46 protein-coding genes (2 of these 46 cut by a window edge) are annotated in these 57,671 nt (G+C 70.1%); 24 read left to right on the top strand and 22 right to left on the bottom strand.

What is annotated here, in order from left to right:
• From OV207_RS11225 to OV207_RS11210, 4 genes are all read left to right on the top strand, one after another.
• Window positions 1-1,469: the 3' portion of a M56 family metallopeptidase gene (locus OV207_RS11225; protein WP_267554847.1), read on the top strand. Its footprint begins 697 nt before the window's first position; 1,469 of the gene's 2,166 nt are visible here — the last part of the coding sequence; its start codon lies beyond the left edge, outside the window; its stop codon occupies window positions 1,467-1,469.
• An 89-nt stretch (window positions 1,470-1,558) separates the two neighbouring features.
• The gene (locus OV207_RS11220; RefSeq protein WP_267554846.1) at window positions 1,559-3,277 is read left to right on the top strand and encodes an aldehyde dehydrogenase; all 1,719 of its coding nucleotides are present in this window, start codon (window positions 1,559-1,561) and stop codon (window positions 3,275-3,277) included.
• Window positions 3,278-3,347: 70 nt separating this feature from the next.
• Complete coding sequence (locus OV207_RS11215; protein WP_267554844.1) at window positions 3,348-4,520, top strand: tetratricopeptide repeat protein; 1,173 nt, start codon at window positions 3,348-3,350, stop codon at window positions 4,518-4,520.
• A 77-nt stretch (window positions 4,521-4,597) separates the two neighbouring features.
• Window positions 4,598-5,149: a hypothetical protein gene (locus tag OV207_RS11210; RefSeq protein ID WP_267554843.1), complete on the top strand. Its 552-nt coding sequence runs from the start codon at window positions 4,598-4,600 to the stop codon at window positions 5,147-5,149.
• A 13-nt stretch (window positions 5,150-5,162) separates the two neighbouring features.
• On the opposite strand, the gene OV207_RS11205 is transcribed toward OV207_RS11210, so the two are convergent.
• Genes OV207_RS11205 through OV207_RS11195 form a run of 3 tightly spaced genes read right to left on the bottom strand, consistent with a single transcriptional unit; the run spans window position 5,163 to window position 8,975 of the window.
• A complete protein-coding gene (locus tag OV207_RS11205; protein WP_267554841.1) occupies window positions 5,163-6,224 on the bottom strand; it encodes an SDR family oxidoreductase in 1,062 nt (353 codons plus the stop codon).
• 28 nt (window positions 6,225-6,252) lie between these two features.
• Window positions 6,253-7,389 (bottom strand): cyclic nucleotide-binding domain-containing protein, encoded by a 1,137-nt coding sequence (locus OV207_RS11200; protein WP_267554840.1) that lies wholly within the window; start codon window positions 7,387-7,389, stop codon window positions 6,253-6,255.
• On the bottom strand, window positions 7,386-8,975 hold the full coding sequence (locus OV207_RS11195; protein WP_267554838.1) for a cation:proton antiporter: 1,590 nt from the start codon (window positions 8,973-8,975) through the stop codon (window positions 7,386-7,388). The genes OV207_RS11200 and OV207_RS11195 overlap by 4 nt, the downstream gene beginning before the upstream one ends.
• Before the next feature lie 243 nt (window positions 8,976-9,218).
• On the opposite strand from OV207_RS11195, the gene OV207_RS11190 reads away from it, so the two are divergent.
• Both OV207_RS11190 and OV207_RS11185 read left to right on the top strand, forming a co-directional pair.
• The gene (locus OV207_RS11190) at window positions 9,219-9,920 is read left to right on the top strand and encodes an ABC transporter ATP-binding protein (RefSeq protein ID WP_267554875.1); all 702 of its coding nucleotides are present in this window, start codon (window positions 9,219-9,221) and stop codon (window positions 9,918-9,920) included.
• Entirely contained in the window at window positions 9,917-10,720 is an 804-nt protein-coding gene (locus tag OV207_RS11185; RefSeq protein ID WP_193428096.1) for an ABC transporter permease, read from the top strand. The genes OV207_RS11190 and OV207_RS11185 overlap by 4 nt, the downstream gene beginning before the upstream one ends.
• A gap of 7 nt (window positions 10,721-10,727) precedes the next feature.
• Here OV207_RS11185 and OV207_RS11180 read toward each other — a convergent pair whose 3' ends face one another.
• Complete coding sequence (locus OV207_RS11180; RefSeq protein ID WP_267554836.1) at window positions 10,728-11,894, bottom strand: PQQ-dependent sugar dehydrogenase; 1,167 nt, start codon at window positions 11,892-11,894, stop codon at window positions 10,728-10,730.
• A gap of 206 nt (window positions 11,895-12,100) precedes the next feature.
• On the opposite strand from OV207_RS11180, the gene OV207_RS11175 reads away from it, so the two are divergent.
• The 3 genes from OV207_RS11175 to OV207_RS11165 all read left to right on the top strand — a co-directional run bounded on the left by OV207_RS11175 (window position 12,101) and on the right by OV207_RS11165 (window position 14,999).
• Window positions 12,101-12,679 carry a type 1 glutamine amidotransferase domain-containing protein gene (locus tag OV207_RS11175; RefSeq protein WP_193428094.1) on the top strand — a complete coding sequence of 193 codons (579 nt, stop codon included), beginning with the start codon at window positions 12,101-12,103 and terminating at the stop codon, window positions 12,677-12,679.
• Window positions 12,680-13,140: 461 nt separating this feature from the next.
• Window positions 13,141-13,986 carry a hypothetical protein gene (locus tag OV207_RS11170; protein ID WP_267554834.1) on the top strand — a complete coding sequence of 282 codons (846 nt, stop codon included), beginning with the start codon at window positions 13,141-13,143 and terminating at the stop codon, window positions 13,984-13,986.
• Between the two features lie 128 nt (window positions 13,987-14,114).
• Window positions 14,115-14,999: a type IV toxin-antitoxin system AbiEi family antitoxin domain-containing protein gene (locus tag OV207_RS11165; protein ID WP_267554832.1), complete on the top strand. Its 885-nt coding sequence runs from the start codon at window positions 14,115-14,117 to the stop codon at window positions 14,997-14,999.
• On the opposite strand, the gene OV207_RS11160 is transcribed toward OV207_RS11165, so the two are convergent.
• Entirely contained in the window at window positions 14,976-15,872 is an 897-nt protein-coding gene (locus OV207_RS11160) for a nucleotidyl transferase AbiEii/AbiGii toxin family protein (RefSeq protein WP_267554831.1), read from the bottom strand. The two genes, OV207_RS11165 and OV207_RS11160, sit on opposite strands and share 24 nt — an antisense overlap.
• 36 nt (window positions 15,873-15,908) lie before the next feature.
• A complete protein-coding gene (locus OV207_RS11155; RefSeq protein ID WP_267554830.1) occupies window positions 15,909-16,844 on the bottom strand; it encodes a DUF1684 domain-containing protein in 936 nt (311 codons plus the stop codon).
• Between the two features lie 129 nt (window positions 16,845-16,973).
• Here OV207_RS11155 and OV207_RS11150 point away from each other — a divergent pair, with 129 nt between their 5' ends.
• The 3 genes from OV207_RS11150 to OV207_RS11140 all read left to right on the top strand — a co-directional run bounded on the left by OV207_RS11150 (window position 16,974) and on the right by OV207_RS11140 (window position 18,740).
• Window positions 16,974-17,816, top strand: coding sequence for a 2-oxo acid dehydrogenase subunit E2 (locus OV207_RS11150; RefSeq protein ID WP_267554828.1), 843 nt, complete (start codon window positions 16,974-16,976; stop codon window positions 17,814-17,816).
• Window positions 17,817-17,845: 29 nt separating this feature from the next.
• The gene (locus OV207_RS11145) at window positions 17,846-18,076 is read left to right on the top strand and encodes a hypothetical protein (protein WP_267554827.1); all 231 of its coding nucleotides are present in this window, start codon (window positions 17,846-17,848) and stop codon (window positions 18,074-18,076) included.
• Window positions 18,077-18,197: 121 nt separating this feature from the next.
• Window positions 18,198-18,740: a hypothetical protein gene (locus OV207_RS11140; protein ID WP_267554826.1), complete on the top strand. Its 543-nt coding sequence runs from the start codon at window positions 18,198-18,200 to the stop codon at window positions 18,738-18,740.
• A 65-nt stretch (window positions 18,741-18,805) separates the two neighbouring features.
• On the opposite strand, the gene rsgA is transcribed toward OV207_RS11140, so the two are convergent.
• Entirely contained in the window at window positions 18,806-19,900 is a 1,095-nt protein-coding gene (rsgA, locus tag OV207_RS11135; protein WP_267554825.1) for a ribosome small subunit-dependent GTPase A, read from the bottom strand.
• 580 nt (window positions 19,901-20,480) lie between these two features.
• Here rsgA and OV207_RS11130 point away from each other — a divergent pair.
• Both OV207_RS11130 and OV207_RS11125 read left to right on the top strand, forming a co-directional pair.
• Window positions 20,481-21,719, top strand: coding sequence for a linear amide C-N hydrolase (locus OV207_RS11130; protein ID WP_267554824.1), 1,239 nt, complete (start codon window positions 20,481-20,483; stop codon window positions 21,717-21,719).
• Window positions 21,720-21,928: 209 nt separating this feature from the next.
• On the top strand, window positions 21,929-22,666 hold the full coding sequence (locus OV207_RS11125) for a MerR family transcriptional regulator (RefSeq protein WP_267554822.1): 738 nt from the start codon (window positions 21,929-21,931) through the stop codon (window positions 22,664-22,666).
• A gap of 72 nt (window positions 22,667-22,738) precedes the next feature.
• On the opposite strand, the gene OV207_RS11120 is transcribed toward OV207_RS11125, so the two are convergent.
• A complete protein-coding gene (locus OV207_RS11120) occupies window positions 22,739-23,491 on the bottom strand; it encodes a hypothetical protein (RefSeq protein ID WP_267554821.1) in 753 nt (250 codons plus the stop codon).
• Between the two features lie 255 nt (window positions 23,492-23,746).
• On the opposite strand from OV207_RS11120, the gene OV207_RS11115 reads away from it, so the two are divergent.
• The 4 genes from OV207_RS11115 to OV207_RS11100 all read left to right on the top strand — a co-directional run bounded on the left by OV207_RS11115 (window position 23,747) and on the right by OV207_RS11100 (window position 36,400).
• Window positions 23,747-24,616 (top strand): hypothetical protein, encoded by an 870-nt coding sequence (locus tag OV207_RS11115; RefSeq protein ID WP_267554819.1) that lies wholly within the window; start codon window positions 23,747-23,749, stop codon window positions 24,614-24,616.
• Between the two features lie 202 nt (window positions 24,617-24,818).
• Window positions 24,819-32,231 (top strand): HAMP domain-containing protein, encoded by a 7,413-nt coding sequence (locus OV207_RS11110; RefSeq protein ID WP_267554818.1) that lies wholly within the window; start codon window positions 24,819-24,821, stop codon window positions 32,229-32,231.
• A 118-nt stretch (window positions 32,232-32,349) separates the two neighbouring features.
• Window positions 32,350-34,323, top strand: a complete 1,974-nt coding sequence (locus OV207_RS11105) for an ATP-binding protein (protein ID WP_193428082.1) — start codon at window positions 32,350-32,352, stop codon at window positions 34,321-34,323.
• 142 nt (window positions 34,324-34,465) lie between these two features.
• Entirely contained in the window at window positions 34,466-36,400 is a 1,935-nt protein-coding gene (locus OV207_RS11100; RefSeq protein WP_267554817.1) for a sulfatase-like hydrolase/transferase, read from the top strand.
• 19 nt (window positions 36,401-36,419) lie between these two features.
• Here OV207_RS11100 and OV207_RS11095 read toward each other — a convergent pair whose 3' ends face one another.
• The 5 genes from OV207_RS11095 to yedA all read right to left on the bottom strand — a co-directional run bounded on the left by OV207_RS11095 (window position 36,420) and on the right by yedA (window position 41,117).
• Entirely contained in the window at window positions 36,420-37,265 is an 846-nt protein-coding gene (locus OV207_RS11095) for a type VI immunity family protein (RefSeq protein WP_267554816.1), read from the bottom strand.
• Between the two features lie 65 nt (window positions 37,266-37,330).
• The gene (locus OV207_RS11090) at window positions 37,331-38,146 is read right to left on the bottom strand and encodes a hypothetical protein (protein WP_267554814.1); all 816 of its coding nucleotides are present in this window, start codon (window positions 38,144-38,146) and stop codon (window positions 37,331-37,333) included.
• 282 nt (window positions 38,147-38,428) lie between these two features.
• A complete protein-coding gene (locus OV207_RS11085) occupies window positions 38,429-39,343 on the bottom strand; it encodes a type VI immunity family protein (protein WP_267554813.1) in 915 nt (304 codons plus the stop codon).
• The gene (locus tag OV207_RS11080; RefSeq protein ID WP_267554873.1) at window positions 39,340-40,110 is read right to left on the bottom strand and encodes a hypothetical protein; all 771 of its coding nucleotides are present in this window, start codon (window positions 40,108-40,110) and stop codon (window positions 39,340-39,342) included. Before OV207_RS11080 ends, OV207_RS11085 begins: the two co-directional genes overlap by 4 nt.
• Before the next feature lie 98 nt (window positions 40,111-40,208).
• Window positions 40,209-41,117, bottom strand: a complete 909-nt coding sequence (gene yedA, locus OV207_RS11075; protein WP_267554871.1) for a drug/metabolite exporter YedA — start codon at window positions 41,115-41,117, stop codon at window positions 40,209-40,211.
• Window positions 41,118-41,344: 227 nt separating this feature from the next.
• Between yedA and hrcA the strand changes: the two genes are divergently transcribed.
• Entirely contained in the window at window positions 41,345-42,376 is a 1,032-nt protein-coding gene (hrcA, locus tag OV207_RS11070; protein WP_193428079.1) for a heat-inducible transcriptional repressor HrcA, read from the top strand.
• A 7-nt stretch (window positions 42,377-42,383) separates the two neighbouring features.
• On the opposite strand, the gene OV207_RS11065 is transcribed toward hrcA, so the two are convergent.
• Window positions 42,384-43,295, bottom strand: coding sequence for a lipid kinase (locus tag OV207_RS11065; protein ID WP_324291514.1), 912 nt, complete (start codon window positions 43,293-43,295; stop codon window positions 42,384-42,386).
• Window positions 43,296-43,602: 307 nt separating this feature from the next.
• Here OV207_RS11065 and OV207_RS11060 point away from each other — a divergent pair, with 307 nt between their 5' ends.
• Window positions 43,603-44,070, top strand: a complete 468-nt coding sequence (locus OV207_RS11060) for a transcriptional regulator (protein WP_267554812.1) — start codon at window positions 43,603-43,605, stop codon at window positions 44,068-44,070.
• Between the two features lie 72 nt (window positions 44,071-44,142).
• Here OV207_RS11060 and OV207_RS11055 read toward each other — a convergent pair whose 3' ends face one another.
• The 3 genes from OV207_RS11055 to OV207_RS11045 form a co-directional block, all read right to left on the bottom strand.
• Window positions 44,143-44,856, bottom strand: a complete 714-nt coding sequence (locus tag OV207_RS11055; protein ID WP_193428076.1) for an HAD family hydrolase — start codon at window positions 44,854-44,856, stop codon at window positions 44,143-44,145.
• A gap of 46 nt (window positions 44,857-44,902) precedes the next feature.
• Window positions 44,903-45,721, bottom strand: a complete 819-nt coding sequence (locus OV207_RS11050; RefSeq protein WP_267554810.1) for a hypothetical protein — start codon at window positions 45,719-45,721, stop codon at window positions 44,903-44,905.
• Between the two features lie 76 nt (window positions 45,722-45,797).
• On the bottom strand, window positions 45,798-46,145 hold the full coding sequence (locus OV207_RS11045) for a hypothetical protein (protein WP_267554809.1): 348 nt from the start codon (window positions 46,143-46,145) through the stop codon (window positions 45,798-45,800).
• Window positions 46,146-46,360: 215 nt separating this feature from the next.
• Here OV207_RS11045 and OV207_RS11040 point away from each other — a divergent pair, with 215 nt between their 5' ends.
• From OV207_RS11040 to OV207_RS11030, 3 genes are all read left to right on the top strand, one after another.
• A complete protein-coding gene (locus OV207_RS11040) occupies window positions 46,361-47,365 on the top strand; it encodes a site-2 protease family protein (protein ID WP_267554808.1) in 1,005 nt (334 codons plus the stop codon).
• Window positions 47,362-48,144 carry a hypothetical protein gene (locus tag OV207_RS11035; protein WP_267554807.1) on the top strand — a complete coding sequence of 261 codons (783 nt, stop codon included), beginning with the start codon at window positions 47,362-47,364 and terminating at the stop codon, window positions 48,142-48,144. Before OV207_RS11040 ends, OV207_RS11035 begins: the two co-directional genes overlap by 4 nt.
• Window positions 48,145-48,298: 154 nt before the next feature.
• Window positions 48,299-50,296 (top strand): ATP-dependent DNA helicase, encoded by a 1,998-nt coding sequence (locus OV207_RS11030; protein WP_267554806.1) that lies wholly within the window; start codon window positions 48,299-48,301, stop codon window positions 50,294-50,296.
• On the opposite strand, the gene OV207_RS11025 is transcribed toward OV207_RS11030, so the two are convergent.
• From OV207_RS11025 to OV207_RS11005, 5 genes are all read right to left on the bottom strand, one after another.
• Entirely contained in the window at window positions 50,250-52,484 is a 2,235-nt protein-coding gene (locus tag OV207_RS11025; RefSeq protein WP_267554805.1) for a TonB-dependent receptor, read from the bottom strand. The two genes, OV207_RS11030 and OV207_RS11025, sit on opposite strands and share 47 nt — an antisense overlap.
• A gap of 186 nt (window positions 52,485-52,670) precedes the next feature.
• Complete coding sequence (locus OV207_RS11020; protein WP_193428070.1) at window positions 52,671-53,090, bottom strand: DUF5684 domain-containing protein; 420 nt, start codon at window positions 53,088-53,090, stop codon at window positions 52,671-52,673.
• Between the two features lie 149 nt (window positions 53,091-53,239).
• Window positions 53,240-54,346 (bottom strand): type IV pilus twitching motility protein PilT, encoded by a 1,107-nt coding sequence (locus tag OV207_RS11015; RefSeq protein ID WP_193428069.1) that lies wholly within the window; start codon window positions 54,344-54,346, stop codon window positions 53,240-53,242.
• A 1-nt stretch (window position 54,347) separates the two neighbouring features.
• Window positions 54,348-56,147: a type IV pilus twitching motility protein PilT gene (locus OV207_RS11010; protein ID WP_267554804.1), complete on the bottom strand. Its 1,800-nt coding sequence runs from the start codon at window positions 56,145-56,147 to the stop codon at window positions 54,348-54,350.
• Window positions 56,148-56,335: 188 nt separating this feature from the next.
• Window positions 56,336-56,872, bottom strand: a complete 537-nt coding sequence (locus tag OV207_RS11005) for a GNAT family N-acetyltransferase (protein ID WP_193428067.1) — start codon at window positions 56,870-56,872, stop codon at window positions 56,336-56,338.
• Between the two features lie 272 nt (window positions 56,873-57,144).
• Here OV207_RS11005 and OV207_RS11000 point away from each other — a divergent pair, with 272 nt between their 5' ends.
• Window positions 57,145-57,671, top strand: the 5' portion of a protein-coding gene (locus tag OV207_RS11000; RefSeq protein ID WP_193428066.1) for a GTP-binding protein. The gene runs 193 nt beyond the window's last position; 527 of the gene's 720 nt are visible here — the first part of the coding sequence; it begins with the start codon at window positions 57,145-57,147; its stop codon lies off the right edge, out of view.

Genomic DNA, 57,671 nt, shown 5'->3' with positions numbered 1-57,671 from the left:
CGGAGTTCCTCGCGAGCGAGGCGGGCCTGCGCCGGACGCCCTTGTTGCTGGTCTCGGATGAAGTGGCGAGCCCGCTGGCCGCGGGGCTCGTGTCGCCGGTCATCGTGCTGCCCTCCAAGGCGGTGCGCGAGTTCCCCGAGGACGCGCTGCGCATGGCGCTCGCGCACGAGGTGGCGCACCTGCGGCGCGGAGACCTGTGGCTCGGCTGGGTGCCGGCGCTGGCGGAGACGGTCCTCTTCTTCCACCCGCTCGCGCGTCGGGCGGCCCGTGAGTACGCGCTCGCCAGGGAAGAGGCGTGCGACGCGGAGGCCTTGCGTCTCACCGGCGCGGAGCCCGCGGATTACGGCGAGCTGCTCATCGCCTTTGGCATCACCCGGCCCCCCGGCAGCGCAGCGGCGCTTGGGGCGTCGGCCCACCTTCACGCGCTGCACAGGAGGCTCCGCATGCTGGAACATGTCGATGTCGTCCCCACCCAATCCCGTCGCTGGCTCAAGGGGGCGCTGTTCACCCTCGGGGCCCTGGTCCTGATGCCCTTCCAGGTCGTCGCCAAGGCGCCCGCCGCGACCGCCTCCGCGGCGACGGCCCCGGTGCCACCCGCGCCGCCGACCCGTGCCGCCGTGGCTCCGCTGCCGCCCGTGCCGCCCGCGCCTCCTGCCCGGACCGCGCTGGCCCCGCCCGCGCCGCCCGCCGGTGCCGCCGTGGCTCCGCTGCCGCCCGTGCCGCCCGCGCCGCCCGCGCCGCCCCTGCTCGCGGCCGCGCCGACGCCTCCCCGTCCTCCCCTCCCGCCCAGCCCTCCGGACATGGAGGACGGCGACACCTTCGCGTACCTCTCCGACGGTCGGACGATGATCTCCGGCTCCTCGGAGGACGTGCACCTGGCGCGCACCTTCAAGGTGAAGGGCAAGGACATCATCTTCGTGCGGCGCGGAGACAAGCCCTTCCTGATCCGCGACGCGCAGACCCTGGAACAGGTGCGCAAGCTGATGGAGGAGGCCGGGAAGCAGGGGGACGCGCAGTCCGCCCTGGGCCAGCAGCAGGCCGCGCTGGGCCAGAAGCAGGCGGCCCTGGGCCAGAAGCAGGCGGAGCTCGCCCATCCCCAATCGCAGCTCGCCTCGAAGCACGCCGCGATCGCGCTCAAGCACGCGGAGATCGGCATGGAGCGTGCCCGGCTCGCCAATGTCCGCGACGAGGCAGAACGGGACCGCCTGGAGGCGGCGCTGGACAAGCGCGAAGCGGCCCTCGACCCCGAGCGTGAAGCCCTCGACAAGCAGCAGGAGGAACTCAGCCAGAAGATGGAGGCGCTGGGTGAGGAGCAGGCGAAGCTCGGCCAGGAGCAGGCGAAGCTGGGCGAGCAGCAGGCGAAGCTGGGCGAACAGCAGGCGGCCCGCCACCGTGAGCAGTTCCAGAAGGTGATGAAGCGGGTCGACGAGGCCATCCGCAAGGGCCTGGCCGAGCCACTGCCCACCTGAGGACGGAGGGCGCGACCCCCACGGTGACGGCGCACGCGGGCTTCCCTATACCGGGGCCCTTCAGCGTGAAGCCCGTTCCGGAGGTCGCCATGTCCGCCGCCGTCCCGCAGCACACGTCTCGCACCACCATCGACATCCTGGTGCGCCGGGTCCGCGAGGGCTCGGGCGCGTGGGCGAAGCTCGCCCTCACGGAGCGGCTCAGGCTCCTGGAGGACCTGCGCCGCGCGTACGTCGCCATCGCGGAGCCGAGCGTGCGCGCGGCCTGCGAGGCCAAGGGCATCGACCCCGGCGGGCCCCTCGCGGGAGAGGAGTGGCTCGCCGGGCCCATGGTGGTGGTGCGCAACCTGCGCCTGCTCTCGGCCGCGCTGCGCGACATCCAGAAGCACGGCGCGCCCGTCATCCCCCGCACGCACCTGCGCACGCTGGAGGACGGGCGGCTCGCCGCGCGGGTGTTCCCCCTGGACCGGCTGGACGCCATGCTGCTGCCCGGCAACGTGGGCGAGGTCTACTTCCAGCCCGGCGTCACCGCCGACAACCTGCGCGAGGAACATCAAGCGTCGTTCTACCGAAAGCCCCACAAGGGCCGCGTGTGCGCGGTGCTGGGCGGCGGCAACGTCAACTCCATCCCGCCGCTGGACTGCCTCTACAAGCTCTTCGTCGAAGGCACCGTCTGCGTGCTCAAGATGAACCCCGTCAACGCCTACCTGGGCCCCTTCCTGGAGCAGGCCTTCGCGCCGCTCATCGCCCGGGATGCGCTGGCCATCGTGTACGGCGGCGCGGAGGAGGGCGCGCAGCTCGTGCGGCACGACGCGGTGGACGAGGTGCACATCACCGGCAGCGACCGCACCCACGACGCGCTCGTGTGGGGCCCGCCCGGCCCGGAGTCGGACGCGCGCCGCCAGAAGAACGAACCGCTGCTCGCCAAGCACGTGTCCAGCGAGCTGGGCAACGTGTCCCCGGTGGTGGTGGTGCCGGGCCCGTACTCGGACGGGGAGCTGCGCTTCCAGGCGGACGACGTCGCCGGCATGGTCGCCAACAACGCGTCCTTCAACTGCAACGCGGCGAAGCTGCTGGTGCAGCCGAAGGACTGGAGCCGGCGCAGCGCCTTCGTGGACCGCATCCAGGCGAGCCTCGCCCACGCCCCCGTGCGCCGCGCGTACTACCCGGGCGCGGACGAGCGCTGGCGCCAGTTCACCGAAGGCCGCCCGAACGTGCGGCTCGTGGGCACTCCGGGTGAAGGGGACCTGGCGTACGCGCTGATCCCGGACGTGGACCCCGCGAAGACCCAGGACCGCGTCTTCCGCCAGGAGCCCTGGTGCACGGTGCTGTCGGAGACGGGCCTGCCGGGCGCGGACGACCCGGTGGCCTTCCTGGACGCCGCGGTGGCGTTCCTCAACGACACGGTGTGGGGCACCCTCAACGCCACGCTCATCGTCCACCCGAAGTCCCTCAAGGATCCGGCGGTGAAGGCGGCGGTGGAGAAGGCGGTGCGCGAGCTGCGCTACGGCACCGTGGCCGTCAACACCTGGCCGGGCGCGGCCTACGCGCTGGGCAGCCTGCCCTGGGGCGGCCACCCGTCCTCGTCGCTCCAGGACATCCAGAGCGGGCAGGGCTGGGTGCACAACACGTTCATGCTGGAGTCCATCGAGAAGGCCGTGCTGCGCGCGCCGCTCACCTCCGTGCCCGCGCCCCCGTGGGTTCCAGGCCACCGGGGGGTGGCGGCCCTGGGGCGCCGGCTGGTGGACTTCGAGCAGTCGCCCTCATGGCTCAAGGTGCCGGGCATCGCCCTGGCCGCGCTGCGACGGTGAAACATCCATGAGCCCTTTTTGGGGCAGGCGGGGAAGCTGGCTTTCCGGAGGCTCGTGGTAGGTAGGGGCCATGGCATCCAGGTACGCGCAAGAGGGCGGTCAGTTCCTCCAGCAGGGCCAGCCCGCGGAGGCGGTGAAGAGCTTCCAGAAGGGCCTCTCCATCGACCCGAAGGACGTGGACTGTCTGATGGGCCTGGTGCGCACCCACCTGAGCACCGGCGCCGCCCGCGACGCCGAAGGCGCCGTGACGCGCCTGTTGCAGGTGCAGCCGGAGAACACCGAGGCCCAGGCCCACCTGGCGATGCTCAAGGCCCAGGCCGGGGACCCGGTGGCGCTGGTGACGCTCAAGGCGCTGGCCGCCGCGCCCACCGCCGGCTACTTCGAGCGCTTCAACCTGGGCACGCTGCTGTCCGAGCGCGGCGACCTGGACGGCGCGAAGGCCGCCTTCGAGGCCGCCCAGGTGGTGGCCCCCCAGAGCGTCTATCCGCACTTCGAGCTGGGCCGCATCGCGGTGCAGCGCAAGGACCCCCAGGCGGCGGTGCGCCACTTCCAGCAGGCCGCGACGCTGGCGCCCCAGGAAGCCCTGCCGTTCCTGATGCTGTCGCGCGCGCACGCGTCGAACGGCGCGGTGGGGCTGGCCATCTCCGCGGGCGTGCAGGCGCTGGAGCACGCGCAGGGCAAGACGCGCCTGGCGGTGCTGCAGGACCTCTTCCGGCTGTACCTCCAGGCCAACAGCCAGGACGCCGCGCGGCGCACCATCCTGGAGCTGCGCGAGCTGGAGCCGGAGCGCATCCAGTACATCCACCTGCACGGGCTGGCGGCGATGCTGGGCGGCGAGCTGGCGGAGGCGAAGGCGCTCTTCCAGGAGGCCCTCCAGCGCGCGCCCCAGCAGTGGGACGTGCGTCACTCGCTGGCCCAGGCGCACGAAGCGCTGGGCGAGCGCGACGACGCGCGGCGGCTGCTGGAGGAGACGGTGGCGGCGGCTCCCAACGAGCCCGGCCCCACCAACGACCTGGTGCGGCTGTTGATGGGCGACCAGGACCACGCACGGGCCCGCGTGCTGCTGGAGCGGGTGCTGGCGGCGAACCCCCAGGACGCGCTCACGCACCTGAACCTGGCGCGCGCCACCCAGCCGTTCGACCGGGCGGAGGCCACCCGCCACGCGAAGCAGGCCCAGTCGCTGGGCGGGGATGGGCTGGTGAAGGACCAGGCGGCGCAGTTGTTGAACGAACTGGGCGGTTGACGCACCCCGTCTTCCCCAGGCCCCCCTCCGTACCTACCTTCCTGGCCACGGCCCATGGCGGGCAGGGGGGCGCGGATATGCGCAAGGCGGAGCAGGCACTGATTGAACAGTTGGAGGCGCGCTTCCGGGAGGTCACGCGTCTGCTCTACGACACGACGGTCCCCGCGAGGGTCCTGGACGAAGAGCTGATGCCGATGATCGCCGACGGCGTCACCTTCACCGACCCCTGGCAGAAGGGCGGCGGCAAGGAGACGTACCGCAAGGGCGCGGCGGGCTTCCACTGCATGTTCCGCTTCGACTTCGACATCTTCCAGCTCAACATCCAGCTGGAGCCGGATGGGAAGAGCGGCCGGGCCATGGTGGACGGGGTGATGAACCTCAAGCAGTTCGCCTGGCTGTACACCTATCCCCTGCGCACCATCCTGGTGTTCGACTTCACGCTCCAGCGCGGCGAGGACGGCGGGGAAGCGCTGCCGCTCATCCACGCGCACGAGGAGATGTGGAGCTTCGCGGACATGATCGCCAACGTGCCGGGCGTGACGACGCTCTACAACGGCTTCCGCAACACCTTCAGCAAGGGCTTCCTGGTGGCCTCCGCGGTGTGCGGCCGCCTCAAGCAGGCCACGTAGGGCCAGCCGGGCTTCAGGCGGGGATGAGCTTCTCCGCCTGGAGCTGACGCATCAGCGCGACCATGGCCTCCGTGCTGTCCAGGTGCATCTCCTGGAAGCCGAAGCGGCGGGCCTTGTTCACGTCGAAGAACGCGTCGTTCTCCACGTGGAAGATGAAGTCGCCGAAGGCCCAGTTGGCCAGCTTCTTCAGCCCGTGCGGGTGCAGGCCGTGGCGCTGCGTGAGCGCCTCCCAGATGGGGGATTTGTCCTTCATCGCCTCCGCGAGGGAGAAGGGCTGCGGGTCCGCGCACGCGATGCCGAACGCCTCCGCGATGCGCGGGAAGACCTGGCCCCAGCGGAAGACGTCGCCGTTGGTGATGTTGAAGATTTCGCCCGCGCACGCCTCGTTGAGGGCGGCCCACTCCATGGCCTTCGCCAGCACCGTGGCGTCCGTCACGTTGGCGAGGATGGAACAGGCGCGCGGCGTGGAGGGGAAGCGCAGCGGCACGCGCAGCGCCTTGCTCAGGGACGCATACACGCCGATGAGGTTGCCCAGGTTCATGGGGTTGCCCACGGCCAGGCCCATCACCATGTCGGGCCGCAGGGCGGTCCAGCTCCAGCGCCGGCCCTGGGACGCGTCGCGCAGGTAGTCCTCCTGGTCGTAGTAGAAGTTGGGCGGGAAGTGGCGCGGGTCGGTCTCCTTCGCGGGCGTCTTGTAGAGGCCGAACTGCGCGCCGTAGGCCTTGCCGCCCTGGATGAAGCAGACGTGGCGGAAGCCCGGCGCGTGCTTCTCCAGGGCCTCCACGGTGTTGCGCAGCAGGGCCACGTTGACGCGCGCGAGCTCCGCGGCGTCCGGGCGCTCCTGGTAGGCCGCGAAGAAGACGTGGGTGACGTCCTTGAGCCACTCCGCCGCGCCCGCGAGCGAGTCCGGCGACAGCAGGTCCAGCGAGCGCACCTCCGCGCGCGTGGCGAAGTCCGGCGCGGCGCGCGCCACGGCCTTCACCGTCCAGTCCGGCCGCGTGTCCAGGTGCGTGATGAGGTTGCGGCCGATGATGCCGGTGGCGCCCAGCACCAGCGCGGTGTGCTTCGTCGTCATGGGGAGGGGCTCCAGGGGGTGTCTGTCTTCAGCGTCCGAACAGTCCGCGCCGCTTGGGCGCCACCTGGCCCCCCTGCACGCGGGAGAGGCGCTGGCCCAGGATGCGGCTCATCTCCAGCGCGACGGCGGGGTTGGCCATCATCACGCCCCGGAAGTCCTCGCGGCCCACGGCGGCCAGCTCGCACGGGGTGGTGGTGACGGCGGTGGCGTTGCGCGGCTCGCCGGTGAGCAGCGCCAGCTCCCCGAAGAAGCCGCCCTGCTTCACCGTGGCCACCGTCTGCCGGGAGGCGTCCTTCATCGCCACCTCGCCGGAGACGACCACGTAGAAGGTCTCCCCCGGGTCGCCCTGGCGGAACAGCTCCGTGCCCGCGGGCTTCTGGAGCAGCTCCGCGCCGCGCGCCACGTTCTCCAGCTCGTCGTCACGCAGCGGCGCCAGGAAGTCCAGCTTGCGCAGCGTCTGCGCCAGCGACGACGCCAGCCCCGCGCCCAGCGGCGGCTCCGCGGTGAGGAACTCCACCGCCGTCGCCACCTGCGCGCGGCGCGCCACCAGGATGACCGTGTAGCCGGCGCGCAGCTGCGTGTTGCCCTCCGGCAGCGCCGTGTGGCCCTGCGGGTCCACCAGCGCGATGAAGATGCACTCGCGCGGGAAGCCCTCCAGGGCGCGCACCTGCGCCACCGTCTGCCCCGACACCCGGGCGCGCGCCGGGATGGCCAGTTCGAACAGGAGCGCGTCGCTGCTGGTGAGCGGCAGCGACCCGGACACCTGCGGGAAGTCGATGGCGGTGGTCATCTTCGCCACCACCACGTCCGCCTCCGCCACCAGCTCCTTCACGCCCGCCAGCCGGTACGCCTCACGGTAGTTCGTGTCCAGCATGCGCACCATCAGGCGCGCGCTGGACACCGCGCGCACCAGCATGGTGAACGCCAGGTTCGCCGGGTCGTGCGCCAGCACCGCCGCCGCCACGTCCGCGGAGCTGATGCCCGCCGCCTCCAGCACGCGCGGGTTCGTGGCGTCACCGCACACCGTCACCACGCCCACCTCTTCGAAGAGGCGCGCGCAGATGCCCGCATCGCGCTCGATGACCGTCACCGTGTGGTGCTCCGACACGAGCCGCGCCGCCAGCGCGCCGCCCACCCGTCCTCCCCCCGCGATGACGATCCTCATGTGGCCCCGTGCTCCTTGATGTCCTTGCTCGCGCTGCCGCCGTGCAACACCTGCTCCAGGTCCAACATCCGCGCGTCCAGGTGCGCCAGCATCTTCTCCGCCGTCGCCTCCGGAATCAGCCCGTTGCGCCGGGCCCCCTGCAACGCCGTGCGCTCCGCGTCGATGAGCCGCCGCCGCATGCTCAAGAGGTCCCTCGCCCCTTCGGCCAGGTGCTGCTCGCTGATGCGCCGCAGCTCCCGCTCCGCCCGGGCGATGTTCACCTGGTACTCGCTGCGCAGGTGCTCATAGGCCGCCCTGGGCAGCAGCCCCTGCGTGTGCAGCGCGTCCAGCTCCACGTGCGCCGCGCGGCTGGCGATGAGCTTGCCCCGCTGCCCCGCCATCTCCAGCGCCACCGCGTCCTGCTGGAACAGGCCCAGCCACTTGAGCACGCCCGTGAGCGCCAGCCCCTGGCCCACCGTGGACACCAGCGTCACGCCGAAGGCGATGGCCACCAACTGCTCACGCGCGGGCGTGTTCTCCGGCAGGCCCAGGGCCAGACCGATGGACAGCGCGCCCTTGATGTTGCCCACCAGGAAGACGTGCTGCCAGCGCACCGGGATGGTCTCCGCGGGCTTGAACAGCTTGAGCAGCAGGAAGGGCACGTAGACGGCCACCGCGCGGCCCAGCACCACGGCCACCACCGCGATGCCCACGTCCGGCAGGTGGCCCTGGAGCGCCTCTGGCCGCGTGTCCAGGCCCACGGAGAGGAACAGGAACGTGTTGACGCCGAAGGTGGCGTACTCCCAGAAGGAGTGGATGGCCACCTGGCTCTGCGGCGGCACCTCGCGCCGGAGCGTCACGCCCACCGCGAGCCCCGCGACCACCGCGGAGATGGCGCCCGACAGGTGCACCTCCTCCGCCACCACGTACGACGCCAGCGCCACGGCCGTCGTCACCATGATCTCCGCGAGCGGATCCTCCGTGCGCCGGATGATGAAGCCACCCAGCAGGCCCAGGCCCAGACCCACCACCGCGCCGCCCACGGACGCGAGCAGCACGTGGCCGCCCAGCGAACCCATGGTGGGCGCATGCCCACCGGCCACCACCGCCGCGATGGCGGTGTACGCCACCAGCGCGGTGCCGTCGTTGAAGAGGCTCTCACCCTGGATGATGCCAGAGAGCCTCCCCGGCACCGGCGCGCGGCGGAAGGCATACAGGATGGAAACCGTGTCGGTGACGGCGAGGATGGAGCCCAGCAGCAGCGCGGGCCCCCACGCCAGGTCCAGCATGAAGTGCAGCGCCGCGCCGGTGGCGCCAATCGCCAGGGCCATGCCCAGCGTGGACAACAACCCAATGGAGATGGCGTTGGCGCGGATGCCATTGAGGTCGGCCATGATGCCGCCCTCGAACAACAACAAAGGCAGACAGATGAGGAACACCACCTGCGGATTGAGCGGCGGCACTCCCGGGAGCAGGTGGCCTACCGAAATCAGCAGGCCACCCAAGACGAGTGCGACGTTATAGGGGACGTTGGCCCGCTTGGCGGCGATCGCGAGTGCGATGGCCGCCACCATCAGGCCGATGAGGATGGGGACTTCCAGCAGCACGACGACTCCACCAGGCGCCAGGGGATGGCGGAGTTTTCCAGAATCGCGGGACGGGTGCACGACCACCGCTTCCTTTCCTCCCCTCCGCCGGATGCCCGGAGCCCTGCCCGCCTGCCTCCCCGCCCCGGTCATGCCCTGGCGGGAGGGCGGGTGCGTGGTACAGCAACGACCGTGACGACCCCCACCTCCACCGCACCCCCGGTGCTCTCCGTCTCAGCGCTGCGCAAGGCCTACGGCGACCGCATGGCCGTGGACGGCATCACCTTCCAGGTCGGGCGCCGGGAGGTGGTGGGCCTGCTCGGGCCCAACGGCGCGGGCAAGAGCACCACCATCAACATGCTCCTGGGCGTACTGGAGCCCACCTCCGGCACCATCCACATCGAGGGCGTGGACCTGGCCTCCCGCCGGGTGCAGGCGCTGGAGCGCACCAACTTCGCCGCCGTCTACGCGCCCCTGCCCGGCAACCTCACCGTGGCGCAGAACCTGCGCGTCTTCGGCCTCATCTACGGCGTGGAGGGCCTGTCCGCCCGCATTGAAGCGCTGCTCACCGAGTACGACCTCCAGCGCTTCCGGGACACCAAGTGCGGCGTGCTGTCCTCCGGCGAGCAGACGCGTGTTTCGCTGGCCAAGGCCATGCTCAACCAGCCGCGCCTGCTGCTCCTGGACGAACCCACCGCGTCGCTGGACCCGGCCACGGCGGTGGACATCCGCGAGCGCATCCGCGCGTTCGCGGCGCAGGGCGACAGCGGCGTGCTGTGGACGTCCCACAACATGTATGAAGTGGAGGCCGTCTGTGACCGCGTCCTCTTCATGTCGCGCGGCAGGGTGCTGCTCCAGGGAGACCCCAGGACGCTGCCCGGCGAGCACGGCCACAAGACGCTGGAGGAGCTGTTCATCGCCGTGGCGAACGAACCCCTGGCCCTGGAAAGGCACCCGGCCCCATGAAAGCCAGCCGCATCGCGGGCGTCGCCCTGCGCCAGTTCTATCTCTACAAGGGCAACTTCGCGCGCGTCGTGCCGCTGTTCGCGTTCGTGGCCATCGACATGGTGCTGTGGGGGTTCATGACCCGCTACCTCAACAGCGTCGCTTCGCGCGGCTACGACTTCGTGCCGGCGCTGCTGGGCGCGGTGCTGCTGTGGGACTTCTTCGCGCGGGTGATGCAGGGCATGACCATGGGGTTCTTCGAGGACGTCTGGTCCCGCAACTTCCTCAACGTCTTCGCCGCGCCGCTCACCCTGGCGGAGTACGTGAGCGGCCTGGTGCTGACGAGCATCGCGACGAGCGCCATCGGGTTGCTCGTGATGCTCCTGCTGTCCACCACGGTGTTCGGCCTGTCCTTCGCCGCCTACGGCGTGATGTTCGTGCCCTTCATCCTCATCCTCTTCCTGTTCGGCATCGCGCTGGGCATCCTCGGCAGCGCGCTGGTGCTGCGCCTGGGGCCGGCGGCGGAGTGGTTCGTCTGGCCCATCCCCAGCCTGCTGTCGCCCTTCGTGGGGGTCTTCTACCCCCTGTCCACGCTGCCGGAGTGGATGCAGTGGGTGTCGCGCGCGCTGCCCCCGTCGTATGTCTTTGAAGGCGTGCGCACGCTGGTGGCCGGAGGGGAGTTCTCCGGCGCCATGCTGGGCTGGGGCCTGGGGCTCGCGGTGCTGGACATCGTGCTGGCGGGCCTGGTCTTCCAGTGGGTCTACCGCTACGCGGTGCGCACCGGCCTGCTGGCCCGCTACAGCGCCGAAAGCGTCACCTGACCCGGCGTCAGCGCCGGATGCGCAGCAGCAGGTCCTTGCGCGGGCCGCAGTCGCCCCGGCCGTCGCAGTTGCTGGTGGTGACGTACAGGTGGCCGTCGGGGCCCATGAGCACGTCGCGCAGGCGGCCGTGGGTGTCGCGCAGGTAGACTTCGTGCTTCGCCACCCGGCGCGGGGACTGCGCGTCGAACACCACCCGGTGCAGGTGCCGGGAGCCCAGCGTGCCCACGAGCAGGGAGTCCTTCCACTCGGGAATCGCGGTGCCGGTGTACACGGCGGCGCCGCCCGGGGGCATCGCGTCGTCGAAGGTGAGCGACGGGGTGACGCGCCCGTCCTGCGTCTCGCACGAATAGATGCCGGGCCAGCCCAGGTTGTCGCCCGCCTTCACCACGCTCACCTCGTCGTGCGCGCGGCGCAGCGTCTCGCCGCTGGGGCCGTGGTCGGTGAGGTACAGCGTGGCCGCGTCCTTCCAGTCAAAGCCTTGCGTGTTGCGCACGCCCAGCAGGAAGGTGGGGGAGTTTGGAAAGGGATTGTCCCGGGGCACGGCGCCGTCGGGCGTCAGGCGCAGCAGCTTGCCCGCGGTGCTCGCCGGGTCCTGGGAGAGGTCCGGCTCGCGTGCGTCGCCGGTGCCCACGTACAGCATGCCGTCCGGCCCGAAGCGCAGCCGTCCGCCGTCGTGGTAGGTCGCGGACGGGATGTCGCCCAGGATGACCCGCTCGAACGTCGCGCGCGTGCCCTCCGGCGACAGCGTCCAGCGCTCCACCCGGTTCTGCGCCTTCCCGTCCGCGTCCGTGGTGACGTACAGGTAGAACTGGCGGTTCGTCGCGAAGTCCGGGTGCGCGGCGATGCCCAGCAGGCCCCCCTCGCTGCTCTTCGCGATGGGCACCGTGGCCACGGGCTGGGGCTGCAGCGCGCCACCCTTCAGCAGCCGCACCCGGCCTGGCCGCTCGGTGACGAGCGCATCCCCGCCTGGCAGGAAGGCCACGCCCCAGGGGACCTCCAGCCCTTCGGCCACCACGTCCACGGTGAGGGGCACGGTGCCGTCCGGTCCCCAGCCGTCCTCCACCAGGATGCAGTCCGCGGGGGAGGCGGTGCCCTGCGCCTGGCTCTTGCGGCAGGCGGAGGCGGAGGCGGTGAGCACGACGAGGGCGGACAGCAGCAGGCGTCGGGAGCGCATGCGGGGGAATCTAGCGCCTGGGGGCGGCGTGCTCCGGCGGCGGATGCGCGAAAACGTCAGTGAACGCGCGCCAGGGACCTGGAAGGGGGGCAGGCGGGCGCACCTCGCCGGGGGGAGCGACCCCGGGCGGCGTTGTCTTGGTCCCCTTCGTGGGCACCTTGCTCGGGCGGGTTCATCCACATCTTCGCCCAGCAGGAGGCGGTTCCATGGCGCGCATCGCATTCATCGTGGCCAACGACTTCGAGGACTCGGAGCTCAGCGTCCCCGTCGAGAAGGTGAAACAGGCGGGACATGAGGCCGTCCTCATCGGCGTGGAGGCAGGCAAGGTCCTCAAGGGAAAGAAGGGGTCGGAAGTCACGACGGAGCAGGCGGTGAAGGACCTGAAGGCCGCCGACTTCGACGCGCTCGTGGTGCCCGGCGGCTATTCCCCGGACCACCTGCGCATGGACATCAAGATGGTCGGCTTCGTGCGCGACTTCTTCAAGGCGGACAAGCCCATCGCCGCCATCTGCCACGGGCCGTGGATGCTGGTGGAGGCGGACATCGCGGACGGCCACACCGTCACGTCGTTCCCCTCCATCAAGACGGACCTCATCAACGCCAACGCGCGCTGGGTGGACCGCGAGGTGGTGGAGGACGGCAACCTCATCACCTCCCGCAAGCCGGACGACCTGGAGGCCTTCAGCGCCGCGCTGCTGCGTCAGGTGAAGAACGGCATCGCGCCGCGCATCGGCTCGGCCCAGGCCGCCGAGTCCAACGTGGACCGCGCCCCGCCCATGCACTGAAGGCCGGCTCGCGCCCCTACGCCACCGGACGACAAGACCCAGGCCCTCGGGGTGCCGCGCGCACCCGGGGGCCTGGAATGTTCACGGCGAACAGGGCGCCCCGGGGCCTGCCGGCCCGCTTCCCCAGGCAACCCCGGCGCTTGGATTGTCAGCCGGCCAACCCACCCCGGCCGACGCACTGCGCCGTGACCCCCAGGGTTGTCTTTCCGTTGATTTGGGATTGTTCCTTCAAATGCAGCTTGAAGGAGGGGTCGAAAACATCTTTAGTGGGTTTCCCGTACCCCAGGGACGTCACCAGTTCCCTGATTTTTCCGCCTGAGTTGCGATTATTTGATGGTGCTGTTTATAGTCCGGTCCGAAGCGACTCGGACGCGCTCCCCCCGCGCGGTGGCATCGGACCCCCCTTCATGAACCTGGCATCTCGAACCGTGACCTCCCCGCCGCGACAGGTTGTGCGTGCCGTGCTGCACGAGGCCCTGGAGAGCAAGCTGGGAGGGGAGGTGGTGGTGAAGTCCACCACGGTCTCCGGCCGCATCTTCGTGGTGGAGCGCAAGGTGGCGTGGACGGTGCTCACCGGGCCCGGGGCGCGCAGCTTCTCCACGGCGTTGATCGACGCGCGGCTGGTGAGCCGGGAAGACGTCGAGCAGGTGATGGCGGAGTGCCGCAAGAGCGGCGGCAACTTCTGCGAGACGCTGGTGGCCTGGGGCCTGGTGGAGCGCGACACGCTGCGCGAGCTGCTGTGCCGGCACCTGGGCGGTCAGCTGGACGCGCTGCTGGGGTTGACGGAGGTGCAGGCCCTCTTCGTGCCGCAGCCGCGCTCCTACTCCAGTCAGATGACCTTCAAGCTGGATGAGCTGGCGTCCGTCGCGTCGCCGCCAGCCGAAGCACCGCGATCCGCAGCCCCGCAGTCGCAGGTCCCCCCTCTCCTTCTGGAAAGTGAAGCAATGGCGAACGTGAAGCAGGCGCTGGAAGAAGCTCTGAAGATTGACGGGGCCTTCGCGGTCTGTCTGGCCGATGCGAAGAGCGGCATGACCCTGGGCAGCGCCGGTTCCGCGGGGTTCAACGTCGAGGCGGCGGCGGCGGGCAACACGGAGGTGGTGCGCGCCAAGATGAAGACGATGCAGATGCTGGGCATCAAGGACCGCATCGAGGACATCCTCATCACCCTCGGCGAGCAGTACCACATCATCCGGCCGCTCGCGGCGCGCGACGGGCTGTTCCTCTACATCGCGCTGCACCGCGCGAGCGCGAACCTGGCGCTGGCGCGCTTCCGTCTGGCGGAGCTGGAGAAGACCATTCAGGTCTGAGCCCGCCGTTCAGGGTCCGCAGCCCCACGCCGCCCGCTTCCCCCAGGGAGGCGGGCGGTGGCGTTTCCAGCTACTTGGCCTGGAAACAAGCGTCTGCCCAGGTATATATACCTGGGCAGACGCTTGATATGCCCCGAAAAACACGACTGGAGCTTGCCGCCGGGCCCATCACCACGGCCTTCCAGGAGGAGGCCAGTCGGGTCTATTCGCGCCCGGCCCTTACGGCGATGCTCCAGCGCCACCGTGGGGCATGGCGACTCCCGGCCTCGGTCAGGCTGGCCGGCTTCATCCAGTTCCTCACGGACTCAAAACAGCTTTCCGTGGTGCGCCTGTCCTCGGACGCCGGCGAAGTCGTGACCCGCTACGTCTGGGAGCAGGCCTCCCCCCATGCGGTGGCGCTGTCCCTGCGTCCTGCTGCCTATCTCTCACACGGAACAGCGGCGCAGCTCCACGGGCTGACCGAACAGTTCTCCAAGGTCATCTACGTCAACAAGGAGCAGAGCCCGAAGCCCCCGCCAAAGGGCGGCCTCACCCAGGAGGCCATTGATCGGGCCTTCAAGGGAAAGCAGCGCGCTTCGACCTACGTCTTTCACTTCGACATCTACCGGGCCGTCCTGCTCAGCGGCAAGAACACCGGAGCGTTGGGGGTGGAGGACGTACCGACGCCAGAGGGAGAGTTCCTGCCCGCGACAGGAATCGAGCGCACCCTGATCGACCTCACGGTCCGGCCCAACTATGCGGGAGGCGTCGAAGAGGTCCTTGGGTGCTTTCGACGCGCGCACGAGCAGGGGCGGGTGGATGTGGACGTGTTGCTCCAGACGCTCGCACAACTGAACTACGTCTACCCGTATCACCAGGCCCTGGGGTTCTACATGGAGCGCGCAGGCTTCGCGCAAGAAGCGCTGAGACCCTTGAAGGCTCTGGGGCTGCACCATGACTTCTATCTGGCCTACGGGCTCAAGGGGCTCGTGTACGACCCGGGCTGGCGGCTACACCATCCCCGCGGCTTGTAGTCGCCCGACTTCCTTGCAGACGAAATCGAAATAGAAGTCGAAGGGTTCCAACGCTTCGCCGGTGACCGCTGCCTCCACGGCGGACCAGCTCCGCCGATGAAACTCCCGGTGGCGCTCCTCGCGAAGCAATCTCAGAAGCGCAAGGGGGACCTCCTTGGCTGCGAAGATGCCCTTCATCAAGGCGGAGTGCCCGGTCAGGTCCACCTGCGCGTAATGGATGCAGGCGTGGAGGTCATAGAAGTCGCGTGCACGGCTGGCAGGGTTCTTCCTCTGCTCGTATTCGTCCATCTGCTGGCAGAGGGCGCGGAGCTTCTCGGCGGCGATCATCGCGGGCGTGTAGACGGAGCAGCGCTGACCGTTGGAGAGCTCCGCTTCGGTGCTGCCCTGGCAGAATTCGAACTTGCTGATATCGATGGTTCGCCTGGGCGCACTGCGCCTGTACAGCTCATGCAATTGAGCTGCGCTGGGGACGGCGCCCTTCCTGGCTTCGCGCCGACGCAGCTCCTGTTCCATGCGGTTCATCGCCGCGACGCTCAGGACCTTGAACTCCGCGTGATAGCCGCCCCAGGTCACCCCTGGCCCGGAAGTAGAGGGCTTGGGACCAAAACGGAAGTCCATGAACGCATACCCCGCGTCGGAGAAGCGCGCTGACAATGCTGCTTCCAACTCGCGTCCCAATGCATCCGCATCCTCGACGTCACCTTCCATCGAATAGTCCAGATCCAGGGATGCGCGTGCCCCCAGTCGGTGGATCAGTTGCAGGGCATTGCCTCCCTTGAGCACGAGTCGGTCCATCAGTGACGCGTTGGATGCAATGGCGGAAGCGGTCAGGACCGCGAGTTCGAAGGGGAGAGAAGGCGTCGCGGTGGGCATGGTCGGGGCTGGAAGGGGCGAGGTGCCGTGGAGTCCTCAGTGACCGCCCGCGCGCTTCTCACCGGCTTCCACGCGCAATGCCAGACGGTTGCCGCGGGGCGGCAGCGGGCAGGTGGCGAACGCGGAGAAGGCGCACGGCGGGTTGTAGGCGCGGTTGAAGTCCAGCACGACGCGCCCGCTCGCATCCGGCAGGGGCGCGGAGAGGAAGCGGCCGGCGCCGTAGGTGGTGTCGCGGTTCGTCTCGTCGCCGAAGATGATGAACAGCTCCTCCGAGCCCTCGTCCTGCACCGGCAGCAGGCGGTACTCCTTGCCCGCCACGGTGAACACGAGCGCTCCGGGCGACGGCAGCTGATCCTGCATGCCCAGCACGTTGGGGACGGTGATGGTGCGTGACGCGGAGTCCGGCACCAGCCGGGCCTCCACCTTCCACGCCGCGCTGGGCGTGTACATGGGAATGCCGTGGAACTGCCTGCGCGCCGGGGCCTCCGAATCCTTCACCCGCACGCCCAGCTTGTCGCCCCGCTGGATGACCTGGAAGTTCACGCTGCCCAGGCGCAGCACGTCCGGCGCGCCCTGCTCGTCTGTCTTCAGCGCGCCCCCCGTGAAGGGCTTCCCCTCCCGCGTGAAGACCACGCCCGCCGCCGGCTGGAAGCGCACGGTGTTGCCCTCGCGCACGAAGGAGCCCGCCTTCGCCGGCACCGACGCGGGCAGGCGCACCCCACTGTCGGGCGCGGAGCCCGCCGTCTGCGCGCCCTCCTTCAGCCAGGTGAGCCCCACCAGCGTCAGCCAGCCGTCCTCCGTCGACAGCTCCTGCAACCGCTGCGCATGCCACGCCTGGGTGGCGGCGATGACGTCCTCGGCCTGCGTCGCCGGGGCCTTCTTCTCCTCGGTGGGGGCCGGGGGCTTGGGGGGCGTCTTCGCGGGCGGCGCGGCCTGCAGGGCCAGGGACAGGACCAGGGCGAGAGTGCTCATGCGGATGGGCCTCGGGGCGTGGGGGAGGGGAGGACTTCGCGGCCCTGCTGTCTAACAGGGGTGGCCCGCCCCGCGCAGCGCCCCCCGGTTGCGCGCCGTCCACCCGCGTGCGATGCGCGTGAAGCCCGCATGAACCTGGACCTCATCCCCGCGCCGCCCGCCAGTGCCTTTCGCAAGCTCGCGCTGGGCACGTGGCGCGCGCCCCGGGACCCCTCCGCGTATGCGTCGCTGGAGCTGCGCATGGAGCCGGCCCTCGCGTTCATGGCCGCGCACCGGACACGGACGGGCCGGCGGCTGACGGTGACGCACCTGGTGGCGAAGGCCGCCGCGGACGCGCTGCGCCTCCACCCCGACGCCAACGTCGTGCTGCGCGGCCACCGCCCCTGGCAGCGGCGGGACGTGGGCGTCTGCGTGCTGGTGGTGCAGCCGGCGCAGGGCTCCTCGCGGGTGGACCTGACCACCGCCACCGTGCACCGCGCGGATGCGATGCCATTGGAGGCCCTGGCGGACGCGCTGGAGGCGAAGGTGTCGCGGGTGCGGGCGCGCGAGGACGTGGAGATTGAACGGGGCAAGCGCCGCTCGTCGCTGCTGCCCGGCTGGCTGATGGGCCCCGCGCTGCGGCTGCTGTCGTTCGTCTGGTACGGGCTGAACGTGAACCTGCGGCGGGTGGGCATGCCCGTGGACCCGTTCGGCTCCGTGGCGGTGACGAACCTGGGCTCGCTGGGCCTGGAGCAGGGCTTCGTCGCGATGGTGCCCTACACCCGCGTGCCGCTGCTGCTGGCCCCGGGGAAGGTGCGCGACGTGCCGGTGGTGGAGGACGGGGCGCTGGTGCCCGGCAAGGTGATGACGCTCACCTGCACCTGGGACGCGCGCCTCATCGACGTGGACCTGGCGGCGCGGGTGCTCCGGCACATCGGCGGCGCGCTGGAGGACCCCCGGGGGTGGGATGCACCCGGGGGCGAAGCGCGGTAGAACGGGGGCGTCACCTGGAGGTCAACGCCATGTCCGTGGATCCCAACCGCCGTGTCAGGTCGTCCCGCCCCGTGGGGCGCGTGCTGGGCGGACAGGACCGCTTCGAGAAGGAAGCGCTGGAGGGCCCCGCGGAAGGGCCCCTCGCGATGGACCGCCGCCAGCGCATGGCGGGAGGCCCCCTGCCGGTGAACGGCGAGAGCCCCTTCGCCGCGAAGCTGCGCAAGCTGGGCACGTCGAACCCGGACGGCAAGGACGGCTGAAGGCGGTCGTCCTGCTTCGCCGGTGCGTCGCGCCGTCCCTCTTCCCGCGACCCGCCGCTTCGGGCTAGGCACGGGCCCTGGCCGCGTGTCGACGCGGCCTCTCACCGGGATGGGGGCACTCATGCGGAAGGCACACGCGGTCGCGGTGTCGTTGGCTGCGCTGATGTTGGGGCAGACGGGCTGTTACCGGACCCACGTCACCACGAACCTGCGACCTGAGCAGGGCCGGCACCACGAGGACCGGCAGTGGTTCACGGCGGCGGGGCTGGTGCCCCTGTCCAAGTCGCCCGGCAGCGAGTGCAGGAACGGCGTGGCCTGGGCGCAGAGCCGGGTGACCCCCACGGACTTCTTCATCCAGGCGGGCCTCGTGCTCGTCGGCGGCCTGATTGGCGGGGCGGTGTGCGCCGGAGGCGACCGGACGGAAGACGAGCAGAGCGCCTGCGCGGGCTACGGCGCGTTGGCGCCCCTGCTGCTCGTGGGCTCGCGCACGGTGGCCTACGCCTGCGTCGCGGACGACCAGAGCGGGCTGCCGACGCCGGGCATGCCCCTGGGGGCGCCGGGCCGCACGCCCGCCGCCGAGACCCCGGAGGCCGTGCCGTCCACGCCGACCCCGCCGCCGCTGCCGCCGCCCGGCGCGGTGCCCGAAACAAACCCCGGGCTCTGAGAAGTCACCCGCCAGGGCCACGGCGCGAAAGGAGTTGGCTCCGCGCCGTGCCCTGGGGTGTCTGTCTATTCGCCGCGCCGCTTCGCGCGGCCCCGCTGCGAGCCCTCCAGCGTCTGCTTGCGCTGGGTGCGCTTGTGTTCCCGCTGCGCGGCGGCGTCCACCTGACGGGCGGTGAAGGACTGCTCGCGCAGGAGCTTCTCGAAGTTGGCGCGCCGCTCCTCGGGGAGCGTGCCGGCCTGGACCGCCGCCGTCACCGCGCACCCCGGTTCATTCCGGTGTCCGCAGTCGTTGAAGCGGCAGCCCTCCGCCAGCGCGAAGACGTCCGCGAAGGCCTGGGCCAGGGACACCTTCTCGTCCTCGCCCCACAGCCCCAGCTCGCGCATGCCGGGCCCGTCGATGACGAGCCCGCCGTGGTCCAGCACGAACAATTCGCGGTGCGTGGTGGTGTGCCGGCCCTTGTCGTCCTCCGCCCGCACCGGCTGGGTGACGAGCCGCGCGGCGTCCAGCAGGCGGTTGGCGAGCGTGGACTTGCCCACGCCCGACGAGCCCAGCAGCACGCCCGTCTTCGCGGCGGGGATGCGCGCGCGCACCTCCTCGACGCCCAGGCCCGCCTTCGCGCTCACCGCGAGCACGTCCACGCCGGGGGCCAGGGCCTGCACCTCCAGGACGCGCGCGGCCGCGTCCTCCGCGAGGTCCGCCTTGCTCAGGAGGACGACGGGGGTGGCGCCGCTGTTCCAGGCCAGGGTGAGGGCCCGTTCGATGCGGCGCGGGTTGAAGTTGCCGTCCAGGCCCACGACGAGGAACACCACGTCCACGTTGGCGGCGATGAGCTGCCCGTCGTGTTCGCTGCCCGCCTCGCGCCGCTTGAGGACGCTGCGGCGGGGCAGCACGGCCTGCATCAGCGCCTCGCCGTCACCGGACGACGGCGGCTGCAACAGCACCCAGTCGCCAATGGTGGGCAGCGCTTCGGCGCTCTCCGCCTGGTGGAGCAGCCGCCCGGCGGCGCGGGCGAGGAGGGCCCGGCTGGAGGTCTGGACGGTGAGCAGGCCCCGGTGCTGGCGCACGACGCGGCCGGGGACGAGGGAGACGGAGGAGGTGGACTGCGCGGTGGACAACGCGAGGTCGAAATCAGGACCCCAGCCAAGGGATTCAAGTGACACGAGGGAGACTCCGGGCAGAGCGGTGCCTGGGCGTGCCGGACGACTCCGGGACGCCTGGCGGACAGGGGGCTCGCGCTGCGGCGGAAGGTGCTTCGAACCGACTCAGCTGACGAGCGCCCGCGAGAGGAGGGCAGGGACCGCGACGGCGACAAGTGGCAGGTTCATCTGGGAAGCCTCCTGGTGGTGCGCGGGAGCCGGCGGCCATCGCCGGACCGGTAGCGACCCTATCAACACCGCTCGGCCGTTGGCGACCCCCTCCTCCGCCCAGGGATTCCTGAACCTGGAGGTCCTTGGACTGCGGTACGAACGCAGGCCATGCCCGGGTCGAGCGTGTCCGAGGACACCCACCATCGCCTCGCATACGCAAACGGAATCTTCGACTTATATGTATTTCTATTAAGGCCACTCAATTCCACCAAGACACGCTTCGTCTTTCTGGGTGGGTCCCTTTTCATTCCATGATTGAGCGGCCTAGCCGGCTTTGACTGGAATCACTGCGATTCCCGTGCGGGGCGGGATGCTCGAACATACGCTGAGGCATCGCGCATCGCGGTGAAACACCACCCAGAGAGGCCTCAGAATGTGCACGAATCTGATGATCAGCGTCCCCGCCAATCCCGGGCTGAGTTCCCCAGACACGTCGCGGATGTTCGTGAGCGCGAGGGCGCTGGAGATGCCGGGAGAGATTGCGCAGAGCGTCTACGTCATGCCAAGCAAGCAGCCCTGGCCGCTGACGCCGGCCACTCCCGGCTCGGCGGCCCAGGGATGGACGACGCTCCGTTGGACCAATCCTTATGGTTTCGTGGGGATCGCCCCGTCGGGGAGCGGCTGGCAATCCCTGCCGACCTTCAATGACGGCATCAACAGCCAGGGGCTGTCCGTCGGAGCGCTGTGGCTCGCCCCGGGTACCCAGTACGGCCCCCTGGGGACTGGGGCTGGGACGCCGAAAAATCAGGTCTCGTTCCTGGATTTTCCCGCGTGGATCCTCGGCAACTTCGCGTCGGTCACGGACTTCCTGTCAGCCCTCCCGAACATCATCGTCGTCGGGCCTGCGCCGGGCGCGCAGTTCTATGTCCCGCTGCACTACATCGTGACGGACAACACCGGTCAGAGCGCCGTCATCGAGTTCATCAACGGCACGCCCCAAATCTACAAGTGTACCAACGGCGTCATGACCAACTGGCCGACCTACGACTGGCAGCTGACGAACGTCCAGAACTACTTCAACCTGACGCTCGTCGGCACTGCCACCTCCACCTCGGGTGCTGGCAATCCCGTCGGAGGCGGTCTGGTCGGACTGCCCGGAGACTCGCTGTCCGCCTCGCGGTTCGTCAGGGCCACCATCCTCTCCCAGGGCATCAGCCAGCTCCCGGCGGACGGTACGGGCTGGCTGCCGGCGCCAGGCGTCTTCCCGACGACGCCGCCGTCGAAGAACCCGCCCGGCTTCGCCGGACCCGAGCAGACCGCGGTCATGGTCGCGCTGCAGCTCACGCAGATCTGTATGGGGACGCCGTACGGGATGCTGCTGGAGACGGTGAAGAACTCGCCGTCCACGACGGGCACCCCCGACACCATGCCCTCCTCGTCCACGACCACGTACGGCGACTACACGATGTGGACGAGCGTCCGCGACCACACCAATCTCAAGTACTACTTCATGTCTGCGTTCAGCGGGATCCTCACGATGATCGATCTGAACTCGCTGGACTTCGCCACCACGCCGGCGTACCCGGCCGCCGCGAGCATCGCGGTCATGCCCCAGGGCGGCGCGCCGTGGCGTGTGGATGCGACAAAGATGCTCACGCCCGCAGCCGCGTGAGCTTCCCGTCGCGGGTTCATCCAGACCTGTCATTGGAGTGACAGGCCTGGATGGCTTTCCAGTGAGGCGAGTCGCTCTGGCTGGGAGAGGGCTTCGTCCCGTCCCGAGCGGCTGCGTCCTGTTTTTCCCCCTTGCACCTCACGCGACGTGAGGTTGTACCCATCACCTCCAGTCACGGAAGTGGCACGGTGACTGGAAAGGGGTGAGGCATGCAGCACACGGAACTGAAGGTCGGGGAGCTGGCCCGGCGCACGGGGCTGTCCGTCCGCGCGCTGCACCACTACGACGAGATTGGCTTGCTGAAACCCTCGGCGCACACGGCGTCGGGGCACCGGCTCTACACGGCGGCGGACATCGCCCGCCTGAGTCACATCCTGTCGCTCAAGCAGCTCGGGTTCTCGTTGGAGGAGATCTCCGGGACGCTGGGCCGGGCGGACTTCTCCGCCCTGCGCGTGGTGGAGCTGCGGCTCCAGCGGGCACGCGAGCAACTGGCGGAGCAACGCCAGCTCTGCGAACGCCTGGACACCCTCGCACGGCAGCTGCGCGCGGCGGAGCCCGTCTCCGCCGACGACTTCCTCCAGACCATCGAGGCCATGGCCATGTTCGAGAAGTACTACACCCCGGAGCAGTTGAAGGAATTGGAGGCCCGTCGCCAGGCGATGGGCGAGGACGCCATCAAGGAAGTGGAGGCCGAGTGGCCCCGCCTCATCGCCCGCATGCGCGAGGAGCTGGAGAAGGGCACCGACCCCGCGGCCGAGCCGGTGCGGGCGCTGGCCACGCGCTGGCGTGAGCTGGTCCGCGCCTTCACGGGCGGCAACCCCGGCATCGAGAAGTCGCTCAACACGCTGCACCAGCAGGAGCCCCAGGTGGCCGAGCGCCAGGGCCGCGACCCGAAGTTGATGGAGTACGTGGGCCGGGCCATGGCGGCGCTGGATGCGCCGAAGTAAAGACAGACACGACCGCGGCCGCCAGCGAAGTGCTGGCGGCCGCGCCGTCATGAGGGGCTTGCGGAAAGATGGTTAGTTGCCGACCACGGTGCCGCCCGACGTCCCATTGGAGCCGCTGGTGCCAGTGCCGCCCACGCCGCCCATGGTGCCGCCGGAGCCGCTGGTGCCGGTGCCGCCCACCCCGCCAATGTTGCTGCCGGAGCCGCCCACGCCGCCGGTCGTGCCGCCACTGGTGCCGGTGCCGCCCGCCCCCGTGCCGCCGGGGTTGATGGAGGTTCCGGTGCTGTCGGTGCCGGGCGCGGTGGAGCCCGTGGTGCCCGTGCCGGTGCCGCCGATGGTGCCGGTGCTCCCGGTGCCCGAGCCCCCGTAGGTGCCCGTGCTGGTCCCGGTGGAGGGCGACGTGTAGGAGCCCGTCCCGGTGGAGGGCGCCGTGCTGCCCGTGCCGTAGGTGTCCGTGCTGCTGCCCGTGCCCGTGGTGGAGCCCGTGCCGATGCCGCTGGTCCCGGTGCCGCCCGTGCCGGAGGTGCTTCCGCCGGTGGTGCCGGTGCCGGTGGTGCCGGGAACCGGGTTCACGCCCGTCCCTGAACCGCCCGTGCCTGTCGCGGTGTTGCCGGTCTGCATGCCCGTGGAGTTGGTGGTCCCCGGCGTGAACGTGCCGGTGGAGCCGGCGGTGCCCGTCTGGCCGGTGGTGCCCATCTCCGAGGAGGTGCCGGTGGAGCCGGGCGTCGTCCCGGGGCTCGACCCGTCGCCTACCTGCTGGGCGACCGCGCTGGTGGAGAGCAGAAAGCTGAAGGCCAAGGCCGCGGTGGTGATGGTGCGTCGCATGTCTGGAATCCTTTCCCCGTCCCGTGAGCCGTAAAGGTGTGTGCTTCACCTGACACGGCAACCCGGGGGAAGAAGACGGCCCATGGCAGGTCGGCGGCCTGCGGAACGCCCAGCGCCACCCGGGGGCTTGAAACGGACGAGCACTGTTCGGTCGTCCGCAGTGCTTTCGAGCGTCGAAGTCAGCGCATCACGCCGGTTCTGTGCTGTCCTCCGGTCCGGAAGGGAGCGTGCGTGGGCGGACGGGATGGGCATGCGGTGGCGGGACGCAAGGGCGCACGGCTGCCAGGCAGCGTGAGCGTCCTCGCCTGGCCCCTCACGCTCGTCGTCGCCGCGGGCCTGGGGCTGTTGCTCTACGTCGCCACCACCAGCCTGCCCTACCTCATCGCCTCGCCTGCCGGGGACGCGCACCTGGGCGCGCTCAATGACTGTCTGTCGCGGCAGCTCGCCGGGGCCACGCGCCTGGGCTGGGCCGTGGCGCCGGACGCTTCGCGCGCGGCGGTGTTCGGCCCCCGCGTCGTCGCCGTCTGTGGCGAGAAGGGCAAGCGCTTCCGGCTGGAGTTTCCAGGCGTCACCGCGCTCGCCTTCGACGGGGAGCGGACGCTGTGGGTGGCCGCTGGAGGCCATCTGCTGCGGGAGCGGGACGGGCTGCTCCAGCAGGTGGGGGACATCACCCCGCCCGAGGAGCTCGTCGGCCACGCGGGTGGGGTGATCGCGCTGGATGCCGCCGGACAGCTCGTCTCCGTGGCCCCGGACGGCAAGGTGCTGGGACAGGCGCAGGTGCCGGGAACCGGGGGCCGGCTCTCCGTGGGGCCCGGCGGCGTGCTGGCGGCAGTGGAGTGGGGCGGCGGCGTCCTCGTCTATGAGGCCCGCACGCTCGCGCTCGTGCGCGCGGAGGCCCCGTGCGCCGTGGAGTTCCTGTGGTGGCTGGACAGCAGGGAAGAGGTCCTGCTGCGCTGCGGTCCCTCCCAGGACACGCCCACACCCGCCGCGCTCCGCTTCGACGTGCGCACCGGCGCCCGTCACGAGGTGCCCGACCGGACCCGCGCGCCTGCTCGCAGGCTCCCGGGCCGGGCACTGTATGTCCAGGGCTGCGACGGCTTCCCGTGCACCGCCACGCCGCCCTGAAACTGTTATGGAAGGCCCCGGTCCAGGGCTTCCGGGAATGCCGCGACCCTGGCCCAGGCACGGCGTTCAGTGCCCGACACAAGGGGCCTTCATGCCCCCGCTTTGAAATCGACAAGCCCGCGAACTTCCTAAAGATTCATGGGTTCGCAGGTCGTTTTTGCAGCTCCCGCCGCAACGCTTCCGCCGATCAGGGGTTTCATTCGTGGACGACACCAAGGCTTCCAGCTCCTCCGCTCCCCGCAAGCGCTCCAACGGGCGCAAGACGTCAGGGGCCGCCGCGCCGGAGGACGCGTCCTCCGCCCGGTCGCCCGGCAACGTCGCGGCCAACCGGTTGAGCACCGCGAGCACCCCCCGCGCCGCCGAGCCCGCGACCGCCCGGCGTGCCCCCGCGCGGGGACGCAATGGCAACAGCCGCAACGCTCCCGAGGACGCCGTGCGCGCGGGGGGGCCTCCTCCGCTCCAGCAGCTGCTGGCGGCGCTCCGGGCGGTGCAGGGCGGTGACTTCTCCGTGCGGCTGCCGTCGGGCGCGCAGGACGTGGTGATGGATGAGATCGCCCGCGCGTTCAACGCGGTGGTGACGCTCAACTCCACGCTCACCCACGAGATCGTCCGCGTGGAGCGCGTCGTCGGCCGCGAGGGCCGCATGGGCGAGCGCGTGACGCTGGGCGACGTGCGCGGCGACTGGGCCACCAGCGTGCAGTCCATCAACGCGCTCATCGGCGACCTGGTGCAGCCCACCACGGAGGTCGCCCGCGTGCTGGTGGCGGTGGCCGAAGGCGACCTCACCCAGAAGATGGCGCTGGAGATCGACGGCCAGCCCGTGAAGGGCGAGTTCCTGCGCATCGGCACCACCGTGAACGCGATGGTGGATCAGCTCAACAGCTTCGCCGCCGAAGTGACGCGCGTCGCGAAGGAGGTCGGCACGGAGGGCAAGCTGGGCGGTCAGGCCGCCGTGTCGGGCGTGTCCGGCGTGTGGAAGGACCTCACGGACAACGTGAACGTCCTCGCCGGCAACCTCACCGCGCAGGTGCGAAACATCGCGGAGGTGACGACGGCCGTCGCGCGCGGAGACCTGTCGCGGAAGATCACCGTGGACGTGAAGGGCGAGGTGCTGGAGCTGAAGAGCACCATCAACACGATGGTGGACCAGCTCAACAGCTTCGCCTCCGAAGTGACGCGCGTCGCGCGCGAGGTGGGCACGGAGGGCAAGCTGGGCGGTCAGGCCGCCGTGTCGGGCGTATCCGGGACGTGGAAGGACCTCACGGACAACGTGAACTTCATGGCGTCCAACCTCACGACGCAGGTGCGCGGCATCGTGAAGGTCGTGACGTCGGTGGCCAACGGCGACCTCACCCAGAAGCTGATGGTGCCGTCGCAGGGCGAGATCGCCGCGCTGGGCGCCACGCTCAACAACATGACGGACACGCTCAACGTGTTCGCGCAGCAGGTGACCAGCGTCGCGCGCACGGTGGGCGTGGAGGGCAAGCTGGGCGCCCAGGCCCAGGTGCCCGGCGCCGCGGGGACGTGGAAGGACCTCACGGACAACGTGAACCTGATGGCGTCCAACCTCACCAGCCAGGTGCGAAACATCGCGGAGGTCTCCACCGCCGTCGCCAATGGCGACCTGTCGCGGAAGATCACCGTGGACGTGAAGGGCGAGGTGCTGGAGCTCAAGAGCACGCTCAACACGATGGTGGACCAGCTCCGCGCGTTCGCCTCCGAAGTGACCCGCGTCGCGAAGGAAGTGGGTACGGACGGCAAGCTGGGCGGTCAGGCCGCGGTGCCGGGAGTCGCCGGCACGTGGAAGGACCTCACGGACAACGTGAACAGCATGGCCTCCAACCTCACCACCCAGGTGCGCAACATCGCGCTGGTGACGACGGCGGTGGCCACGGGTGACCTGTCCAAGAAGATCACCGTGGATGCGCGCGGTGAGATTCTTGAGCTGAAGAACACCATCAACACCATGGTGGACCAGCTCAACAGCTTCGCCTCCGAAGTGACCCGCGTCGCGCGCGAGGTCGGCACGCACGGCAAGCTGGGCGGTCAGGCTGACGTGAAGGGCGTGTCCGGCACGTGGAAGGACCTCACGGACAACGTGAACTTCATGGCGTCCAACCTCACCACGCAGGTGCGAGGCATCGCCAAGGTCGTGACGGCGGTCGCGAACGGCGACCTCACCCAGCGCCTGAAGATGGAGGCGAAGGGCGAGGTGGCGGAGCTCGCGGACACCATCAACGCGATGACGCAGACGCTCTCCATCTTCGCGCAGCAGGTGACGGACGTGGCGCGCACGGTGGGCGTGGAAGGAAAGCTGGGCGCCCAGGCCGTGGTGCCCGGCGTCGCCGGCACCTGGAAGGACCTCACCAACAACGTGAACCTGTTGGCGAACAACCTCACCGATCAAGTCCGTAACATCGCGGAGGTGACGACGGCGGTCGCGAAGGGCGACCTGTCGCGCAAGATCACCGTCGACGCGAAGGGCGAGGTGCTGGAACTCAAGAGCACCATCAACACGATGGTGGACCAGCTCCGCGCGTTCGCCGCCGAAGTGACGCGTGTCGCGAAGGAAGTCGGCACGGACGGCAAGCTGGGCGGTCAGGCCGACGTGAAGGGCGTGTCCGGCGTGTGGAAGGACCTCACGGACAACGTCAACAGCATGGCCTTCAACCTCACCACCCAGGTGCGAGGCATCGTCAAGGTCGTGACGGCGGTGGCCGACGGCGACCTGTCCCAGAAGCTGGTGATGGAGGCGAAGGGTGAGATCGCGGCGCTCGCGGACACCATCAACGCGATGACGCAGACGCTCTCCGTCTTCGCGCAGCAGGTGACGGACGTGGCGCGCACGGTGGGCGTGGAAGGAAAGCTGGGCGCCCAGGCGGAAGTGCCCGGCGTCGCCGGCACCTGGAAGGACCTCACGAACAACGTGAACCTGCTGGCCAACAACCTCACGGCCCAGGTGCGAAACATCGCGGAGGTGACAACGGCCGTCGCCAACGGCGACCTGTCGAAGAAGATCACCGTCGACGCGAAGGGCGAGGTGCTGGAGCTGAAGAGCACCATCAACACGATGGTGGACCAGCTCCGCGCGTTCGCCGCCGAAGTGACGCGCGTCGCGAAGGAAGTCGGTACGGAGGGCAAGCTGGGCGGTCAGGCCGACGTGAAGGGCGTGTCCGGCGTGTGGAAGGACCTCACGGACAACGTGAACGTCCTCGCCGGCAACCTGACGGACCAGGTGCGAAACATCGCCAAGGTGACGACGGCGGTCGCGAACGGCGACCTGTCCCAGAAGATCACCGTGAGCGTGAAGGGCGAGGTGCTGGAGCTGAAGAACACCATCAACACGATGGTGGACCAGCTCCGCGCGTTCGCCTCTGAAGTCACCCGCGTCGGCAAGGAGGTTGGTACCGAGGGCAAGCTGGGCGGTCAGGCCGCGGTGCCGGGCGTCGCGGGCGTGTGGAAGGACCTCACGGACAACGTGAACGTCCTCGCCGCGAACCTCACCGACCAGGTGCGAAACATCGCCAAGGTGACGACGGCGGTGGCCTACGGCGACCTGTCCCAGAAGATCTCCGTCGAGGCGAAGGGCGAGATCCTGGAGCTGAAGAGCACCATCAACACGATGGTGGACCAGCTCCGCGCGTTCGCCTCCGAAGTGACCCGCGTCGCGAAGGAAGTGGGCACGGACGGCAAGCTGGGCGGTCAGGCCGCGGTGCCCGGCGTCGCCGGCACGTGGAAGGACCTCACGGACAACGTGAACAGCATGGCCTCCAACCTCACCAGCCAGGTGCGAAACATCGCGCTGGTGACGACGGCGGTCGCGAATGGTGACCTGTCCAAGAAGATCACCGTCGACGCGAAGGGTGAAATCCTGGAGCTGAAGAACACCATCAACACGATGGTGGATCAGCTCAACAGCTTCGCGTCCGAAGTGACGCGCGTCGCGCGCGAGGTGGGCGCCGAAGGCAAGCTGGGTGGACAGGCGGAGGTGAAGGGCGTGTCCGGCACGTGGAAGGACCTCACGGACAACGTGAACTTCATGGCCCGCAACCTCACCACGCAGGTACGCGGCATCGTGAAGGTCGTGACGGCGGTCGCCAACGGCGACCTCAAGCAGAAGCTGGTGGTGGACGCGAAGGGCGAAGTGGCCGCGCTCGCGGAGACCATCAACAACATGACCGACACGCTGGGCATCTTCGCGGAGCAGGTGTCCTCCGTGGCCCGCGAGGTGGGCGTGGAAGGCAAGCTGGGCGGTCAGGCCCGCGTGCCCGGCGTCGCCGGGACGTGGAAGGACCTCACGGACAACGTGAACTTCATGGCGTCCAACCTCACGACGCAGGTGCGCGGCATCGTGCGCGTGGTGACGGCGGTCGCGAACGGCGACCTCACCCAGAAGCTCATCGTGGACGCGAAGGGCGAGGTGGCGGCGCTCGCGGACACCATCAACAACATGACCGACACGCTGGGCACCTTCGCGGAGCAGGTCTCCACGGTGGCCCGCGAGGTCGGTATCGAAGGAAAGCTGGGCGGTCAGGCCCGCGTGCCCGGCGCGCGCGGCACGTGGCGGCAGCTGACCGACAACGTGAACCAGCTGGCCGGCACGCTGACCAGCCAGCTGCGCGCCATCTCCGACGTGGCCACCGCCGTGACGAAGGGCGACCTGACCCGCAGCATCACGGTCGTCGCCGAGGGCGAGGTCGCGGCGCTGAAGGACAACATCAACCAGATGATCGTCAACCTGCGTGAGACGACGCAGAAGAACCAGGAGCAGGACTGGCTCAAGACGAACCTGGCGAAGTTCAGCGGCATGATGCAGGGCCAGAAGTCCCTGGATGCCGTCAGCCGCCTCATCATGAGCGAGCTGACGCCGCTGGTGTCCGCGCACCACGGCGCCTTCTTCCTCTCCGATGCCGAGGGCGGCGTGCCGGCCCTCAAGCTCACCAGCACCTACGCGTACCGGGAGCGCAAGCACCTGGCCAACCGCTTCCGGCTGGGCGAGGGGCTGGTCGGCCAGTGCGCGCTGGAGAAGAAGACCATCCTCCTGACGCGCGTGCCGTCGGACTACATCACCATCGCGTCGGGCCTGGGTGAGGCCGCGCCGCTCAACATCATCGTCCTGCCCGTGCTCTTCGAGGGCGAGGTGAAGGCCGTCATCGAGCTGGCGTCCTTCCACCCCTTCAGCGCCATCCATCAGATCTTCCTGGATCAGCTGACGGAGACCATCGGCGTCGTGCTGAACATGATCATGGCGAACATGCGCACGGAGACCCTGCTCTCCGAGTCGCAGCGCCTGACGCAGGAGCTCCAGAGCCAGTCGCGCGAGCTGACCCAGCAGCAGGACGAGCTCAAGCGCACCAACATCGAGCTGGAGGACAAGGCGAAGGAGCTGGCGGACCAGAACACCCGCGTGGAGGAGAAGAACCGCGAGGTGGAGCTGGCGCGCGTCAGCCTGGAGGAGAAGGCGGAGCAGCTCACCATCATCTCCAAGTACAAGAGCGAGTTCCTGGCCAACATGAGCCACGAATTGCGCACGCCGCTCAACTCGCTGCTCATCCTCGCGAAGCTGCTGTCGGACAACAAGGACGGCAACCTGTCCAACAAGCAGGTGGAGTACGCCAACACCATCTACGCGTCCGGCGGGGACCTGCTCAGCCTCATCAACGAGATCCTCGACCTGTCCAAGGTGGAGGCGGGCAAGATGCAGGTGGAGCCCCGGGACATCGTCCTCACGGAGCTCAACCAGTTCATCGAGCGCAGCTTCCGCCCGGTGGCGGACCAGAAGGGCCTCAGCTTCCACGTCGAGGTGCTGTCGGGCACGCCGCGCCACGTGCGCACGGACCCGCAGCGGTTGCAGCAGGTGCTCAAGAACCTGCTGTCCAACGCCTTCAAGTTCACCGACGAGGGCGGCGTGAAGCTCACGGTGCGCTTGGCGGAGAAGTCCATGCGCTTCGACCACGAGGCGCTGCGCCGTTCGCGCCACGTGCTTGCCTTCGCGGTGAAGGACAGCGGCATCGGCATCGCCAAGGACAAGCAGCGCATCATCTTCGAGGCGTTCCAGCAGGCGGACGGCTCCACCGCGCGCAAGTACGGCGGCACGGGCCTGGGCCTGTCCATCAGCCGGGAGATCGCGAAGCTGCTGGGCGGTGAAATCCGCCTGGAGAGCGAGCCCGGCAAGGGCAGCACGTTCACCCTGTACCTGCCGCCGGAGTACCAGGGCTCGGACGAGGACGGCACCGCGCAGACCTCCGACCCGGCCGTGCGCGCGCTCGGCGGCGTGCCGGAGCCGCTCGTCCTCCCGCCCGTGCCCGCGGCGCCGCCGCCGCAACCGAGCGTGGCGGAGAAGGAGGGGCACGTGCTGGACGCCGCGCTGCCCCCGCAGGTGGAGGGCCCGCACGCCCCCGTCGTCGTGGAGGACGACCGCGAGCACATCCGCGAGGGCGACCGCACCCTGCTCATCATCGAGGACGACCTGAAGTTCGCCCGCATCATGGTGCAGATGGCGCGTGAGAAGGGCTTCAAGGCCCTGGTCGCAACCCGCGGTGACAGCGGCCTCGCGATGGCGCACGAGTACCAGCCGGACGCCATCACCCTGGACATCCAGCTGCCCGTGGTGGACGGCTGGAGCGTGTTGGACCGCCTCAAGCGCAACCCGCGCACGCGCCACATCCCGGTCCACATCATCAGCGTGATGGACAAGCACCTGGGCAACACCCAGGGCGCGTTCGGCTACCTCACCAAGCCCGTGAGCAAGGAGGGCCTGGAGCGCGTCTTCGGCCAGCTCTCCCGCTTCCTGGAGCGCCGGGAGCGCCGGCTGCTCGTCATTGAAGATGACGACGTGCAGCGCAACAGCCTCACCCAGCTGCTCAGCGACGGCGGCGACGTGCAGGTCACCGCGGTGGCCAGCGGCCAGGAGGCGCTCCAGAAGCTGGAGGAGAACGAGTACGACTGCCTCGTCATTGACCTGCTGCTGCCCGACATGGACGGCATCAAGCTGGTGGAGGAGGTCAAGACGCAGCAGCGCTTCCGCGACCTGCCCATCGTCGTCTACACCGGCCGCGAGCTCACGCCGAAGGACGAGGCCCGCCTGCGCCGCTACACCGGCAGCGTCATCCTCAAGAGCGGCGCGAAGAGCCCCGACCAGCTCCTGAGCGACACGGCGCTGTTCCTGCACCGCCTGGATGAGAACCTCCCGGCGCGCGCGCGCGCGGCCCTGGCGCAGCGCAACGACCAGGACGCCCCGCTGGCCGGCAAGAAGGTGCTGCTGGTGGATGACGACATGCGCAACATCTTCGCGCTCACCAGCGTGCTGGAAAATCACAGCATGCAGGTCGTCTTCGCGGAGAACGGGCGGGCCGCCATCGAGATGCTGGGCCAGCACCCGGACGTGGACGTCGTGTTGATGGACGTGATGATGCCGGAGATGGACGGCTACGAGACCATGCGTGCCATCCGCAAGGACCCCAAGTACGCGAGCCTCCCCATCATCGCCGTGACGGCCAAGGCGCTGAAGGACGACCGCGAGAAGTGCATGGCGGCCGGCGCGAGCGACTACCTGCCCAAGCCGGTGGACACCGACAAGCTGCTCGAACTGGTCCGCCTGTGGGTGAGTGCTTGAAACTCAACGGCGGCGATCCACCCCAGGGCCCCCTTTGCACTTCCGTCTGGAAGGGGGCAGCCCTAGCCTTGCTCGCCGTGTCCCAGTCCGTTGGCCCCCGCGCTCCCCCGCCGCGCACATGAACTCCACAGAGCACACTCCGGAACGTCCCCAGGAAGCCGCGCCGTCCGCGCGCGCGGCCATCCTGATGGTGGATGACCACCCGGCCAACCTGCTGGCCCTGGAGGCCATCCTCGAGCCGTTGGGACAGGAGCTGGTGAAGGCCACCAGCGGCGAGGACGCCCTCAAGCAGCTGCTCCAGCGCGACTTCGCGGTCATCCTGATGGACGTGCAGATGCCGGGCCTGGACGGGTTCCAGACGGCGGCGCTCATCAAGCAGCGCGAGCGCACGCGCACCATCCCCATCATCTTCCTGACCGCGCTCAGCCGCGACGCGGCGCACGTCTTCAAGGGCTACGCGCACGGCGCGGTGGACTACCTGCTCAAGCCCTTCGACCCGGAGATCCTCCGCTCGAAGGTCAGCGTCTTCGTGGACCTGTTCCTCAAGGAGCAGCAGCTCCAGCGGCAGGCGACGCTGCTGCGGCAGCGGGACCGCGAGGCCCTGGAGCGCCAGGGCGCGCTGCGCTACCGGCGCCTCACGGAGTCCCTGCCGGAGATCATGTGGGCGGCGAGGGCGGACGGGTCGCTGACGTACGCGAACCGGGCCTGGCGCGACTACACCGGGCACCAGGAGGGGTATGAGCTGTCGCTCGCCACCTTCCTGCAGGACGTGCACCCGACGGACCGCGAGCGGATGAGCGGGGTGTGGAGCGACGCGCTGGAGCGCGTGCAGGGCAGCGCGAACGAGTTCCGCCTGCGGCGCAAGGACGGCGTCTACCGCTGGCACCTGGCGCGCGCGGTGCCGGAGCACGACGAGCACGGGGCGCTGGTGGGCTGGCTGGCCATCGCGACGGACATCGACGACAAGCGCCGCGCGGAGGAGACGCTGGGGCGCTTCAAGACGACGCTGGACGCGACGCTGGACTGCGTCCTGATGTTCTCCCCGGACACGCTCACGCTGGCGTACGCCAACGCGGGCGCGGCAAAGCAGCTGGCCGCCGGCGTGGACGAACTGGTGGGCCTGTCGGTGCTGGAGGTGGAGAGCGCCTTCGACGAGACGGGCTTCCGCAAGCTGCTGGCGCCGCTGATGTCCGGCACGCTGCCGTCGCAGACCTACTCCACCAACCACCGGCGCCGCGACGGCTCCGAGGTCCCGGTGGAGGTGGTGCTCCAGTACGTGGTGGAGGGCGAGGGCCCGGGCCGCTTCATCTCCGTGGCGCGCGACATCACCGAGCGGCAGCGCGCGGAGACGGCGCTGCGGCTGGCGAGCGAGGCGAAGGACGCGTTCCTGGCCGCCGCGAGCCATGAGCTGCGCACGCCGCTGGCCGCGGCGAAGGGGCACGCCCACCTGGCGCTGCTCAAGCTGGGAGGCCAGACGGAGGCCGGGCCCGGCAAGTCGTTGCAGATCATCAACCGGCAGATCGACCGCATGGCGAAGCTGGTGGAGGACCTGCTGGACATCAGCCGGTTGCAGGCAGGAAGGCTGTCGCTGGAGCTGGAGCCGTTCGACCTGTCGCAGCTGGTGCTGGAGACGCGCGACCGGATGGCGGTGCTGTCGCAGACGCACGAGCTGAAGGTGGAGGTGCCCGAGCACCTGGAGGGCACCTGGGACCGGGGTCGGTTGGACCAGGTGCTGACGAACCTCCTGTCCAACGCCATCCGCTACTCGCCCGAGGGCGGGGTGGTGCTGGTGCGCGTGGTGGCGGAGGGTGACACGGGCGTGCACCTGTCCGTGAAGGACCAGGGCGTGGGCATCCCCAGCGAGAAGCAGCGCCTCATCTTCGAGCGCTTCGGCCGCGCGCACGGCAGCAAGTACGGCGGGCTGGGCCTGGGGCTCACCATCAGCCAGGGCATCGTGGAGCAGCACGGCGGCCGCATCTGGGCGGAGTCGGTCGGCACCGCCGGGCAGGGCTCCACCTTCAACGTCTGGCTGCCCCGCCGCACGGAAACGCAGTCCGCGACGCCCACGGACGTGTCGCGCAGCCCGAGCTGAAGGGCCGCGCGGCCGCGCTCCCGTGGGACGCAGCCGCGTTCGGGAAGGACGCATGCCGGGCCGTGGCAGGGCGCGGGCTCCCAGGGAGGGCCGGCCCGGAGCCCGAGGCATGGGATGTGCTCTGCTGGACGCAGGAGGCTTCATGGCCACGCGTCCCAACATCCTCGTCCTGACTGTCGACCAGCTTCAGTTCCCCCGGTTCGCCTATGGCCCCGACGGTGGCTTCCTGCCGGGCATCAAGGACATCCTGGGCTTCGTGGACGAAGGCGGGGAGGACAACCCCTTCCGGAAGTTCTTCCCCGGCTTCGCGGCGCTCCAGAAGAACGCGGCGGTGTTCCGCAACCACACCATCGCGGCCTCGGCCTGCACGCCGAGCCGGTCGGTCATCTACACGGGGCAGTACGGCACGCGCACGGGGGTGACGCAGACGGACGGCCTGTTCAAGAGCGGCGACGCGGCGGCCTTCCCGTGGCTCGCGCCGGACGGGATTCCGACGCTGGGGCACTGGTTCCAGAAGGCCGGCTACCACACGCACTACTTCGGCAAGTGGCACGTGAGCAATCCGCCGGAGCACTCGCTGCGGCGGTATGGGTTTGATGACTGGGAGCTGTCGTACCCGGAGCCTCACGGGGCCTCCGTCAACAACCTGGGGGCCTTCCGCGACGTAGGCTTCGCGGACCTGGCGTGTGACTTCCTGCGCCGGATGGCGTTGGGACAGCCCTACAACCGGGCGCTGGCGGAGCAGTCCTATGCCGCGCCCTGGGGCGCCGCGCCGGATGGAGAGGCGCAGCCGTGGCTGGCGGTCGCGTCGTTCACGAACCCCCACGACATCGCGACGTACCCCATCCTGCCCAGGCAGTTGGATCCGGGCTCCACCAGGCTGGGGCCCCTGAAGGTTCCGGCCGAGGGCTCGCGATCCATCAAGCCCGTGGCGGGCACCTTCACGGTGCCGCTGAATCCGCTCGGGTTCCCGCAGGAGAACGCGCGCGTGCCGACGAACCTGCGCGACACCCTGGCGAACAAGCCGAGCTGCCAGCGGGACTACGCGTACAAGATGGGATTGGCGCTCGCGTCGAAGACGGGGCTGACGCTGCACCAGGCGAAGGAGGGCATCGACCCGGTGGCGGTCACCCTCAACTCGGGCATCCCCTTCCAGCTCACGGCGGATCCGGAAGAGGCGGCGCTGCGCTTCCAGCAGTACTACGCGTGGTTGATCCACCTGGTGGACGGGCACATCGCCCGCGTGCTCCAGACGCTGGAAGACAGTGGGCTGCGGGAGAACACCCTGGTGGTGTTCCTCTCCGACCACGGCGAATACGGCGCGGCCCACGGCTACCTGATGGAGAAGTGGCACGCGTCCTACCAGGAGGCGCTGCACGTGCCGCTGGTGGTGCAGTTTCCGCAGGCGCAGGAGACGCGGCAGATTGAAGCGCTCACGAGCCATGTCGACATCGTGCCCACGCTGCTGGGCCTGGCGGGCATCCCGCACGAAGAGGTCGCGGCCATCCGCACGGACCTGCGGCTGCACCGGCCGGTGCCCCCGTTCGTCGGCGCGGACCTGAGCCCGTTGGCGCGCGGCGAGTCCCAGACGGTGATGGAGCCCGACGGAACGCCGCGCGAGGGCGTGCTCTTCATCACCGACGATGAAATCACGGAGCCGCTGCCGCGCACCGGGGACCCGCACCAGATGCACGACGAGGCTCTCTTCTCGGTGTACACGCGCGCGGTGGAGGCGCTGCGTGACGGGAGCACGCGGGCGGGTCACGTGCCCGGGTTGAAGCCCGGCGCGGTGTGCCAGCCGAACCACGTCCGCTGCGTGCGCACGCCGCGTTGGAAGCTGGCGCGCACGTTCGACCCCTCGGGCGAGCACGCGGACCAGTGGGAGCTCTACGACCTCCAGAACGACCCGCTGGAATTGGAGAACCTCGTCGTCTACGACGCCCCCTTCCCGACGCTGATTGAAGTGCTGCCCGGAGGGCTGCCCCGCGCGGAGGTGGAGGAGGCGGCGAGGGCGACGCACGCGCTGCTCGGGCGGTACGAGGAGGAGAAGCTGTCGCCCTGGCCGAAGGCGCTCTGAAATCCTGGGACTGGCGCCTCTACCGGGAGAGGCGCCGCAGCCAGGTGTATTCGTAGCGGGGGGGAAGGCCGGCGCGCTCCGGGTAGATGAAGGGCTCCAAGCGGAGCGCCAGCGCCCGGTACTGGGGCGGAATGCTGTCCTGCTGGGTGTCGATGGGCTCGGGCCACTCGCTCAGGGAGATGAGCAGGCGTTGGCTGTCCAGGGGCAGGAGGGAGACCTCCGGGAAGGGGAGCGCGCTCCTCAAGCCTTCGATGCCACCGAGTTGTCCGAGCAGGGGTTGGCCCAGGAACGTGAGCCAGGAGGCGCTCCGGGCGTGGGTGCCAATGGCAAGGCTGGTATCGCTCACGTGGTAGAGGTCCAGGCCCAGGTAGCGATCCCGGAGCGTGTCGAGGAGGCCCCAATCCGATGTGCCCCACCGACCTTGGGGCGCGATGATGGCGAGGCTCGCGTATCCGAAGCTGAAAGGAAGCTCCCACGCGAGCTTGAAGGCCAGGGCGCGCAGGTGATCCGGCCCGTGTTCTTGCAGGTAGTCGGTGGGGAGCGTGAAGGCCACCACGGTGGCAGGATCACTCGGATAGGGCCAGGAGGGCTCGCCGATTCTCCGGCCGTAATATTCGAAATGGTAGCCACCGGATTCGCTGGGGCTCTCCGACAACTCGATGCGGCAGGCGCCATTCCAGGGGCACTCCAGCATCAGCTTTCGATGGTGCTCGTACCCCTTGTCATCGAACTCGACCATGTCGCCATCGTCCGCCACGTACCAGTTCAAGGTATTGGCGGGGATGGCCTGGAGGTAGATCTGCAAGGCGCGCCAGACGGCGGCAGTCACTCCCTCATGGTTGCGGTGGATGAAGAAGGAAATCACGACTCCATCCCGCGCCGCGAGCCGGCCACTCCTGGAGCGCATTCGGATGAGGGGAACAATCTCTCTCATTGGGTCACCCCTTCCTTGGGCGAGATGAGCATTGCTTTTCCTCCTAGCGCTTCTTGGTAGAGGTCGCCCTGTTTCTTGCCGAAGTGGACACTGTTCTTTCCATAGATCGTCCACTGTGGCGGGTTGTCTTCAGGGCAGGGGAACTTGAAGTCCAGGGTGAGCGCGGCCTTCAGCAGGTTGCGATCCGCATGGAGGACGAGGTCCGGTTTGATGGTTCCTCGGAGTTCCTCGGTGCAGCCCCGGGCGATGATGCTCGCCTCCTTCTCTCGACTGAGGGTCTCCACGACCCCGGCATTCAGATAGAAACGATAGCGCTGCTCAGTGCTGTAGGGCGCGGGCCACAGTTCGTCCAGGACCTCCCGGGCGCATTCCAGGGCGAGCACGTGCTTCTGCTGCCCCAGTCGCATCGCACGGGTGATGGGCCTGCCGCATTCGTCCTGGTCCAGTTCCTCCTTGCACTCCTCCCGTGTCGGTGGGCGGCCCTGGAAGAAGAGGGCATTGCCCCGTTCCTCTGCCTGGACGGCGCAAGCGGCGAGGCGCTCCTCGAGTTCCCCCACGGCGTTGTGGCTCTGCATCAGGGCCAGCATGACCGGGGCGTGCCGGAGCAGCGTGGAGGCCGCAGTCCGTGAGGCCGCCGACGCGGCGATCTGCTCGGCCAGGATGGCGGCGTGGTGGGCGTGCGCGACGGTTCTCGTGTCGAGCTTCAGTTTCCCATGCGTGGAGCGCTGGGAGCCACTGGCGCAGGCCGCGAGCAAGGCACAGGCCGCCCACAGGGGCGCGAGCTTCCAGCTCAGGGGCCGGTAGGGACTCACGAGGCTCCTCGGGTTCATTGGCGGACGTACCGCGCGGCTCCGCGCCCGTGTGGATCCAGTGCGCTGACCGGCTGCGCGTGGTGAGCGACACCGGGCAGAACCTGCGCATCCGGAACCTGTCAACGTGGACACAGCGGGGGACGCCCTTTCGCTACTGCCCACCTGTCTTCTCCGGTCAATGGATTTGGGTGCGTGTGCTTGTCGCCTGTCATGGTCGACGGCGTTGTTGTGGCCGCAGTGGCCGTCGTGATGGGCGGTCGCCGATGTCTCGAACCGGCGCTTCTATGGGCAGAGGCGCCGGAGCCATTGATAGAGATAGCTCGCGGGCCAGTCGGACGGCTCTTCGTAGAGGAAGGGCTCCAAGCGGAGCGCCAGCGCCCGGTATTGGGGCGGGATGCCTCCCTGCTGGATGTCGATGGGCTCGGGCCACTCGCTCAGGGAGATGAGCAGGCGTTGGCTGTCCAGGGGGAGGAGGGAGACTTCCGGGAAGGGGAGGGCGCGCCGTAGGCCGTCCATGCCGCCGAGCTGGCCGAGCAGAGGTTGGCCCAGGAACGTGAGCCAGGAGGCGCTCCGGGCGTGGGTGCCGATGACGGCAGCGGTGCGCCTTACAGCGTAGAGGTCCAGGCCCAGGTAGCGATCGCGGAGTGTATCGAGGAGGTCCCAATCCGACGTGAACGAGTAGCCGTAGGGCGCGACAACGGCGAGGCTTGCATAGCCGAAGCTGAAAGGCAGCTCCCACGCGAGCTTGAAGGCCAGAGCGCGCAGGTGGTCCGGGCCGTGCTCCCGCAGGTACTCGGTGGGGAAGGTGAAGGACACCGCAGTGGCGGGGTCTTCCCAGAAGGGGTCGTCGAGTCGGCGCCCGTGGTACTCGAACTGGTAGCCACCGGCGATTTCACCTTCGTTGGCATCCTCTGACAGTTCGACGCTACAGCCGAGGGACCAAGGGCGTTCAAGCATCTTCTCGCGGATGACCTCCCAGCCCTTGTCATCCAGCGGGAGGGTGTCGCCATCGTCCGCGCCATACCAGTTCAGTGACTTGGGCGGGACGGCACGGAGGTAGGTCTGCAAGGCACGCCATACCGCGGAAAACACCTCTTCGTGGTTTCGGTGGATGAAGAAGGAGAACACGACACCGTCGCGAGCCACGGGCAGGCCGCCGCGCGAACGCAACCGGATGATGGGAAAGGCGTCACTCATGGCTGCCCCACGAATCCGCGTGGCGAGATCAACAGTGTTTCCCCGCCCAAGGCCGCTTTGTAGACCTCGCCCTGATTCTTGCCGGCATAGGGGCTGCTGTTTCCATACGGTGTCCACCGCGGCGGGTTGGTATCAGGACAGGGGAACTTGAAGTCCAGGATGAGCGCGGCCTTCAGCAGGTTGCGATCCGCATGGAGGACGAGGTCCGGCTTGATGGTCCCCCTGAGCTCCTCTGTACAGCCCTTGGCGATGATGCTCGCCTCCTTCTCCGGGCTGAGGGTCTCCACGAGCCGGGCATGCAGGTAGAAGCGATAGCGTTGCTCGATGCTGTAGGGCGCGGACCACAGCTCATCCAGCACTTTCCGGGCACACTCCAGGGCGAGCACGTGCTTCTGCTGCCCCAGTCGCATGGCCCGGGTGATGGGTCTGCCGCATTCGTCCTGGTCCAGCTCCTCCTCCTTGCACTCCTCCCGTGTCGGTGGGCGGCCCTGGAAGAAGAGGGAGTTGCCCCGTTCCTCTGCCTGGATGGCACAAGCGGCGAGGCGCTCCTCGAGTTCCCCCACGGCGTTGTGGCTCTGCATCAGGGCCAGCATGACCGGTGCGTACTGCACCAGGATGGAGACCCCGGCCCGTGTGGCGCCCTGGGCCGCAATCCCCTGGGTCAGGGCGGCGGCGTGGCGGACGTTCCCGACGGTGTGCGTGTCCAGACGCAAGGCGGAGCCACTGACGCAGGCCGTGAGCAGGGCGCACGCCATCCCCAGGCACACGAACTTCAAGGGCGCGGGCCATCTCACGGAACCAGTGTCGGAAGGCACGGCGCGGACTCTACCCGGAGGCCTCGCACGGGCCGGACCGAAACGCCCCGTCAGCGCTTGCCGCGCGCCAGCAGCATCACCGAGAAGAGGATGGCTGCCATCGCGCCCCACGTCAGCGGGCCCAGCGTCTCTCCCGCGAACACCACGCCCAGCAGCACCGCCACCGCCGGATTCACATACGCATAGCTGGTGGCCAGGGCCGGCCTCGCGTTGCGCAACAGATACGCATACGCGCTGAACGCCACCAGCGAACCAAAGAGCACCAGATACACGAACGACACCACCGCGCGCAGCGGCGGCGTGCCCACCATCCGCTCGCCCAGCACCGCGCTCACGCCCAGCATCATCACGCCCGCGCACAACATCTGCGTCGCGGGCGCCATCAGCCCCACGGGCATGGGCAGCCGCCGGCCCCACACCGAACCGAACGCCCAGCTCAGCGGCGCCACCAGCAGGGCCAACGCCGCCGCGCCGCCGCCGCCCATGTCCCCACCCAGGTTGAGCAGCGCCACGCCCGCGAAGCCCAGCACCAGCCCCGCCAGCTCCGCGCGCCCCGGTCGCTGCCCGAAGGCCGCGCCGAAGATGGCCGCCCACAGCGGCATGCTGCCCACCACCAGCGCCGCCACCCCCGACGGCACCCCCAGGTTCTGCGCGAACGCGATGCCCCCGTTGCCCACCACCAGCAACAGGAAGCCCGTCGCCGCCCCCGCGCCCCACTGCCGCGCTCCCGGCACCGGCTGGCCCCGCAGCCGCAACCCCACGAACAGCATCCCCCCCGCCAGCAGGAAGCGCAGGCCCGCCATCCGGAAGGGCGGAAAGCCCGTCAGCGCGAACCGCATCGCCAGGTAGGTGGACCCCCAGATGACGTAGAGCGCGAAGAGGCTGAAGAGCAGCCAGCCCCGGTGGGGCGCCTGCTCGGAGGCTTCAGGCCGCGCGACGGGCGCGGGCATGCTCGACATGGGGGCGGGAGAGGTGGACACGGCGGGGGCCTTCTAATGCCCGCCCCGCCCCAGGGCGATGTGCGCATTGCCGTACCCGCCACGGCGGCCAGGAAGCCGGCGCGACGCCTGCCTGCCCTGCGGATTCACCCCCCTGGATTGAATGCCCCGGGCGTCCCTCTTAGAATTCTACAGGAAGCGCGGAGGCCGGAAGGTTCGGGCCGTCGGCTACCGGAGCGTGAGCGGGAATGCCCGACGAGCTGGGTGAGCGCGAGAAGGAAGTCCTCCGTGCCGTGGTGCAGGAGTACATCACCACGGGCGGCCCCGTCGGCAGTCAGCAGCTGACGCGACGGGGGGAGTTCGAGGTCTCCTCCGCCACGATGCGCAACGTCCTCGCGGACCTGGAGGCCCTGGGCTTCCTGGAGAAGCCCCACACCTCCGCCGGACGCGTGCCCACCGACCGGGGCTACCGCTTCTACGTGGACACGCTGGTGAAGCTGCGCGACCCCGCGCCGCGCGACCGCGAGCTCATCCACGCGGGGCTCGTGCACGAGTCCAACCTGGACGACATCCTGTCGGAGGCCAGCCGCGTGCTGCACTCGCTCACGCGCCACGCGGGCGTCGTCCTCACGCCCCGCCCCGACGCGGCCGTGTTCCAGCGCATCGAATTCCTGCGCCTGCGCGAGGACCGGGTGCTCGCCATCCTCGTCGGCCAGAACGGCCAGGTGCACAACAAGGCCCTCACCGTGGACTTCCCGGTGACGTCCGACGAGCTCATCAAGGCCAGCAACTACCTGTCCGAGCTGCTCCACCAGGTGCCCCTGGAAGAGGCGCGCGAGCGCATCCGCGCGGAGATGGACCAGGACCAGGCGCTCTACAACGCGCTCACCGCCAAGGCCCTGCGCCTGGGCGCGGCGGCCACCGCCCTCCAGACGCCCGAGCGGGTGCTCATCGAGGGCACGGGTTCGTTCCTGGAGCAGCCGGAGTTCGCGGACGTGGAGCGCATCCGCGCGCTGTTCCGCGCCCTGGATGAGAAGCACAAGCTGCTGCACCTGCTGGACCGCGTGCAGCGCACCAAGGAGATGCACGTCTTCATCGGCGCGGAGAGCGAGTTCTCCGCCGCCGGCGACGTCACCGTCATCGCCAGCCCCTACGGCACCGCCGAAGCGGTGCTGGGCACGGTGGGCGTCATCGGGCCCACGCGCATGGACTACCGGCGCGTGATTCCCCTGGTGAACTTCACCGCGCAGGTGCTCTCCAGCGTGCTGGAGAAGGTGTAGCCCCGCGTCACTGCGGCGCGGGCGCGTAGACGCGCAGCGCGGCCGTGGCGACCTCGAAGCGCATGGGCGTCATGCCCACGTTCTCGCCGTCCGCGTTCACCTCCATGGGCGGGTCCGTCTCCACGGTGAGGCGGGCGGTGTCCAGGTGCTCGACGGACTCGTGCTCCAGGTGGCCGCCGCTGCGCATGCCCAGCGCCACGCGCGCCAGCGTGGCCACGTCCTGCAGGTGGCCCAGCCCCGTGCGCTCCCCGTTGCCGTCCGCGGCCGACGGCGCGGTGATGGCGTAGACGTGCAGCCGGCGGTCGTCCAGCGTCGCCTCCGGCGCCACCATGTTGCCCGCGCCGTGGTAGCGGCCGTTGCCCACCACCACCTGGAGCGCGTCCAGCTCCAGCGTCCGCCCGTCCGCCTGGATGCGGACGTGGAAGGGTTGCAGGGTGCGCATCTCCGCGGCGGCGGCCATCGGGTACGCCAGCTTGCCGGCGCGCTGCTTCAATTCCTGCGTCAGCCGCTTCGCGATGGCGGTGGTGAGCCCCAGGCTGGCGGCGTTGAGGAAGGGCCGGCCGTTGACGAGCCCCACGTCCACCCGCGCCGTGTAGCCGCCGACGATGACGTCGCACGCGGCCTCGATGGTGTCCGGGATGCCCAGGGAGCGCGCGAAGTCGTTGCCGGTGCCCAGCGGCACCACGCCCAGCGTCACGTCGCGGTTCATCAACACCTGCGCCGCGCAGCTGATGGTGCCGTCGCCTCCGCCCACCAGCACGCGCCGGGCCCCGGCGGCGATGGCCTCCTCGAGCACCGAGCGCAGGCGCTTGGGCTTGGACAGCGCGTGCGCCGCGACCAGGGGAATGCCCCGGGCGGTCAGCACGGCGCGGGCCTCCTCGAAGGCCAGGAGCCCCGAACGGGAGCGCGTGTTGACCACCAGGACCGCGGGGCCCTCGTCCAGGTGCCGGAGTCGGGGGGGCGCGTTGAGTGCGGGTTCCAGGTGCGACCTCTGCTTTCTGTGCCGGCCCGCAAGATGCGCACGACCCGTCCCCTCCACCAGTCGCACCCCCGGAGAAAAGGGCAGGACGGTTGTCCATTCCCGGTCCGCGCGCGGCGCAAGGTTCCTGGGGTGGACAGGGGTAGGGGGCCAGCGGGTTCCCTGCCCCGACGGACATGCTCACCTTGCAGGCGACGCGGACTGCATCCGGGCCCGCGCGGGCAAACCGTTACCAGGAGGCTGGGGCATGGCACGCGGAAGCAAGGCGAAGTACTCGGACAAACAGAAGCGCATGGCCGAACACATCGAAGAGGGCTACGAGGACAAGGGCCTGGGTGAGAAGACCGCCGAAGCCCGCGCGTGGGCCACCGTGAACAAGCTCACCGGCGGCGGGATGAAGGGGGGCTCCGGCAGCAAGGCGAAGGTGGCCCGGCGCCGTCCCGCGGCCCGCAAGAACGCGCGCAAGGCGGGGCGCGTTGGCGGCAAGCGCCGCGCGGCGACCGCGAAGAAGACCTCCACCTCCAGCCGTCGCAAGGCCTCGCCCACGCGGGCCAGGCGCGCCACCACGGGCCGCAAGGCGACGCGCACGGGCACGGCCGGCAAGCGCTCCACGGCGCGCAAGAGCACCGCGCGCAAGAGCCCTGCTCGCAAGAGCCCTGCTCGCAAGAGCACGTCCCGTTCGCGCACGGCGAAGCGCGGCGGCTCGCGCAGGTAGCGCGTCCGACCCGGGGCTTGCCGGCGGCCCCCGGTGGGGCCGCCGCGAGCACCGGAGCCGGGCGCTACCGCTTCAGCGCGACTCCTCGTCCTTGGAGGAGTCCCGCGACGCCGCGTCCCACGGCCAGCCCTCGGGGTCCTGCTCCAGGCGGCGCAGCAGCTCCGCGGGGTCCTTCACCAGCGTGCGGCACCCGGCGGTGAGCAGGTTGTCCTTGCCGAACCCGCCGCACAGCATGCCCACGGTCGGCATGTGCAGCTTGCCCGCGGCGATGGCGTCATAGGGCGTGTCGCCCACCACCACCACCCGGGCGGGGTCCGGCTTGCCCAGCTTCGCCAGCGCCACCTGGAAGATGTCCGGGTGCGGCTTGCTCTTGTCGGACTCGTCCGCGTTCGTCTTCGCCTCGAAGAGGCCGTCGATGCCGCACAGCTCCACGTAGCGCTTGAGCTCGTCGTCCTTCGCGCTGGAGGCCAGGGCCACCTTGCGGTCGCGCTTGCGCAGCTGCTGGAACAGCTCCTTCACGCGGGGGAAGGCGCGCACCTTGGGCAGGAACTCGCGCTTGAAGAGCGCGGAGCGGTACTCGTCCAGGTCCTTGCCGAAGCGCTCCAGCTCCTCGTCGTTGAAGAAGACGGGCAGCAGCTGGTCGGAGCCCTTGCCAATCTGGCTGCGCACGTGGGCGAAGGGGATGTCCCGACCGAACTCGATGAACGATCTGCGCCAGGCTTCGGCGTGCTCGTCCACCGAGTCCACCAGCGTCCCGTCCACGTCGAAGATGACATTCTCGACCATTCGCAGCACCCTCCGCCGTCCAAGGTGGCGACGGAGGTCGGGCCGGTCAACCGCCCGTGGGTGCCTTCGGTCCACTCTCCTGCGTTGCGCTGTCCACGAGTGTCCGGGTCTGCACGCTGTAACCCTCCGGCGCCGTGGGGGTGAACGCATCGTTGTTCAGCGGGGCCTTCAGGTCCACGCGCGACAGCACCGTCTCGCCCACCTGCTGGCCGCCCGCGCGGCGCGTGAGCCGGCGCGGCACGCACAGCCCCAGCTCCGCGTCGCAGTGCTCCTCCTCCATCCGCACCTCGGCCTCGGTGCCGTCGGGGGCGCGCGTGCGCTTGGCGAGGAAGTCCAGCGTGGGCCAGCGCAGCACGTACGTCACCACCACGCCTTCGCCCCCGGCGCCCTCCAGCGGCATGGACAGCTCCACCGCGTCCTTCGCCTGGGGCAGGGCCGCCGTGCGGCGCGCCTTCGTGCTGCGCAGGAGCAGGGGCGCGCGGAAGCCCTCCGGCACGAAGGGCGTGAAGATCTCCGTGAGGAAGGCGGACAGCTTCTCCGCGGAGACCTGGGAGGTGAACGTCGTGAACTGCCGCCCCGCCTCCACCTGCTCGTACAGGTGCTTGCCGTCCCAGGACACGGTGCGCGCCGGCTGCGTCACCGTGCCGCGCATCTTCTGGGGCGCGCGGTACGCGAAGGTGAAGCCCGCGGAGAGGCTGTCGCCTTCCTTCTGGGTGCCCTCCAACTGGTAGTTCAGGAGCTTCGCGTCGCGCGCGGCCAGCTTCTCGCGCACCTGGGCCATCAGCTCCGCGCCGTCCCCGCTTCCGGAGGAGGACGAACGACACGCGAGGAGGCTCAGCAGGGGCAGCAGCAGCAGGGCGCGCATGGGGGCTCCAAAATGGAAAGAGGCCCCACTGTCGCCAGGGGGCCTCTGGGTCTGCCCCGGTGAGGGGGCAGGGTGACTACTTCACCGCCACGCCGGTCGCGGAGGAGCTGGTGATGCCGATGATGGTGCCGAACAGCGCGAAGATGCCGTGACGGGGCGTGGTGCTCGCCGACTTCAGGTCGATCTTCGAGGCGCCCATGGCCTTCGCCTCGCTGATGAGGAGCTTGTTCACGACCGTGTCCAGGTCGCTCTGCACGATGTCGATGATGTGGAAGATCGCGGTCAGGCCCAGCGAGCTACCCTGGATCACGGCCACGGCCTCGCCGTTGGCGGCGATCTCGGAACCGGAGACAACGGCGGACTCGACGCTGGTGCAGCCCACGAGGGAGGCGGCGGCAACGGCGGACAGGATGAGCTTCTTCATGGTTTTCTCCCCAACAGATGGTTGCTTGCACGGTGGCGGGCCGCCCTGGACGGGCGCCCCGCCGTTTGATGGAACCCCAAGCGGCGCGGTTCGTACCAGAAGTCAACCTCAAGTCAAGGACCGGGGTCGGGGTAGTCCGAGTTCTGTTTTACATTTTTGCCGCATCGCGACCGGGGACAGGTCGCACCTTTGGCGGACGTGAGGCATCTTCGCGCATGCACCCGGTTTCCGTTGTCCCTCCCACCGCCCCGCTCCGCGTGTGGCTGCACCTGCTGCTGTTCGTGGTGACGCTGGGGACGACCTTCCTCGCGTACCTGCTGCTCTTCGGCCGCTCGTTCCCCTTCAGCGGGGCAGGGCTGCTCCCGGAGGACCGGGCGCAGGGGCTGGCCTTCAGCGCGTCGCTGCTGGGCATCCTGGGCGCGCACGAGATGGGGCACTACGTCCTGGCGCGTTGGCACAAGGTGGACACGTCGCTGCCGTACTTCATCCCCCTGCCGGTGCCCGGGAGCCTGGGCACGCTGGGCGCGGTCATCCGGCTGCGGGGGCGCATCCCCACGCGCAACGCGCTGGTGGACATTGGCGCGGCGGGGCCGCTGGCGGGCCTGGTGGTGGCGCTGCCGCTGCTCTACTGGGGCCTGCTGCACTCCACGGTGGTGGACTCGCCGCCGGTGCCTTCCACGTTCCCGGGTGACTCGTCGCTGTGGGTGCTGGGGCAGAACCTGCTGCATTGGGCGATGGAGCGGCTGACGAACGCGCCGCCCGCGCTGGAGACCGTCATCACCCAGCGGCAGACGCTGTTCGGCGACAACCTCATCATGAAGGCCATGACGTGGCTGGCGCTGGGGCCGGTGCCCGAGGGCAAGGACGTGGTGGTGCACCCGGTGGTCATCGCGGCGTGGTTCGGCCTGCTGGTGACGCTGCTCAACCTGCTGCCGGTGGGCCAGTTGGACGGCGGGCACCTGACGTTCGCGGTGCTGGGGCCCCGGGCCCGGACGCTGGGCAAGGGCGTGGCCTGGGTGCTGTTGTTCCTCACGGTGTTCGTCACCGTCTCCTGGGGCCTGTGGCTGGTGGTGGCGAGCAAGGTCGTGGGGTTCGGCCACCCGGAGGTGCTGGAGCCGGGTGAACCCCTGAGTCCCGCGCGCAAGGTCATCTGCGCGCTGTGCCTGCTGGCGCTCATCGGGTGTGCCATGCCCGTGCCGCTGCGGGAGGTGCTGTCATGAAGTACCAGTGCGAAGGTTGCGAGCGGCTGGTCCCGGTGGAGTCCTTCCAGGTCGAGGGCGGCCAGCTGTCCGTGACGTGCCGCGCCTGTGGTGCCCGGACCCTCGCCGGGCCGTCCCTGGCCCCGTCTCCCGCCGCGCCCCCTGACGCGCCCCGCCCGGAGGACGCGAAGGTCCGGGGCGGCGGTGAGGGCGTCGCGGTGGCCCTGCCCGCGCAGGCCCCGTTCGCGTCCGCGCCGCCGGCGCCCCCGCGGCCCAACGCCACCGCCCTGCGCGTGGTGCGCTCCGACGCGCCGCCCGCGGTGTCCGCCATCCCGGACGGGGACCCGTTCCAGGCGCCACCGGGCCACTGCCCCAAGTGCGTGGCGCCCCTGCGCGAGGACGAGGGGGCCTGCGCGCAGTGCGGGCTCGTCTACGCGAACTTCATCCCGGAGGAGCACCAGCCCTCGGAGGTGCTGGCCACGCAGTGGCACGCGCTGCTGCGGACCTGGAGCGACTGGGACGCGCATGACCGGCTGCTGACGACGGCGATGGGGCGGGGGGAGCTGGCCATGGTGGGCCGGCTGTACCGCCTGCGGCTGGCCCGGACCCCGGACGATGCCCTGGCGCTGCGCGGGCGGGACGAGGTGGTGCGCCGGGTGACGTCCGTGGTGCCGCTCGCGGCGGACGGCCCATCGCCGGACCTCGGGCGCAAGGTGAAGAACATCGTCATGGGTGCGGTGCTGCTGGTGGCCCTGGTGCTGGTGCTGGTGCTCTCCCAGATGATGCGCGGCTCCTTCTAGTGGCCTGGGCGGGGCGGCGGGGAGGCGCTGGCCGGCCCGCCTCCCGGGCGGGCGCGCGCTGGAACGGTGTCGGGGAACGCGCGGAGGGCCGTGGGCGCTGTTATCCTGCGGGGCCGTTCGCGTTTCGCCCCTCCTGCCCCTGGTAGAACGCCGCATGTCCGCGCCCGCGCCCCGTCCTCCCTCTGTCGACAGCCTGCTCGGTCCTGGCGGCGCGCTGGAGCAGGCGCTGCCCGCGTATGAGCACCGCCCGGAGCAGCTCCAGATGGCGCGCGCCGTGGAGCGGGCCTTCTCCGAGGGCAGCTACCTGCTGGCGGAGGCCGGCACGGGCACGGGCAAGACGCTGGCCTACCTGGTGCCCGCCCTGCTGTCGGGCCGCAAGGTGGTGGTGTCCACGGCGACGAAGACGCTCCAGGACCAGGTGTTCTTCAAGGACCTGCCGCTGCTCAGCGAGAAGCTGGGGCTCCAGTTCGAGGCGGCCTACCTCAAGGGCCGGGGCAACTACCTCTGCCTGCACCGCTACGAATCCTTTGAGAAGGACCCGCAGTTCGTCTCGCGCGATGAGGCGAAGCAGTGGCCGCTGCTCAAGAAGTGGGTGACGCAGACGGAGACGGGGGACCGGGCGGAGCTGGACCTGCCGGAGTCCTTCGCCGCGTGGTCGCGGCTGTCCACCACGTCGGAGACGTGCCTGGGCTCGCGCTGCGCGCAGTACGAGACGTGCTTCGTCACGAAGATGCGCAAGCGCGCGGAGGCCGCGGACCTGCTGGTGGTGAACCACCACCTGTTCTTCGCGGACCTGGCGCTGCGCAGCTCCGGCAAGCGCACCGAAGGCGTGCTGCCCTTCTACGAAGCTGTCGTCTTCGACGAGGCGCACGCGCTGGAGGACGTGGCCAGCGGCCACTTCGGCTACAGCGTCTCCAACTACCGGCTGGAGGAGCTGTCGCGCGACGCGGTGGCGGCCCTGCCGGTGAAGGACGAACGGCACGCGACGCTCGCGGCGCTGGCCCAGCGGGTGCGCTCGCACGCGGACGCGCTGTTCCTCCAGGCCCCGCGCGCGCTGGGGTTCTCCACTCAAGAGTCCACCGTCGCGCTGCGCCCGGAGACCATGGGCAAGCTGTCCGGCGCGCTGGAGCAGGTGCGCGAGGGCCTGTCCGCGCTGGCGTCCTTCTCCGGAAGTGAGCGCGAGGCGGAGCTGGCCGCCATCCACCGCCGCGCGGAGGAGATGGTGGAGCAGCTCACCTTCCTGGAGAAGGCGGAGTCCTCCGAGCACGTCTACTGGGCGGAGGCGCGCGGCAAGGGCATCTTCCTGCGCGCGAACCCCATCGACGTGGCGAAGGAGCTGCGCGACCGGCTCTACGGCGCGCTGGACACGGTGGTGTTCACCTCCGCGACGCTCGCGGCGGACAGCCGCTTCGACTTCTTCGCCAAGCGCATGGGCATGTACGACGAGGAGGGCCAGCCGGTGACGCGCGTGCGCACGCTGGCGGTGCCCAGCCCGTTCGACTTCCCGCGCCAGTCCGCGCTGTACCTGCCCACGCACCTGCCGGACCCCAGCGCCCCGGGCTTCATCGAAGCGGCGGCGGAGGAGATCCTCCGGCTGTGCGAGGTGACGGGCGGGCGCGCCTTCGTGCTCTTCACGTCCCTGCGCAACATGGTGCGCGCGTACGAGCTGACCGCCACGCGGCTGCCCTACCAGGCGCTGCTCCAGGGCGAGCGGCCCAAGGCCCAGCTGCTGGAGGCCTTCCGGCAGACGCCCAGCGTGCTCTTCGCCGCGCACAGCTTCTGGGAGGGTGTGGACGTGCCGGGGGACGCGCTGAGCCTGGTCATCATCGACCGGCTCCCGTTCGCGTCGCCGGGCGACCCGCTGGTGGCCGCGCGCATCCGGCAGATTGAGGCGCGCGGCGAGGAGCCCTTCGACCAGTACCAGCTGCCGCAGGCGGCGCTGGCGCTGCGCCAGGGCTTCGGGCGGCTCATCCGCACGCAGGCGGACCGGGGCATCGTGGCGATGCTGGACCGCCGCATCGTGACCAAGGGCTACGGCCGGGTGTTCCTCTCCAGCCTGCCGCCCGCGAAGCGGATGGAGGACACGACGGAGCTGAGCCGCTGGTTCAATGGTCCGGTGCGCCCCGTTCCGCCGCTGAGGACCGTGCGTTGACGCCGTCGCGCAGGCGCAGGCCCACGCGCGCCTGGAAGGGTGGGGCGAGCGTGTCCACGCCCGCGCGCCCCGCCAGGTAGGAGCGGTCGAACAGGTTCTCCACCGCCGCGAAGGCGGCCACCTTCCAGAAGAGGTGGCGGCTCACGAACAGGTCCACGATGGCCGCGCCGCCCATGCCGCGCGTGTTGAGGTCGTCCTCGTACTGCGGGCCCACGACGCGCAGCTGCGCGGTGGCGGTGAGGAGCGACGGCTCGTCGAAGGTGACGCTGAGCGAGCCGCGATGCCGCGGGTCCTGCGGGAGCTGGCGGCCCACCAGGTCGGGCTGGCCGGGCGCTTCGGTGACGACGGGGTCCACGAAGGTGTAGGCGGCGAGCACGGTCCACTGGCGGGCCGGACGCCAGTCGGTGCCCAGCTCCACGCCGCGCACGCGCGCCTGGCCCAGGTTCTGGCGCTGGCGGGTGGTGCCGTCGGGCAGGGGCGCGGCCAGGGTGACGTTGGTGACGGGCGCGTCGAGCACGTTCCAGAAGCCCGTGACGCGTCCGGTGAGACCGCCGGGGCCCAGGGCCTCCACGCCGGCCTCGGTGCCCCAGAGGCGCTCGGCGCCCAGGTCCGGGTTGGCGGCGGTGAGGACGGTGCCCACCTGGAAGGGGCGGTACAGCTCGTTGAGGGTGGGCGCGCGGAAGGCGCGGTAGGCGGAGGCGCGCAGGGTGAGCCAGTCCCGCGGGCGCAGGCGCGCGGCCAGACGCGGGCTGAGCTGGCTGGCGGAGCGGGGTGCGAAGTCGGTGGTGGTGGCATCGCCGTTCGCGCGGCGCTCCTGCCGGGCGCCGTCCTGGTTGCGCCACAGGTCCCAGCGCAGCGTGCCGGCGAACTCCAGCGCGGGGGACACGGTGTAGAGGTCCTGCACGAAGAGCCCGCCGGACAACTGGGTCCCCCGCGTGGTGCGCGCTCGGAGCGCCGTGGGGGCGTCGGTGGCGGGGAAGAGCTGCTCCTCCGCGGTGCCGGCGGCGCGGCGGGCATCCGCCCCGACGGCGAGCACGTGCGTACCGCCCAGCGTCAGCTCCGGCCCGGTCCACACGAGCGAGCCGCCCTGGTCGTTCGCGGGCACGTCCTGGTGCGCGGAGCGGGACTCGGTGCTCCGGTCCGCGCTGACGCGGGCGCGGTCCTGGGCGAAGTCCTGGGTGCGGCCGTAGAGGCCCAGCTCGAAGGTGCCGGCGTCCTGCGTGCGCAGGCGCGCGTTGCCGGTGAACCACGCGAGGTCCACGCGGGCGACGGTGTAGCGGGTGCCGCCGTTCTGCGTCTCGCGGAACAGGCCGGCGCGGGCGGAGAGCAGGAGGTCGTCGGTGGCCTGGACCTCCACGCGCGCCTGCCCGGTGAGGTGGTTGGACGGGGTGTCGCCGTCGATGGCGCCGCGCTGGCCAGCGGGGACGATGCGGTAGCCGTCGCTGGTGAGGCCCTCGGCCTCCAGGGAGATGCCCACGCGCCTCCAGCGGTCCGCGACGCGCGCGCCGAAGAAGCCGGTGCCCTGGTTGCCCACGGACAGGTCCGCGTCGATGGCCCCGGTGATGGGCTGGGAGATGAGTTGCACGACGCCGCCCAGCGCGGCGCTGCCATAGAGCGCGGAGCCGCCGGTGGGGACGACCTCGATGCGGTCCAGGCCCAGCCGGGGCAGGGCGCGCCAGAACACCCAGCCTCCGTAGGGGTCGTTCACCGGCAGCCCGTCCAGCAGCACCAGCCCCCGAGCCACGCCGGACGGCGCGAGCCCGCGCAGGTTGAGCCCCTGCGCGGTGGGGTCCGCCACCAGGGACGGCGTGCGGCGGAAGGTGGCGACGGAGGGCAGCGTGCGCACGAGCGCGTCCTGCGTGAGCGTGGGGCTTCGCTGGATTTCGTCGCGGGGAATCACCACGGTGGTGGCGGGCACGTCGCGCAGCGGGCGCGGCAGGCGCGTGGCGGTGATGACGGTGCGGATCTCGCCGGGAGCGTCGGGCTCGTTCGGAGGCGCGGACTCGCCAGGAGCGTCAGGCTTGCCCTGCGCATCCGCGGTCGCGGGCCCGGCGTGTGGCACTGCTTGCGCCGCCGCGATGACGGGCAGCAGCACCAGGGCGCAGCAGGCTCCGAAGCTCCAGCAACGGAAGGCGCGCCGTCGGATGGGCGCGACGAGCGGATGGGGGTGAGCACGCGGGCCGGTCATTCCCGCCGCTCTAGCGGAGATGCCGCGCTCGCGGGAGGGCGGAGCCACGCGGGCCCGCGCCACCGGGCGGGAGACGACACTTCCGGCCACCTTCCCCTGGAAACACGAACGGCGGTGAAGGGCCTGGGAAGAGGCACCTCCACCGCCGTCACGCCGGGACCCGGATGGCCGGGCCCGCGCGGAAAACTACGCCGCGGCCGCGCCACCGCTGGCTGCGGCGGGGCCCTGGTACTGCGCGTCGCCGAAGCCGAGGATGGCGTAGAAGACCGGGCCGAGCAGCGCCAGGCCGATGCCGAAGCCCGTGCCCTTGCCGAACGACTTCGCCATGTCGATGCCGATGATGAACAGCGCGATGAAGTTCACGCAGGGGATCAGCGCCAGCACGACCCACCAGGCCGGACGGCCGATGATCTTGGTCATGATGTACACGTTGTAGAAGGGCACGATGGCCGCCCAGCCGGGCTCGCCCGCCTTGGCGAACGTCTTCCACAGGCCCGCGATCATCGCGCCGATGAAGGCGAAGTAGAAGATGTAGAACAGCGGGCCCGGGCCCGCGTCCTGCTGCTCCTGCATCTGCCGCATCATCTCAAGCTGCTGTTCATCCATGACTGACTTCCCCCTCGGAAGTTTGGGACGCCGGCGCCAGGGCCGGTCGATGTCCAGGTTCAATGTCGAACAATTCGCGAAGTAGGGGGGGGAATGCAAATCCCTTCACCCCCAGGCCGCTTCGTCTCGAACCTTGAGACATCCCTGTCTCACGCCTTCAGGGTCTCCGGGACCTCCCAATCCGGCTTCAGCCGCTGGATGACCTTCACGAAGTTCTCCTTGTCCTGGGCCTTCTCCAGGGCGGCGTCGGGGAGGATGACGTCGTCCTTCACCAGCCGCTCCAGGTGCATGTCCAGGGTCTGCATGCCCTGGCCCTGGCCCGCCTGCATCTTGGAGGCAATCTGGAACACCTTGCCCTCGCGAATCATGGAAGCGATGGCGGCCCCGCCCACCAGGATTTCGAGCGCGGCGACGCGGCCCTTGCCGTCCGCGGTCTTCACCAGCTGCTGGGCGACGATGCCGGCGAGGGACTCCGCGAGCATGCCGCGCACCTGACCCTGCTCGTCCGCGGGGAAGGCGTTGATGATGCGGTCGATGGTGGCGGGCGCGCTGTTGGTGTGCACCGTGGCGAACACGAGCACGCCGAAGCTGGCGAGCTGGAGCGCCAGCTTCATCGTCTCGTTGGTGCGCAGCTCGCCGATGAGGATGACGTTGGGGTCCTCGCGGCCGGCGGAGCGGATGGCGGTGGCGAAGCTGGACGCGTGCGGGCCCACCTCGCGGTGGGTGACCTGGGCCTTGAGGGACTCGTGCACGAACTCCACCGGGTCCTCGATGGTGAGCACGTGTGACGCGCGCGTCTTGTTGATGTGGTTGATCATCCCCGCCAGCGTGGTGGACTTGCCGCTGCCCGTGGGGCCCGTCACCAGCACCAGCCCGCTGCGGCGGTCCGCCATCTTGCGCACCACCTCCGGCGTCTTCAGGTCCTCCAGCGACAGCACCTTGCTGGGGATGGTGCGGAAGACGGCCCCGATGCCGGTCATCCGGTAGAAGTAGTTCGCGCGGAAGCGGGCCTTCGTCCCGTAGCCATAGGCGAAGTCCAGGTCCAGCTCCTCGGTGATCTGCCGCTTCTGTTCGGGCGAGCAGAGCTCGAAGAGCAGCGACTCCAGCTCGTCGGAGGCGAGGGGCTCTTCGCGCAGCGGCACCAGCTCACCGCGGATGCGGCCCAGGGGCGGATAGCCCACGGCCATGTGCAGGTCGCTGCCCTTCTTGTCGAGCAGTACGTCGAACCAGGTCGCGATGCGAGGCGTGTCCGTCATGTCAGGCCCCCTTCTTTCCAAGCAGTGAGCCCACCTTGGACAGCATCCGCGCGCCCTCCTGGGGCGAAGCGGGGGCGGGCACGGTGCCCGCCGCGCCGGGGCGCTTGCCCGTCACCATGGCCTCGATTTCGTCCGGGTTCTCCGCGAAGCCCTTCACCGTCTCCAGCGTCGCCTTGCCCGACCTGGCCAGCTCCGCCAGCGAGTCCTCGAAGCGGATGATGCCCAGCGACTTGCCGCGCTGCTGGAGCGACGGAATCTGGAACGTCTTGTTGTCGCGGATGAGGTTGCCCAGCGCCACGGAGCCGGTGAGCACCTCCGCCGCGGCCACCATGCGCTTGCCGTCCGCGCTGGGCATCAGCCGCTGGCTGACGATGAGGCGCAGGCCGCTGGAGAGCGACAGCCGCACCTGGCCCTGGTCCGCCGGGGGAAAGAGGTCGATGAGCCGGTCGATGGTCTTCGCCGCGCTGGGCGTGTTCATGGTGCTGATGAGCAGGTGGCCCGTCTCGCTGGCCGCGAGCGCCATGCGCACCGTCTCCGTGTCGCGCAATTCGCCCACGACGATGACGTCCGGGTCCTCACGCAGGCTGCCCTTGAGGGCGCTGGCGAAGGTGCGGGTGTTGCTGCCCACCTCGCGCTGGCTGATGAGGGCGCGCTTGCGCGGGTGCACGTACTCCACCGGGTCCTCCACGGTGAGCACGTGGTGCGTGGTTTCGCGGTTGATGATGTCCAGCAGCGCCGCGAGCGTGGCCGTCTTGCCGTGGCCGGAGGGGCCGGTGAGCACGATGAGGCCCTGGTGGTGGTGCGTCGCCTTGGCGATGTCCGGCGGCAGGCCCAGCGACTCCAGCGTGGGGATCTCCCGGGGGATGACGCGGAAGATGCCCTTGAGGCCCGTGCGCTGGCGGCCCACGTTCACGCGGAAGCGCCCGGTCTCCTCGGAGTCCAGCGCGAAGTCCACGCTGCCGTCCTTCTCCAGCACCGGCCGGAGGCGCTCCGGGATGATGGGCAACAGCAGCCGCTCCACCGTCTCCGGCGACAGCGGCGTGTCCTGCGGCTGCAACTCCCCCGCCAGCCGGAACAGCGGCGGCCGTCCGGCCACGACGTGCAGGTCGCTGGCGAACATGTTGCGCGCCTGCTCCAGCAGCAGGGCCAGGTCGCGGCCGGGCGCGGACGTCGCGCGCGAGATGGGAATGGCACGCGCGGCGGGAGCGTGCCCGGCGGGAGCGTGCCCGGCCGCCTGGGCCTGCGCGGCGGGAGCGTGCCCCTGCGCGGCGGGCGCATACCCGGCGGACGGGCCCGGGGCAGGGGCCTGCGCGGTCCGTGCGGGAGCCGCCACCGGCTGGGGGGCCCGCGCGGCGGCCGGGGCCGGGCTTCCCACCGGGGCGGTGCGCGCGGCGGCGTCGGCGGGCGAGGACACCCCGGGCGGGCTGGCAGGAGGTGCGCGGGCCGGGGTGGGGGTGGGGGCCGCCGCTTGCGCCGGGGCCGCCGCTTGCGCCGCGCCCTCGGTGCTCCGCGTGAGGCGCACGTTCATCAGGTCGCCCCGGCGCACCGCGGCGATGCAGAGCGCGCCCAGGCCGGTGGCGTTCACCGTCCATTGCACGGGCGTCTCCGACACGGTGGAGGCTCGCGCCATGCCCACCATGGCCTGGAGGGCCTTCACGAGTTCGTCGGTGGTGAGCGAGCCGGGGTCGACGGGCTCATAGCCGGTGGCGCCGCGCACCATGGGCGGGCGGCCACTGGCCAGGGCCAGCTCGGTGATTCCGGGACGCGACAGGTGACGCAGCAGCTCTGCGAGCGGTTTCATGCGGGGGCGGGGGCCCCACCGCTGCCGTGCGTCAGGCCCGGCGGGGTGGAACCGCCGCAGGATAGTCGACCGGCGCGCTCCGGGACACCCGGGGGCGTCTGGAAGGAGGCCCCCAAAAGCACGACGGGAGCGGCCGTGTGAGGGCCCCTCCCGTCGGGAACGACATGCCGTGTCAGCGGCCTTTGCGACTACAGCTCGCGGGACATCAGGAGCCGCAGCTTGCCGGACTTCTTGGACACCACCGTGGCCACCGTGGTGAAGCCCTCCTTGCGGTAGAAGCCCACCGCGGGCGCGTTCGCGGGGTCCACGCGCAGGGCGATGGTCTTGCGGTACATGTCGCGCGCCACGTCCAGCGCCTTGTTGAGCAGCTTCTGGCCCACGCCGTGGCGCCGCAGCTCCGGCTTCACCACGATGTTGCGCAGGTACGCCGCCCCGGGCACCGGGCCGTCGCGCTCCACCGTCACGTAACCCACGATCTGGTTCTGCACGCGGGCCACGTGGAGGAAGGGCTTGAGCTGGGTGAGGGCCTTGAGGCTGTCCTCCTGGCTCTCCCCACGTCCCTTCCAGGGCTCGGAGTTGGCGCGCAGGGCCGACACCGCGGTCAGGTCTTCATCGGTGGGCGGACCGAATTTGACCCCGTTCACCAGATCATTGGGGAGGTTCGCCACGTCCATCACCGGCGTGGGGGCCACCTCGACGCCTGGATCCACCTGCTTCATCGTCATCGCCTTGCTCCTCCGTCGCGTCCGCGATCCTAACCGGTCCCCCCGTACCCATGCACGCGATCATTCCGCGCACAGTGTCCTCTTTTCAGTGTGGGGAGACGTCCTCCTCATGGCGCGAGGAGCGGGAATCTGTCGAAACGCCACTCGCGCACGCGTCATTCCAGGAGGATGCTCCGTGCCCTGTCGTTCGGCATGCGACCGGCCTTCCGCGCGGCGCGTGAGGCCATTATAAAAAGCAGGTACCGATTCCCCCTCGGTCCGAGTCCTCCCCCTTGCAACTGAACCACGCCCAGCGAGAGCTGACGCTCAAGATCGTCTATTACGGCCCCGGGCTCAGCGGGAAGACGACCAATTTGCGCAAGCTGCACGCCCGGGCGCGGCCCGACGTGCGAGGTCGCCTGCTGTCGGTGGACACGCATGACGACCGGACGCTCTTCTTCGACCTGCTGCCCGTCTTCTTCTCCACCTCCGCGGGCTTCAAGGTGAAGGTGAAGCTCTTCACCGTCCCTGGCCAGGTCATCCACAACGCCACCCGGCGGGTGGTGCTCCAGGGCACGGACGCGGTGGTCTTCATCGCGGACAGCCGGCGCAACGCGTCGCAGGAGAACAACGCCTACTGGCGCAACCTCCAGGAGAACCTGCGGGAGATGGAGCTGGATCCGCAGCAGGTGCCGGTGGTCATCCAGTTCAACAAGCGCGACCTGCCGGACAGCCTCACGGACGCCGAACTGGAGGACATCCAGCGCAAGGGTTCGCAGCCGGTGGTGGGCTCGGTGGCGGTGCGGGGCGAGGGCGTGGT

The sequence above is a fragment of the Corallococcus sp. BB11-1 genome (assembly GCF_026626625.1).
Lineage (GTDB): Bacteria > Myxococcota > Myxococcia > Myxococcales > Myxococcaceae > Corallococcus > Corallococcus soli.
The sequence above is the reverse complement of the archived record's forward strand: the minus strand, read 5'-3'. Positions and strand labels throughout refer to the sequence as shown.

Coding starts and splice junctions, on each gene's coding strand:
- OV207_RS11180 (WP_267554836.1), bottom strand. CDS start 11,894: ATGCGCTCCCGACGCCTGCTGCTGTCCGCCCTCGTCGTGCTCACCGCC.
- OV207_RS11035 (WP_267554807.1), top strand. CDS start 47,362: ATGAAGTACCAGTGCGAAGGTTGCGAGCGGCTGGTCCCGGTGGAGTCC.
- OV207_RS11020 (WP_193428070.1), bottom strand. CDS start 53,090: ATGGATGAACAGCAGCTTGAGATGATGCGGCAGATGCAGGAGCAGCAG.
- OV207_RS11165 (WP_267554832.1), top strand. CDS start 14,115: ATGCCCCGAAAAACACGACTGGAGCTTGCCGCCGGGCCCATCACCACG.
- OV207_RS11155 (WP_267554830.1), bottom strand. CDS start 16,844: ATGAGCACTCTCGCCCTGGTCCTGTCCCTGGCCCTGCAGGCCGCGCCG.
- OV207_RS11160 (WP_267554831.1), bottom strand. CDS start 15,872: ATGCCCACCGCGACGCCTTCTCTCCCCTTCGAACTCGCGGTCCTGACC.
- OV207_RS11005 (WP_193428067.1), bottom strand. CDS start 56,872: ATGACGATGAAGCAGGTGGATCCAGGCGTCGAGGTGGCCCCCACGCCG.
- OV207_RS11050 (WP_267554810.1), bottom strand. CDS start 45,721: ATGCGCGCCCTGCTGCTGCTGCCCCTGCTGAGCCTCCTCGCGTGTCGT.
- OV207_RS11190 (WP_267554875.1), top strand. CDS start 9,219: ATGGCCGTGGACGGCATCACCTTCCAGGTCGGGCGCCGGGAGGTGGTG.
- OV207_RS11015 (WP_193428069.1), bottom strand. CDS start 54,346: ATGACGGACACGCCTCGCATCGCGACCTGGTTCGACGTACTGCTCGAC.
- OV207_RS11055 (WP_193428076.1), bottom strand. CDS start 44,856: ATGGTCGAGAATGTCATCTTCGACGTGGACGGGACGCTGGTGGACTCG.
- OV207_RS11125 (WP_267554822.1), top strand. CDS start 21,929: ATGCAGCACACGGAACTGAAGGTCGGGGAGCTGGCCCGGCGCACGGGG.
- OV207_RS11045 (WP_267554809.1), bottom strand. CDS start 46,145: ATGAAGAAGCTCATCCTGTCCGCCGTTGCCGCCGCCTCCCTCGTGGGC.
- OV207_RS11105 (WP_193428082.1), top strand. CDS start 32,350: ATGAACTCCACAGAGCACACTCCGGAACGTCCCCAGGAAGCCGCGCCG.
- OV207_RS11025 (WP_267554805.1), bottom strand. CDS start 52,484: ATGACCGGCCCGCGTGCTCACCCCCATCCGCTCGTCGCGCCCATCCGA.
- OV207_RS11210 (WP_267554843.1), top strand. CDS start 4,598: ATGCGCAAGGCGGAGCAGGCACTGATTGAACAGTTGGAGGCGCGCTTC.
- OV207_RS11220 (WP_267554846.1), top strand. CDS start 1,559: ATGTCCGCCGCCGTCCCGCAGCACACGTCTCGCACCACCATCGACATC.
- OV207_RS11205 (WP_267554841.1), bottom strand. CDS start 6,224: ATGACGACGAAGCACACCGCGCTGGTGCTGGGCGCCACCGGCATCATC.
- OV207_RS11030 (WP_267554806.1), top strand. CDS start 48,299: ATGTCCGCGCCCGCGCCCCGTCCTCCCTCTGTCGACAGCCTGCTCGGT.
- hrcA (WP_193428079.1), top strand. CDS start 41,345: ATGCCCGACGAGCTGGGTGAGCGCGAGAAGGAAGTCCTCCGTGCCGTG.
- OV207_RS11120 (WP_267554821.1), bottom strand. CDS start 23,491: ATGCGACGCACCATCACCACCGCGGCCTTGGCCTTCAGCTTTCTGCTC.
- OV207_RS11185 (WP_193428096.1), top strand. CDS start 9,917: ATGAAAGCCAGCCGCATCGCGGGCGTCGCCCTGCGCCAGTTCTATCTC.
- OV207_RS11150 (WP_267554828.1), top strand. CDS start 16,974: ATGAACCTGGACCTCATCCCCGCGCCGCCCGCCAGTGCCTTTCGCAAG.
- OV207_RS11100 (WP_267554817.1), top strand. CDS start 34,466: ATGGCCACGCGTCCCAACATCCTCGTCCTGACTGTCGACCAGCTTCAG.
- OV207_RS11145 (WP_267554827.1), top strand. CDS start 17,846: ATGTCCGTGGATCCCAACCGCCGTGTCAGGTCGTCCCGCCCCGTGGGG.
- OV207_RS11060 (WP_267554812.1), top strand. CDS start 43,603: ATGGCACGCGGAAGCAAGGCGAAGTACTCGGACAAACAGAAGCGCATG.
- OV207_RS11200 (WP_267554840.1), bottom strand. CDS start 7,389: ATGAGGATCGTCATCGCGGGGGGAGGACGGGTGGGCGGCGCGCTGGCG.
- OV207_RS11175 (WP_193428094.1), top strand. CDS start 12,101: ATGGCGCGCATCGCATTCATCGTGGCCAACGACTTCGAGGACTCGGAG.
- OV207_RS11085 (WP_267554813.1), bottom strand. CDS start 39,343: ATGAGTGACGCCTTTCCCATCATCCGGTTGCGTTCGCGCGGCGGCCTG.
- OV207_RS11010 (WP_267554804.1), bottom strand. CDS start 56,147: ATGAAACCGCTCGCAGAGCTGCTGCGTCACCTGTCGCGTCCCGGAATC.
- OV207_RS11040 (WP_267554808.1), top strand. CDS start 46,361: ATGCACCCGGTTTCCGTTGTCCCTCCCACCGCCCCGCTCCGCGTGTGG.
- yedA (WP_267554871.1), bottom strand. CDS start 41,117: ATGTCGAGCATGCCCGCGCCCGTCGCGCGGCCTGAAGCCTCCGAGCAG.
- OV207_RS11215 (WP_267554844.1), top strand. CDS start 3,348: ATGGCATCCAGGTACGCGCAAGAGGGCGGTCAGTTCCTCCAGCAGGGC.
- OV207_RS11130 (WP_267554824.1), top strand. CDS start 20,481: ATGTGCACGAATCTGATGATCAGCGTCCCCGCCAATCCCGGGCTGAGT.
- OV207_RS11140 (WP_267554826.1), top strand. CDS start 18,198: ATGCGGAAGGCACACGCGGTCGCGGTGTCGTTGGCTGCGCTGATGTTG.